Raw genomic sequence first — 55166 nt, 5'->3', positions numbered from 1 at the left:
CGCGAGATCGATCTCTGACTCGGTTTTCAAGGACGGCTCCCTAAAGGCTATGCGCACAGGCGTCTGCCCGAATGGGAGCGTTCGTCAAGCCTTGGAAGTGCGATCGGCGCGTCAGAGCTATTGCGCGAATTGGCGAGCTTCGTATTCGCTGACCGTAAATGCGGGGCGGCCTGCCGGGATGACAACGGTCGCACCGTCGAAACTGGTCGGCGTGGCGTCGCCCTGTTCGAATTCCGGCTCTGCGGCCTGGCCGGCATCGGCGACAAGCACCTCCTCGGCTTCTTCTTCATCATCGGACTCGGATGCAAGCGCGGGTTCCGGCGCAGGCAGGGGTTTGAAGTTGATCGCTCGGGCAGCGGTTGCCACGCTGAGGCGTTGGCCGTTGAGCATTGGCTCAGCAGCGGCGTCGAGGTCAGCTGATGACCCGTTGAATGCCGAGAAGGCCATCTCGATATTGCGGCCGGGATCGGCGGGATCATCGGGAATTTCATAAGTGTGGAAGGCGGCCTCGACGAGCGCTGCGACATGGGCATTCCGCGACTTGGAGGTGCTGCCACCGAGCATGATGGCGATGATCCGGTGACCGTCGCGCTGGGCCGACGTCATCAGGTTGAAACCGGAAGCCCGGGTGTAGCCGGTCTTGATGCCGTCGACGCCGTCGACTGTCTTGAGCAGTTCGTTGTGGTTCTTGTAGGTCTTGCCGGCCCAGCTGAAATGGGGCCTGGAGAAATAATGGTAGGACTCGCCGTGATTATCGAGCATCGCTTCGGCAAGGATAGCGAGATCGCGCGCGGTGCTGACCTGACGAGTGTCAGGCAGGCCTGATGCGTTGACGAAAGTCGTGTTCTCCAGACCGAGGCTCTGCGCCTTGACGGTCATGAGGCGGGCGAATCGGGTTTCGGTGCGACCGAGGCGCTCGGCGACTACGACGGCGACATCATTGGCAGACTTGGTGACGAGGGCGCCAATGGCATCGCGCACGGTGATGGACGAGTTGGGTCTTAGCTTGAGGTTGGACGGGGCCTGGTTGGCGGCATAACGCGATACCATGAGCCGTTCGTCCAGCGTGACTTCGCCAGCCTCCAGCGCATCGAACAGCATGTAGAGAGTCATGACTTTGGTCAGCGATGCCGGATATCGCGCGTCGTCGGCGTTGCGGGCGTGGAGCACTTCGTTCGTGTCAGCGTCGATCACGATGGATGCGTACTTTTCGGCGAAAGCCACAGGCGCAGACAGTCCCGTCGTGACGAGCATTGCCGCAAAGGCAAGTGTTCTTAACACTGGGGCTAAAGCACGCTGTTTCATAGTGGCCTACCTTCGAAAAAGTATTAACCCCGAGCCGCCCGAGGTTTACGATAGAGTCGCCGAAATGCGTTGACCAGACCTTAACGCAGGGTTGGACATCAAATTTCGGCAATCTGGACGTGACTGTGCAAAAACCGTGCAGGAATGCCTATGTTGCGGCGCACAAAATATGTTGCAATTGCGAGAAGATTGGCTATAATGTCACACGACTCAGGAAAAGGATACGACCATGGCCAAGTCACCGAAAACCGCCCCCAAAGCAAAAACAGCCACGACCGCGAAAGCCGAGGCGCACGCTTCCGAAGCTGCGACCAAAATGCTCGACGGCGGCCTGGACAAGATCTCCGATATCGCTGCCAAGTTCGGCACCTTCGCCGAAGATGGCGTCAAGTCGATGACTGAACGCGCCACTGCCTCGACCGAGGTGATGCGCACGATTGGCAGCCGCAATGTGGACTTCCTCACCCGCACAATTGAGCAGGGCGTCGAAGCCACCCAAGCGATGACGAGCGCGAAAGACCCGCGCAAGCTCATGGAAATCCAATCAGGCTTTGCAAAATCCCTGTTTTCTGCCTATACGTCAGAAGTGAACGCACAAGCTGAGCTCTGCATGCTCGCATGGCGTGACGCTGCCAAGCCCTTCACTACGGCTTGGGCCAGCAAGTAAGCTCCTGAGGTCCGATGGGGTTTGCCCTGTCAGGCAGTAGAGTGGGTAGATTAAGGAGAGCCGGGCCTGTTTGGCCCGGTTCTTTGTTGTTGGGGCTCATGTTTTTCGCGTGGTATCCGCCGGGCAAGGCGACTACGATGGTGGCATGACCGATTTTATCGACTTCCAGACTTTCAAGCGGTCGGCGAAACCCAACAACTGGCTCGTCGCTCCGGACGGCTTTGTTGACGCTGCCATGCCGGACGAATCATCGCCGGTCTTCGACCGCACGCCAGAGGCGCTGTTCGAGGACATCCTGCAGATGGTCGCGGCGCGCGGCGATTGGAAGATCAAAGCGTCTGACCCGGCGGCAGGCCGTATCAGTTTCATTGCGGTGACCAAGTTGCTTCGGTTCAAGGATGATGTCGACATTCTGGTGCTACCGGTCGCAGGGCACGACCACCAGTCGACGCTCGTCGTCTACTCACGATCACGGGTCGGCTACTCCGATCTCGGGACCAATGGCAAACGTGTGAACGCGCTGCTCAGCGCGCTCGCCATGCCCTAAAAGCAGGCAAGTCATGCTTTTGCCACGCTTGGTCTCTTCAATCTCACGCAGGAACGTATATCTTATGGTCATGACCATGACATCTGATCTTGTCCGGATGAGCGATCCGAACTTGCCGGGTCCGCCGGCGGGCAATCCGCCCGGTGGCGGAGACGGCATTGGTGTCGACATCGTCACGCAGACGCGGATCAAGACTAAAAAGCCTTCGCTTTATCGGGTCTTGCTGCTGAACGACGACTACACGCCGATGGAATTCGTCGTCTATATTCTTGAGCGCTATTTCAATCGCTCGCGGGAACAGGCGACGCGGATCATGCTGCACGTCCATCAAAAGGGCGTCGGATTGTGCGGAGTGTACACCTACGAAGTGGCGGAAACAAAAGTCGCTCAGGTGCTTGACCTTGCCAAACGCCATGAACACCCTCTCCAATGCGTTATGGAGAAAGAAGACTAGATTCACCCCCCGACCCCTGAAAGGTCCCCCAAAGTGCCACGATTGTCCCACTCTCTCGAAACAGCTCTCGAAAAGGCGCTCACGCTCGCGTCCGAACGCGACCATGAGTATGCCACACTGGAACACCTCCTGCTGGCGCTGACGGAAGATGAGCATGCCCGCGAAGTCATGGGAGCCTGCAAGGTCGATATTGAAGCGCTGACCGGCGACCTCGTGCGATATATCGACGAAGAGCTCTCCAGCCTCATCCTGGAAGAAAGCGAAGGCCGTGTGCAGCCGACCGCCGCGTTCCAGCGTGTCGTCCAGCGCGCAATCCTGCACGTCGAAAGTTCGGGCCGCGATGAAGTGACCGGGGCCAATGTGCTGGTCTCGATTTTCTCCGAGCGCGAAAGCCATGCTGCCTACTTCCTGCAAGAGCAGGACATGACGCGCTATGATGCCGTGAACTTCATTTCGCATGGCGTTGCCAAGCAGCCCGGCATGTCGCGACCGACGAGCCCGCGTGGCTCCGAAGGGGGCGAAGAAGAAGCTGTGAAGCAGGGGCACGAGGCGCTCGACGCTTATTGCGTGAACCTCAATGCCAAGGCACGCGCCGGCAAGATTGACCCGCTGATCGGCCGCGACATGGAGGTGAACCGCTGCATCGAAGTGCTTTGCCGCCGCAACAAGAACAATCCGATTCTCGTGGGCGACCCGGGCGTTGGCAAAACAGCCATCGCTGAAGGGCTCGCCAAGCGCATTGTTGACGGCGACGCGCCGGAAATCCTGGACGAAGCAATCATCTGGTCGCTCGACATGGGAGCCCTGCTGGCGGGCACGCGTTATCGCGGTGATTTCGAGGAACGGCTCAAATCCGTGATGAAGGAGCTTGAACAACAGGAAAAGGCCATCCTGTTCATTGATGAAATTCACACCATCATCGGCGCCGGCGCTACGTCTGGCGGCGCCATGGATGCATCGAACCTGCTCAAGCCTGCGCTTCAGAACGGCGGCTTGCGCTGCATGGGCTCGACGACGTTCAAGGAATACAAGCAGCACTTTGAAAAGGATCGCGCCCTGTCTCGAAGGTTCCGCAAGATCGACGTGGTCGAGCCGACTGTGCCGGATGCGGTCAAGATCCTGACCGGCCTGAAGCCCCGCTTCGAGGATTTCCATGGCCTGCGTTACACGAATGATGCGATCAAGGCAGCCGTGGAACTGTCGGACCGCTATATCACTGACCGCAAGCTGCCCGACAAGGCGATCGATGTGATTGACGAAGCGGGCGCGGCGCAATGGCTGCTGCCGGCCAATAAGCGCAAGAAACAGGTAGGTATCCGCGACGTGGAAGCCGTGGTCGCCAAAATCGCGCGCATCCCCCCCAAACAAGTGTCGAGCGACGATGTCGTTGCGCTCAAGTCTCTCGAGACGGACCTGCAGCGTGTCGTATTCGGCCAGGACAACGCCATCACCGCTCTGTCGGCGGCGATCAAGCTTGCCAGGGCAGGCCTGCGCGAGCCGAACAAGCCCATCGGCTCCTACCTGTTCACCGGCCCGACCGGTGTCGGCAAGACCGAAGTCGCCAAGCAGCTCGCCTCGATCATGGGCGTCGAGATGCTGCGCTTCGACATGTCGGAATACATGGAGCGCCACACGGTATCCCGCCTGATAGGCGCGCCTCCTGGCTATGTTGGTTATGACGAGGGCGGCCTGCTGACCGATGGTGTCGACCAGCATCCGCATTGCGTGCTGCTGCTCGACGAGATCGAGAAGGCGCACCCGGACCTGTTCAACATCCTGCTTCAGGTCATGGACAATGGTGCGCTGACGGATGCGAACGGTCGCAAGGTCGACTTCCGCAATGTCATCCTGATCATGACGACGAATGCGGGCGCATCTGATGCGTCGAAGAACGCAATCGGTTTTGGCCGCGGCAAGAAGGATGACGAGCAGGAAGAAGCACTCAAGCGCCTGTTCACTCCGGAATTCCGGAACCGTCTTGATGCGACGATCACGTTCGGCGGACTGACACCGGAGATCATTGACCGCGTGGTCGAGAAGTTCATCCTGCAGCTGGAAGTGCAACTGGAAGATCGCAACGTCTCGATCGAGATCACAAAGGCGGCCCGGGACTGGCTGGCCAAGCGCGGCTTTGATCCGGACATGGGGGCGCGGCCGCTGTCGCGCACGATTCAGGAGCACGTCAAGAAGCCGATGGCCGAAGAATTGTTGTTCGGCAAGCTTCAGAAGGGTGGTCTGGTCAAGATCGATATCGACAAGAAGGACGAAGAGAAGCTCGCCTTCAAATATGTTGTCGAGCCTGCCAAGAAGCGCTCCGCCAAGAAGGACAGTACCGAAGAGCCCGCTTGATCGGCGAGCCCGACACCAAACAGAAAAAACAGGCCGCCCTGCTTTGCCGGGCGGCCTTTTCATTTGTCTCGCTTTTTGGAGGACGGAAGCTAAAGTCCGTCCGAACCAAGCAAAAAAATCAGGGAGACATCACATTGGCCGGAACCGTTAAAGGAAGCTGCGATCCGAAATTTGCTGCGCTGAAAGGGGAATTCGAGCGCAACTTCGCCGAGCGGGGTGAGGTGGGCGCATCGGTCTGCCTGTCGGTGAACGGCGAGACGATGGTTGATCTCTGGGGCGGGGTGGCAAACGCCGAGACGGGCGAGGCTTGGGAGGAAGACACAGTCTCCATCGTGTTCTCGTGCACAAAGGCGGCGACCGCCCTGTGCGCGCATATCCTGATCGATCGCGGGCTCCTGAAGCGGAGCGCGCTCGTTTCTGACTACTGGCCGGAATTTGCGAAGAACGGGAAAGAAAAAACCACCGTCCAGATGATGCTGAATCATGAGAGCGCGTTGCCGGCTCTACGCGCGCCGGTGAAGCCCGGCGGGTTCAATGACTGGGACTATATGATCGGCCGCATGGAGGACGAGGAGGCGTTCTGGGAGCCTGGCACGCGCAACGGCTATCATATGGTGAATTTCGGCTGGACCGTGGGCGAGCTGGTGCGGCGCGTGTCTGGCAAGTCGCTCGGCACCTTCTTTGCCGAGGAAGTGGCCGGGCCGACCGGCGCACGATTCTGGATTGGCCTGCCCGAAAGCGAAAAGCCGCATATCGCGCCGATCCTGAATTATGTCCCGAAAGACGGCGACGTACCAACCGAGTTCACGCAGTTGCTGATGACGGCCCCGGCATCTATCCAGCATCTCTCCTTCATGAATTCCGGCGGCTGGAGCCCGAACGATCCTGAAGCCCACAAGGCCGAAATCGGCGGCGCGGGCGGAATCTCTAACGCCCGCGGGCAGGTCGCGATGTACACGCCGCTCGCCTGCAATGATGGTAGCCTGGTCTCATCCGACCGGTTGGCCAGCATGGGCATGGTGTCGACCGCCACGCAGCGCGACGCGACACTGTTGGTGCCTACACGCTTTGCCTCCGGCTTCATGAAGTCGATGGATAATCGCGCTTATCCCGCCGGCGACCAGATGACGGCAATCATGGGCAATGAAGCGTTCGGTCATGTCGGCGCTGGCGGCTCGATCGGGTTTGCCGATCCCGAGTGCGGTCTCGCCTTCAGTTACACAATGAACCAGATGGGCGCGGGCCTTCTCGTCAACGACCGCGGCCAGAGCCTGATCGATGCAGCCTACAAGGCGCTTGGTTATCGTTCAAATGCACCCGGAGCATGGGTGCGATAACCGCGTCGCGGCACGGCGACAAGGATGGCTGAATCAGACATCCTTGTCGACTTCGCCGATTCCGCGTGGCTGCCTTGTATTCTCGATCGCTTGACGGGCGCGCTCTGTGGCTTCGCTGCGCGCCGGCGGGGCAATGATCTCTGGCGGATCGTTTTGCTGCAGGTAGACAGTCTGGCTCGGGAAGGCGAGTCCGGTGCCCGCCCGGGCGACGATGTCCATGACCGCCACAGCAAACTCCTCCTTGATTTCCAGCCATTCGCCCCAGTCCTTGGTGTAGGTGAAAGCATAGATCAGATAGTCGATCGAGCTGGCGTTCAGGCTGTCGATCCGGACAAACAGGGCCGCCTCCGGCGGCTTGGCGAACCGGGGATCGTTCCATAGCCAGGCTTCGATCTCATCGCGAATGTATTTCAGCTGGTCGACCGTGGTGCGGTATTCGACGCCGACAGCCCATTTGATTCGCCGGTATGTCATGCGCGAGAAATTGGTCACAGCCGCATCGGAGAGCGCGCTGTTGGGAACATAGACGGGGCTCTTGTCGAATCGGCGCACCAGAGTCGAACGGAAATTGATCTTCTCCACTGTGCCCTCCACCACGCCATCGACGCGAATCCACTCGCCCGGAATGAAGCGCTTTTCGGCAATGATCAGGATGCCCGAGATGAGATTCTTGAACAGGTCCTGCGCGCCCAGGCCGACGGCAATGCCCAGCACGCCGAGGCCAGCGAGCAACGGTGCGATCTGGATGCCCCATTGATCGGCCACCGCACCGAGGCCAAGGATAACGAGGATGACCTGCAGAGCTTTGACCATCCAGTCGACGGCTGCTGACGACAGTGCGTTGCGAAGGTTCACCAACATGAATTCAAACGCATTTACTGCGCGCGCCAGCGTCCAGAACACGACCAAGGTGATGATCGAACGCAGGATACGGGTGGCGTAGACCTCCGCCGTGCCGGAAATGTCCGTGACTTGCAGGGCGATATAGATGCCGACAATGACAGGGACGATCCTCAGCGGTGTGGAAACCGAATTGACGAAGGCATCGTCGAGTCGTGTCTTCGTGCCAGAGGTCACCCGCATGACGGTCGACACGATAATTCGCGCAAACAGGCCGCGTACAATCAGCGCAAACATTACGATCACAACTGCGGTGATGATCTCGCCATAAGTGAGCCCATAGGCACCTTCATTCCAGATGGTAGCGACGTAGATGACGGTGTCTTTCGCCCATTGCGGCGCGTTGTCGTCGAACCAGGTTGGGAGGGTGATGATGGCCAAGGCAATCTCCTGGGTGACGTCCGGTTTCTGGAGCGATTGAAAGTTGCGTCATCTGCTAGCTTGGCTGCAGGCGCATGTGAAGGGTGTGGCGGCTAGACGGCAATGTCGCGCCACTCACCCGGACGCAGGTCTCCGAGGCGCCAATCGCCCACCTGTGCACGTATGAGGCGCAGGGTGGGGTGGCCGACGGCGGCGGTCATGCGGCGGACCTGACGGTTGCGGCCTTCGGTGATGGTAAGGCTGATCCAGCTGTCAGGCACGGACTTGCGGAACCGGATCGGCGGATCCCGGGGCCAAAGTTTTTCCGGCTCCGGAATTGTCTCGGCCCTGGCGGCGGCGGTCTTGCCATCTTTCAATGTGACGCCGGAGCGCAGGGCCTCTAGCGCCGCGTCGTCTGGCAGGCCTTCAACCTGTGCCCAATAGGTTTTTGGCTGCTTGAACTTCGGGTCGCTGATGCGGTTCTGCAGCTGGCCGTCATCAGTGAGCACAAGCAGGCCTTCGCTGTCCTGGTCGAGTTGGCCAGCGGCATAGACGCCGGGCACATTGATGAAATCAGACAGTGTCTTGCGCGGCGATCCTGCTGTGCCTGCATCGGTGAATTGTGACAGCACGCCATAGGGCTTGTTGAACAGGATCAGGCGCGACATGGGCCTACCCCTGAACCACCTCATGCAGGGCTTTGAGTGTGGTCAACAGGGCTTTTGCTTCTGACACGGGAAGGCAGCTCGGCGCGTCGCAGAGGGCAGCGTCGGGGTCGGTATGGAATTCGAGGAAGATTCCGTCGGCGCCCGCGGCCACGGCAGACTTGGCAATGATAGCGACGCCGTCACGGCGGCCGCCGGTCGAGGCTCCGCCGGTGCGCGGGTCAGCGCCGGGCAACTGCACCGCGTGGGTGGCGTCGATGGTAACAGGGCAGCCGAGCTTCTGCATTTCAGGAATACCCAGCATGTCGACCACGAGATTGTTGTAGCCAAAGCTGGACCCGCGTTCGCAGAGAATGACGCCGACGTCGGACGCTTCACCGATCTTGGTGACGATGTTCTTCGTGTCCCAAGGCGCTATGAACTGGGCCTTCTTCACCTGGACGATGCCGCCAGCCTTGGCCGTGGCGCGGGCTGTCGCCACGACGAGATCGGTCTGTCGGCAGAGGAAAGCGGGAATCTGGACGATGTCGGCTACGGCCGCGACCGGTTCGGCCTGGCTGGCGTCATGCAGGTCGGTACAGATCGGCACGTCCAGCTCGGCTTTCACTTCCTTCAGGATGCGCAAGCCCGCTTCGAGGCCCGGGCCGCGATAGGAGTGGATCGACGAACGGTTCGCCTTGTCAAAGCTGGCCTTGAACACATAGGGCAGGCCGAGCTCGGCGCAGATCGTTTTCAGCTGGGCTCCGACGGTCAATGCGAGCGCCTTGTTTTCCAGCACGTTCAGACCTGCAATCACGGCAAGCGGTTTGCCGGGGCCGATCGCCCATCCGGATTTCGCGTGAGTCAGCGCTGACATCGTCATTTCTCCCAAAAATTCCTGAGCAGGCAGATAGCCCTGTTTTGGCTGCAAGGTAACCCGCGTCCTTCACGGGCAGAATCAAAGAAGCCGCCCTGTCGAGGGGCGGCTTCCGTGAGCCCATGGGGCTAGTCAGGTCCGGGCGGCGTTACAGCGGCCCTACCATGTCTCTATGTGTTGACGGGAGGCTGCTCCAGCCAGACACCATAGGACACAGACCCAACGGCCTCACCTGGTTTCTCACTCGACATGGATCACCTCCTTTCAAACGTGCTGCTTGCACGGACTTTGTCCAGGACCATCCCGGACGACTCGAAGTTAAGCATGATTTGCGCCAATTAAAAGTAAACACCACGCATTTCCCGTGATCTTTTGGACTCCGCCATGAAAAACGCCCGAACGTGGCGTCCGGGCGTGATTCAAGCGCTGAAAATTGAGGCAATTGGCCTAGTCGGTGGCGATCACACCCACGACGAGTCCGATGATGGCACCGGTTGCCACAGACGCGAGGATTGCGTCTCCCCGGTCATAGTCGCGGGCCCAGTAATAGCCGCGCGGGGGCGCATAAAGACCATAGCGGTGATAGTCGCGGATATACACCGTTTGGCCGTGAGGGTGGTAGTAACCACCCACCGCGTAGCGCGGGGCGTAGTAGCGAGGCGGCGGGGCGTAATAGCGTGGTGGCGGCGCATAATAGCGGGGCGGGGGCGCGTAATAGGCGCGCGCAGGAGGTCGGCTGTAATAGCGCGGCGGCGGTCGGCGATAATGGTCGTGCCGACGGTCTCGGTCGCGATAGTGGTCATGACGGCCACGATCACCGCGATAATCGCGGTCGCGATTGCCATGTCCACGATTGCTTCCGCGATCATCATGCCCGCGCGAATAATCTCCGCCACGATTGTCATGGCCGCGTCGCCCTTGATCGGCACTGGCAATTGGTGCGGCAATCAGGCCGACTGTGGCCGCCGCCGCAATCAGGCGTGCAAGGTTCTTCAACAAGTTCATGGCGCTCTCGCCTCCGGTGGACAACCGCACAATTGTGCGATCCTGAGGCAGGTTTTAACGGTTGCGGGCTGAACTCCACCTGAACACCATGTTAAGGGTCCCGCATGTCCGAATTCGGCGATCTTCGTGTATCAGGCGAGTTGACGGTGCCTGCATGGGAACTGAGCGAAGCCTTCGTGCGCGCTTCGGGACCGGGCGGCCAGAACGTCAACAAGGTATCGTCAGCAGTCCAGCTGACCTGGAATGTCGAAGCCTCGTCCCTGCCGGCCGACGTCAAGGCGCGGTTCGCGAAACTTTATGCCAGTCGGATAACGAATGATGGCCGCCTGATCGTCGAGGCGAGCGAACACCGCAGCCAACCGATGAACAGGGAAGCCGCCCGAAAGCGCCTTGCGCAGATGATCCTGAAAGCCTCCATTCGCCCCAAGCGCCGCGTCGCGACACGGCCTACGGCGGGCAGTGTGCGGCGTCGCATCGCGTCGAAAAAACGCCGGGGCGAGATCAAGTCGCTGCGTGGCAGCGTGGAGACTGACGACTAGCTGCCGAGCTCTGCCTTGATGGCAGCGGTCAGTTTGGCCGTATCGGCGCCCTCGATATGTATATCGCCGACGAAGAAGCCTGGCGTGCCGCCGACATCCAGCGTGCGGCCAAGGTCTTTCATGTCCGATAGCTGTTTCTGGATTTCCATGGACTTCATGTCTGCGCGCATTTTCTTGACGTTGACTCCAATGGATTCCGCGATGGAATCGATACGTTTCTCGGTCAGGTCGTCATTCGACTTCAGCTTCATCAGGGCAACATGCATGGCATTGTACTTGCCCTGCTTGCCAGCCGACAGCGCGGCGAGGGCGGCCGTCTCGCTGATGCCCCCGAAGATGGGCAGCTCCTTGAAAACGACCCGAACCTTGCCGTCATATTCCTTAGGCAAGGCCTGGATCATGTCGACCGAACGCTTGCAGTAGCCGCACCGGTAATCGAAGAACTCCACCACGGTGACTTCGGCATCGGCCGGGCCGACGAAATGATCGCTGGCGAGGTTGAAGAGTTCGTTCTTCGATGCCGAGATCGCGGTCTTTTTCGCAGCATCGGCTTCCGCTTCCCGCTGTTCGTTCAGCGCGATCAGGGCATCCTCGATGACCTCCGGATTGGCCAGGATGTATTCGTGGACAATTTTCTCGATGTCGGCCCGGCTCATTTTGCCTGATGCCGAATCCTGCGCGCAAGCAGGCGTCAGGGCGATTGCGGTCATCGCCGCTGCAGTGAACAGTTTGCGTATCATGGATAGGGCCTTCTCAATTCTTGAAACCGGAGCAATGCTTGGCGCCATGTATACGACCGGCCCGCAAAGCGTCCATTACCTCTGACAGAAAGTTGATCAGCGCCCGTCAGACGCGAAGTTTCCGAATGGCATCTCGCGACCGCTGGTCTGGACCGAAAAGCGCGGACCGCGATTGGCGCGATTGTAGAAATCACGATTGTCCGGATTGCTCGGGTCAGTGATCAGCAGGATGTCGTCGGCCCGTCGGTAGGTCGGCGTGCCGCGCTCAAGCTGGTCGACAGCACGGTGGGCAAACAGGTTCGCCCGCACGATGTCCCCGATCGAATAGGCAGATTCTGCCGTGGCGAGTTGCGCCTCTGCCCGACGGCCCTGTTTCTCCAGCGTGATGGCCAGCTGTGCCCAGGCGAAGGCATTCTCTGGCTCTGCAATCAGAGCGTCGCGTAGCGCGGATTCGGCTGCTTCGACATCGCCCGGCTCGTCGCGGGCATTCAGGGATCGCGCATAGTTGATCAGCAGCAATGGCTGGCCGGGCTTGATTTCGAGCGAGCGCTTGTGTGGAGCGACCGATTCAGCGGTACGGCCACTTTCGAACAGGATCTGGCCCTTGAGCTCGTTGAAATAGGGATTGTCCGGTTGGTCCGCGAGAAGCAAGTCGACCTCGTTGAGGGCAACATCGATGTCGGAGGCTTGAAGCGCGGCGATCGAACGGGCATAGCGGGCGGGCGCGCTGAGATCGCTGGCCGGATATTCGTTGCGTACCTTGTTGGCCGTGTCGAGGAAGCCAATCAGTTTGGCCCGCATCATTTCATATTGCAGCTGTTCGCGCTGAGTCGGCGGTTCGTTCATCAACCCTGATTTTTCGGCGAGGTCGCGCACGGCGCGAATACGGTCCGAAGCGAGCGGGTGCGAACGGAAATAGGGGTAGCGGCGCGCATTGGAGAGGACTTCCTGGTAGCGGAACTTCTCGAAGAATTCGACAATGCCGCCAGTCGATTGGTGCAGCCGTGTCAGGTATTCGACTGCAGCGGCATCGGCCATGGATTCTTCAGATCGCGTGTGAACGAAAAAGTTTAGCGCCGCGAATTGCTGGGAACTGCCGATCAATGCGGCACCGGCGCCGCCTTCACCTGCCGCGATGGCCAGGATGCCGAGACCGATCGAGACGAGTGCGGGGCGCGAAGCAATCTCGGCGGCCCGTTGACGACTGACACTGTGGCCACAGGCAATGTGGCAGGTTTCGTGCGCGATTACGCCCTTGATCTGCGCCGGGGATTCCGCCGCAATGATCAGGCCAGTATGGATATGGATGTTCTGGCCGTTCGCGACGAACGCATTCAGGCTCGGGTCATTGATGATGTAGAAGCCTACATCCGCCGGTTTCAGGCCGGCGACCTCGAGGATTGGATCGGTCCACTCCCGCAGGGTCTCCTCGATCTCGGCATCGCGGATCAGGCCTTGCGCCGACGCTGTAACGGCAAAGGCGGCGGCGGCCAGGGCCGTTGCAGCAAGTCGCAGGAAGTGTCGCGCCATGTAAGGCGTCTCCTCTGGGTGGTACCAACCCCCTGAACTTAAGCAGGCGCGCCGGTATTGGCGAGGGGGAAGCAACATCCATGACACATTTGTCAGGAATCACCTGACGCGAAGATGAATGCCAGTTCCGGGTCGATCTGTATGCCTGTTTCGGTTCCAGCCTCAGGTGCAAGCCCCCGTGGCACAAGCGATGTGAGCTGGAGACGGCCGACATCCAGGACGAGCCGCGCCATCGGCCCTGTCAGGCGGCTGGAGACGACGCGGGCCCTGACGGGGGCGGTTACATCGGGGATTACGCCTTCCGGCCGGATGACGACCAGCGCGTCCGGACCGACGGGCTGGGCAAGCAGGCCCGCGGGCGCGTCGCGTCCGGCGATTCGGTTGACCGGTCCGAGCGCGGCGGCGATGTCGGCGCCCTGGGGTTTGAGATAGACATCGCTGGCCTTGCCCTTCTGCAGGATGCGGCCAGATTTCATGATGGCAATATGGTCGGCGCTCTCGAGTGCTTCGGCCGGATCGTGCGTGACGAGCAGCGCCGGGATTCCGGCCGCGCGGACGGCATCGAGCGCTTCTTCGCGTACGCTGCCGCGCAGGGACGGGTCGAGGCCTGAAAAAGGTTCGTCCATCAGGATGGCGGCAGGCTTGGGCGCAAGGGCGCGGGCGATGGCGACGCGTTGCTGCTCGCCGCCGGACAGCTCGTGCGGATAGGCGCTGCTGCGGGCGCCGAGGCCGAGGCGTGACAGCCATTGTGTGGCAATGGCGCGGGCTTCCTCGCGTGGCAGGTGGGCGAGACCAAAGATTGTGTTCTGCAGGGCGGTGAGGTGGGGGAAGAGCGCAAAGTCCTGGAAAATCAATCCGATGTGGCGCTTTTCAGGTGGCAAAGTGTAACCGGGCCTGGACAGGATTGTGTCGCCAAGGCGCACTTCGCCCGCATCGACAGGCTCCAGGCCGGCGAACAGGCGCAGCAGGGTGGACTTGCCTGCACCGGACCCGCCGAGCAGGGCCGTGATGGCGCCGGGCGCGAGGTCGAGCGAAATGCCCGAGACAACAGCGAGGCCGTCATAGAGGCGGCTAACATCGTGAGCCGTGAGGGATGTTGGAGTAGCGGTCATGCGGGGGCACCAGGGCGGGCGCGGGAGAGGCGCCAGGACAGGAAGATGACGGGCAGGAGACCGGCAAGGGTGATGAGGAGGGCGGGCAGGGCAGCGGCGGCAAGGCGTTCGTCCGACGCATAGGCATGGGCGCGAACGGACAAGGTATCCCAGTTGAACGGGCGCAGCATCAGCGTTGCGGGGAGTTCCTTCAGCGATTCCACGAACAGGATCAGGGCGCCGGCGGTGGCTCCGGACAAGGCAATCGGCAGGTCGACTTCGCGGGCCCGGCGCAGGGGCGACGCGCCGAGACTGCCGGCTGCCTGGGCGAGCGAGGCGGGTGCGCGGGCCAGTGCTGCGACCATGGGTTCGGCTCCGGCTGCGGTGAAACGACTGGCATATACCCATGCCAGGGCGATCAGCGCAAAGGCGCCGGTGAGGGTGAAAGGCAGCAGGCCGAGGACGACCAGGGCGCCCATGGCGAGGACGGCGCCGGGGATGGCGTATCCCGAGGACGCGGCGAGGCGGGCAAAGCGCGGCAACGGCCCGGCGGCGCGCTGCGACAGGGCAATCACAAGGGCCAGCACGAAAGCAAGGGCGGCGCCGGACCCTGCCAGGACCAGCGTATTCATGAGGGCTTGTCCGACCGGTGCGACGGCTTCACGCGCCTCGAGGCTGCGCCAGACAAGACGCCCAACGGGCAGCCCGAAAGCGACCATGAAGAGGGTGGAGCAGAGGGTGGTTGCGGTGGTGGCAAGGGGGAGGGAGAGGGGGGCTCGGTCCACTTCGCGCCAGCGGGTCGAGCTCGCCTGGCTACCGCGCCGGCCCCGGCTCCAGCGCTCGAAAAGGACCAGGCTGAGGACGAGGCTGAGCAGGATGAGGGCGAGGCGAGCGGCGGTGGCCGGCTCGCCAAAACTCGTCCACGCACGCACGATGCCATAGGTCAATGTTGGCACGCCCAGGTATTCGGCGGCGCCATAGTCGGCAGCCGCTTCCATCAGGGCAAGGGCGAGGCCGGCAGCGATGACGGGACGCGCGGCGGGCAGGGCGACACGCCAGAAGCTGCGCGAGGCGCTGGCGCCGAGGCTGCGGGCAGCCTCGAGCGAGCAGACCGACTGCGAGATGAAGGCAGCCCGGGCAGTGAGGTAGACATAGGGATAAAGCGTGAGCGCCAGGATGAAGGCGAGGCCCGGCAGGGAATGAATGTCGGGAAACCAGAAGTCCCGGGCCGAGAGCCCGGTTATGTTCCGGATTCCGGACTGGACCGGACCGCCGACGCCCATGAGGTCGCCATAGGCATAGGCAAGGACATAGCCGGGGGCGGCGAGGGGCAGGATGAGCAACCATTCAAACAGGCCCCGGCCGGGGAAGCGGTACATGGTTGTGAGCCATGCGGCCGGTACGGCGAAGGCGAGTATCAGGACGGCTGTCAGCGCCAGCGTGCCGATTGTGCCAAGGAAATAGCCTGTCAGGAGCGTGTCGCGGATATGGATCCACGCTTCGCCCCCGCCGAACAGCAGCCCGGCGACCAGCGTGGCCGCCACCGGCACGGCAATGACAAGACCCGCCACGAAGGCGGGTCCGTCACTTGCGCGAATGGCAAGGTTGCGAAGGGGGATGATCCCGGCCAATCCGGTCAGTTCCAGCCGGCCCGGTCGTAGATTTCCTGCGCTTCAGCCTGGTGCTCGCCCAGCTCCTGCAGCGGGAACTGGCTCTGCTTGAAGTCTGGCAGGGCGTCGAGCCCCTCCGGCAAGGGCACGCCGGCGATCATCGGAAATTCCTTGGTCTCGGTGGTCAGCAGTTTTTGGCCTTCTTGCGTGGTCAGCCATTCGATGAAGCGGACCGCGTTGTCCTTGTTGGGAGCATGTGCGGCAACGGCGGCGGCGGTGACATTGATGTGCGTGCCGACGCCATCCTGCTCGGGGAAGGAGAGTTTTGTCCTGGCCGTCTTGGCCTTGTCGGCATCGGTGCCGGTGGCCATGCGGACCCAATAGTAATGGTTGATCAGCGCGACCGAGCATTCACCTGCCGCGATGGACTCGATCTGGGTCGTGTCGCCGCCCTGGGGCTGGCGGGCGAAGTTGGCCACGACATTGCGCGCCCAAGCGGCGGCCTTGTCCGAGCCCCAGCGACCGATGAATTCGCCCATCAGGGACAGGTTGTAGATATTCGAGGAGGACCGCATGCAAACCTCGCCGTGAAGCCTGCCGTCAGCGAGGTCCGAATACTGGTCGACCTCTTCGGGCTGGAGACGAGACGGATCGTACACGATGATGCGAGCGCGCTTGGCGAGGCCGAACCAGTTGCCGTCAGGCTCGCGGAAATGTGGCGGAATCGCCGATTCCAGCGTTTCTGAGCGGATGCCTTGGGTGAATCCCGCGTCCTGGAAGCGGAAAAGTGTCCCGGCGTCGGACGCAATAATCACGTCTGCCGGGCTGGCATCGCCTTCTGCCTTCATCGTTTCGATCAGTTCCGGGGCTCCGGACTCGCGGAAACGGACCCGGATGCCGGTTTCCTTTTCGAACGTATCGTACATCACCTTGTCGGAATCATAGTGACGTGCCGAATAGACGTTCAGCGTGCCCGAGCGCTGGACCGCCGGTTCCGCTGCAGGTTCTGCAGATGCGACCTCAGGCGCTGCGGGCTTCCCACAGGCGGCCAGGAGGAGAGTTGCGGCGAGAATCGCTGGGTATTTCATTGGCGAGCGCTGTTCCTTGTCTGATCTGGGCCTATCAAACATAGTTGAGAATGGATCGCAACTTATCAAGGGGAGCGACGTTTTGCCCAAATCTTGCACAGCGCCAATAAATATTGGTTTTTTTGCCCGGAGGGGACTCTGAATCATCTGTATTTTACGGTAAACAGAAAATTAACTCCGGTCAGAACAACAGGGGTGTGGGGATGAATGACATTGTAGTTGACCTGGATCTGGGGACGCCAGAGGAGCAGGTATTGTGGGAATTGGCGGTCGATTTCTTTGTCGGCTTGCTGGATTCAGACGAGAATATTTCAGAAGCGGATGCGCCGGACATGATGGTGCATACGGCGTTCAAACCGAATGGGCGTATGAGCAAACAGCTGATCTTCCAGGACCGGACCTGGGCCGATGCCTTCCTGGACTTCTGGGAAGAGCAAAAACTTCAGGCGGCGGCCGCCTAGGCGTTTCACTCAGCAGCCAAGTGACTTAGACAGGCCGGGATGAGCCCGAGCCTTTCCTCTCCACGTATCGCCATTGTCGGCGCCGGCATTGTCGGCCTGTCCTGCGCATGGGCAATGGCGAAGCGCGGCGCGTCAGTTACGCTTTTCGATTCTAATTTCCATCCGGGCCGCGGCGCAAGCTGGGCTGCTGCGGGGATGCTGGCGCCGGCCTATGAGGCCGCCGCAGAGGACGGTGCCCATTCGCGCCTGTTTGACCTCTGCCTTCAGGGCGGAGAGATATGGACAGGCTTCGCCCGCGAGCTTGCCGAGGCAACCGGTCGTGATGTGCTGCATTTTGGAGGTCCCAGTCTTGCGGTGGCCCTGACGGCCAAGGACATGGCTGCCTTGCAAGGCCTTGCCAATGCGCTGAATGCGCGGGGTGTGCCCTTTGATGTCTTGTCCGCAGAAGAGGCCGTGGCGCAAGAACCCCAGGTTTCCCGGGAAAACCGTGGGGCGTTGCTGCTGCACACTGACGGTCAGGTCGATAACCGGCTTCTCGTGGACACATTGATCCGCGCACTGGAAAAGCATCCGAATGTCGTCTTCATGAACGGCGAAGCGCCGCTCATGTGCGCTGGCAACGCGCTGACGATTGCAGGCTTTGACAAGGTGGTCATCGCCGCAGGCTGGCAAACGCCACATGTAATGGTGGACAACACGCCCCTAGGCGCAATGGCGCCATCTCTCAGGGCAATCCAGCCGGTCGGCGGCCAAATGCTGGCGCTCCAGCGGCAATCCGAAACACCGGAGATGACGTTGCGCTGCGGCTCGCTCTACATTGTGCCGAAGGCGGGACGGATCGTCGTTGGCGCGACGGTCGAGCCGGGGGCGACGGGCAGCGAAATCAACTGGGAAACAATACACGGCCTGCAGGCAGCCGCCCAAAAATTGTGCCCGGCCCTGAAGCGAGGCGACACTATCGAAGCTTGGCGGGGTACGAGGCCGGGAACACCCGACCATGCACCAATGATCGGGGAATTGGCCGGTACAGGCGCGTTTGTCGCCTCCGGCCATTACAGAAACGGTATCCTGCTGGCGCCCATCACCGCTCAGATCATGGCAGACATGATCCTTGAGGGAAAAACCGGCGAGCTGGCGGCGGCGTTCAGCCCGGCGCGGTTTGCGGCTGCGACGGCCTGACGCCGGGGCCATGCTGGACGGGCGCGCGCCTCCGGCCTAAGTCTCCTGCCAAGCAGGAGGAACGCATGCACCAGATCGCCCCCATGAGCGAAGACCAGATGGCCATCAAGGACGCGGTCGAAAAGACAATCGCGCCATTCGATGACGAGTATTGGGGCAAGACGGACGAGACCGGTAACTGGCCGGAAGAGTTCTGCGACGCCATGGCCAAGGGCGGCTGGCTGGGCATTGCGTTCCCGGAAGAATATGGCGGCGCGGGCCTGGGCCTGACCGAAGCGGCGCTGATGATGCAGACGGTGACGCGTTCGGGCGCGGGCTTTTCCGGCGCATCGGCGATCCACCTGAACATTTTCGGGCCCAAGCCATTGGAGAAATTCGGCACGCCGGAACAGAAGCAGGAAAACCTGCCGAAGATCATCTCGGGCGAGGAGAAGATGTGCTTTGCCGTGACCGAGCCAAATTCGGGACTGGATACATCGAGCTTGGAGACCAAGGCCGAGCGGACCAATAATGGCTATGTCATCAATGGACGGAAGATCTGGACCACGGGCGCACAACGCGCCGACAAGATCCTGATCATTGCCCGCACCACGCCGAAGGACCAGTGCGCCAAGCCGCATCTTGGCCTGTCGCTGTTCTACACCGACCTCAACCGGAACCGGATCGAGGCGAACCCGATCCCGAAAATGGGCCGCAAGGCGGTGGAGTGCAACACGCTGTTCATCGACGGGCTGGAAGTGCCCAAAGAAGACCTGATCGGCGAGGAAGGCGCGGGCTTCAAGTACCTGCTGCAAGGCCTGAACCCTGAGCGCGTGCTGTTTGCCGCCGAAAGCGTCGGGCTGGGCTTCGCCGCGTTGGAGCGGGCGACGCGTTATGCCAATGAGCGGGTCGTGTTCGGCCGGTCGATCGGCCAGAACCAGGGCATCCAGCACCCTCTGGCGCGCAGCTGGGCCGAGCTGTCGGCAGCTGAACTGATGGCCTACAAGGCGGCCGCGCTTTACGATGCGGGCAAGGATTGCGGCGCCGAAGCGAACGCTGCGAAGTACCTTGGCACCGAGGCTGGCTTTACCGCCTGCGAAACGGCGGTGCTGACGCACGGCGGCATGGGCTACGCGAAGGAGTACCATGTCGAGCGGATGATGCGGGAAGCCATGCTGGCGCGGATTGCGCCGGTGAGCCGCGAAATGATCCTGAACTTCATCGCAGAACGCGTACTGGGCCTGCCGAAGAGCTACTGACGCATGGCTGTGGCGGGACCAAAATCGGCACCAGCCACCCTTGGCGACCTTCTCGATCTTGATCTGGAGGGGCGCCCCTTCCTTCAGGAACAGGGCAACACGGTCACGCGTGGTTTCGTGCGCTTCCTGGAGGTCGATGAAGACCACTGGACCCTCGCCATCCGAGACGTTGAATACCTGGACAAGCGCACAGGCCTGTGGGCACCGGATACGCCGGAAGACGAATATGGCGGCGGTGCTGACCACACGTCGGTGTCACGTCTTTGGGGCGGCCAGCCGCCGATCTTCGACCGGGGAGTCCAGATCAGCTGCTATGGTATCTTCATCCATATCGGTGTGAGCAGTGACAGGCCCTGGCACGACAATGACTGGCCTGAACTGGACACAGAGATGCTATCGCCCGGCCCCATGGATGATCGCTAGGGCCGTTGCTGCGACGCGCTACATGCCGTCGGCGCCTTTCATGTGTTGGAAGAACTCTTCCTTGCTATTGGTGCGCGGATAAGGCTCTGCGGGCACCGGCACGCCGAGGAAGGCGCACAGCGGCTCCCATCCATCCTTGGCCGAATGCACCAGTAGCCGCTCGGCGGGAATGGCCGCCTTCACGGCGGCTTCGTGAGCGTTGAACGCGGCTATGATACCGTCCTTGTCTTTCGCGTCGCCAAGGCTGCGTTCAAGCACTTTCGTCACCATCCTGAACCATTCCACCGCTGGGGCCGGCCATTTGTCGGGCGCCCACACAGTCGCAAGGATTGTCTCCGATATGCTCTTGTACCAGCTTTCCGGCGAACGGGACGACAGGATGATTTTCGCGTCCGGATAATACGTTGCCAGTTCCTGCCAGAACGCGGCGGTCGGCCAGTCCACGGCGGAGTTATATCCGGCAAAGATCGCGTCGAAATCGGGATTGTCCGCCAGGGCGTCGTTCCAGAGCGGCACTTGCGCGGCGCCATTTTCGATCACTTCGATCATATGGTGGCACGGCCCGAGGCCGAGCTGTTCGAGCGCCAGTTTCAGCGACATCGTGCCTGTGCGCCCGAAACCGGCGCTGATTACGGATAGTGTCATTGTGTCCCTCCCACGCCCCATACGGGCCCTGGGCTGCAGGCTAGCTCAAAGAACGGGCGCTTGAAAGCGGATCGACGAGCGACTGGCTTCCCCATGGACGCGGATCGGACTAGTCTCGGCAAAAGCCTTGGGAGGGCAATTCCATGCTGTATCTGATCCTCGGTCTCGTCATTTTTTTCGGGGCGCACCTGTTTGCTACATTCCGGTCGCGTGAGCCGGGCAAGGATATCAAGGCGAAGCTGGGATATGGCCCCTATATGGGCCTCTACAGTCTTGTTTCCATCGCCGGTTTTGTCCTGATCTGCTGGGGCTTTGGCGCCACGCGCGATGCGGGCAGCCTGTACATGGCGCCGTCATGGGGCCGGCATGTGAACCTGGCGCTGATGCTGCCGGCGCTGATCCTGCTGGTCGCCTCGCAATTGCCGACCGGGGCGATCAAGAAGGCCGTGAAGCACCCGATGCTGGTGGCGGTGAAGCTCTGGGCCTTCGGGCACCTGCTGGCCAATGGCGAGATCAATTCGGTGATCCTGTTCGGCAGTTTCCTCGCCTATGCGGTGATCGACCGGATCGCGGTGAAGAAGCGCGGCGACAATGGCCCGGCCGGGGATGCGGCCTTCTCGATCGTGTCGGATATTGCGGCATTGATTGTGGGCGGTGGCCTGTACGTGGCGATCCTGCTGTGGCTGCACCCGATCCTGTTCGGCGTCGCGATCATGTAATGGGCCGCCGGCTTAACCCCTTCACATACACATCGGTGCTAGCCATATCCCTTGACGCAACGCGTTGGCGTTCCTGGGAGTGAACCGGTATGAATTATGACTTCAATTATGCCCTGACGGTCTTCGTCGACACGGTCATGAAACGCTATGCCGATTTCGAAGGGCGCACGAGCCGGCGCGATTTCTGGCATTATGTGTCGATTGCCCTGCTGATCTCGGCCGGCTTCCACATCCTGTCGATGATCCCGTACCTGGGGCCGATTTTCGGCCTGGTGAGCCTGCTGGTCAGTATTGCCTTAATGGTTCCAGGCATCGGCATCAGCATCCGGCGCATGCATGATATCGACCAGAGCGGCCTGATGGTTCTGATCCCGATCTACAATATCTACCTTGCCTGCCAGCCGGGAACCACGCGCACCAACCGGTTCGGCCCGCAACCGCGCAAGCTGTGAGCCAGCTTGCGGGCGCGGCCCGGTCAGGCTAAGTCGCGGCCCATGTCGAAACAAACCCAGACCCGCCGCAAGACCGTCAAGGACATTGCCGCCGCCAAAGGCAAGACGCCCCTCGTCTGCCTGACCGCCTATGATGCACCGACCGCCCGCCTGCTGGACGCCCATTGCGACGTGCTGCTGGTCGGCGACAGCCTGGGCATGGTGGTGCACGGCCTGCCATCCACGGTGGGCGTCACGATGGAGATGATGATCCTGCACGGCCAGGCGGTGATGCGGGGCTCCAGCGAGGCCTTTGTCGTCGTCGACATGCCGTTCGGGTCTTATGAGACAAATAATGATTCCGCGTTCCTGAACGCTGCGCGCATCATGAAGGAAACCGGCTGCCAGGCGATCAAGATCGAGAGCGGCACCTATGCCGCCGGGCAGATTGCGCACCTTGTCGAGCGCGGCGTGCCGGTGATGGGCCATGTCGGCCTGCGCCCGCAGGCGGTGAATGTCGATGGCGGGTTCCGCGCCAAGGGACGCACGACTGGCGAGCGCGACCGGGTCATCGCCGAGGCCCGCGCCGCCGACGAAGCCGGTGCCTTTGCCATCGTGATCGAAGGTGTCGCCGAGGACCTGGCGGCGGATATCACTGCCGAGGTCAGCTGCCCGACAATCGGCATCGGTGCTTCAGCGGCCTGCGACGGCCAGATCCTGGTCACGCATGACATGCTGGGCCTGTTCGACTGGACGCCGAAATTCGTGCGCCGCTATGCCGACCTGAGCGCCAGCATCAGCGAGGCGGCAGCTGCCTATGGCGACGATGTCCGCGCCCGCCGGTTTCCGGACGCGGCCGAGACCTATGCATTGAGAAAACCTGAACCTCAACAGCGCTGACACGTTGCAGCGTGGGCATCGCCCGTCTAGGTTCCTGCCCGAGTCACACAATCCACCGGAGCGACTGAATTGAGCGATATTTTCGAAGAAGTCGACGAGAGCATTCGACAGGACAAGCTGGAGACCTGGTGGAAGCGCTACCAGTTCTTCGTCTATGGCGCTGTGGCGCTGGTCGTCGGGGCGGTTGCCGTGAACGAATTCGTCATCATGCCCCGGGCGGAAGCAGCCCGCACGGCCCGCGCCCTCGAGCTGGAAACAGCCCTGTCCGAACTTCACAACGGGTCGTATGCGGCGGCAGAGACGGCCTTTGCAGGCCTTGCCGAAGGCGGCAGCAAACTGGCGCCACTGGCGGCAAACTACCTGGCGCAGGTGCGTTTTGAAGGCGGCGGCGATGCCGATGGCGCGGCCCAGGCGCTGGCTGCGATCGGCGCGGTTGAAGGCGGCCCGTTTGATCGTCTTGCCCTGTTGAAAAAGGCTTATTTCAAGGCCGACGGCCAGTCGATGGTAGAACTGGAAGCCACGCTCGGCAGTCTGGTCGATGATGAAGGCCCGCTCGGGGCGCTGGCGCGTGAACTGGTTGCGGCCAAGGCCTTTGCCATTGGCGACGTCGCCCGGGCCCGCACAGAATTCAACCGGCTGCGCTTCGATGCGGCGGCGCCGGAAGGCGTCAAGCGCCGGGCCGAACTCGCACTCGCGGCCATTCCTGTTGTCGAAGTGCCTGAAACGGCCCCGGAAACAGCAGGTGAAGCACCTGAAACAGAAACCGAAGCGCCGGCTCCCGCGCCCGCCCCTGCAGAGTCTGAGGAGACTGGTCAATGAGCCCATCGCGTAAACTCACCACCGCCCTTGTCGTGGGTACGGCGCTGGCCCTGACTGCGTGCAGCAGTCTGCCCCGCTTTGGCGAAAGCAAGGCCAAAAAGCAGGCGGCTGAAGACAAGGCGGGCAGGATCACCATGGTCCTGACCGATGAGGCCATCAAACCGAATCCGGACCTGGCGAGTGTGGCGATTGAGTTGCCCGAAGCCACGCCAATCAAGGCCTGGTCGCAGGCTGGCGCAAACGCCGCGAAAGTGGTCGGCCATGTCAGCGCGGCCCCGCAGCTTAGCATTGCGTGGCGCGCGAATGTCGGCGCAGGTTCCGACAAGAAATCGGCCATTACGACGCCACCCGTGACCAACGAGACGACCGTCTTCACTCTGGACGCAAACCAGTCGATTGCAGCAACCGACCTGGCGACGGGGCGCGCGCAGTGGAAGAAAAAGCTGAAAGGCCTGACCAAGCGCGACAAGAGTGCGCTGGGCGGTGGATTGGCCGTTGAAGGCGATACGCTGATCGTGGCGAGTGGTTTCGGCTTTGTCGCTGCGCTCGATGCGGCGACAGGCGCTGAAAAATGGAAGCACGAGATGGGCGCACCGATGACGGGCGCACCGACTATCAAGGATGGCCGGATTTACGTCGCCTCCAACAATAACGAAATTTTCGCGCTGTCGCTGGCGACAGGCGAGACCGAATGGAGCGACCAGGCGATTGCGGAATCTGCCCGTGTGCTCGGCAGCTCCAGCCCGGCTGCTGTCGAGGACTTTGTCATTGCGCCTTATTCGTCGGGTGAGATCATCGCCTATCTCGCCTCCAACGGACGCCGCCTCTGGACCGATGCGATTTCGCAAGCCGGGCGGTTCACGCCGATTTCCGAGATCAATGATATTGGCTCGCGCCCAGTGCTCTCTGGCGGGCTCGTGTTCGCGTCCGGCCAGTCTGGCGTGACCGTCGCAATTGACGGACGCAGCGGAACGCGCATCTGGTCGATCCCAACGGGGTCGACCCAGGCACCGGCCCTAGCTGGCCAGTACATGTTCATTCTCGGCATCGACAACACACTTGCAGCCGTCAATCCGGCCAATGGTGAGGCCTATTGGGTGACGTCGCTGCCGATGTACAAGAAAGTGAAGAAGAAAAAGGGGCGGATCAGCTATTCCGGGCCAATCATCGCTTCGGGACGTGTCGTGGTCGTGTCTTCAACAGGTGAACTACTTGCCTTTTCGCCGCAAACCGGGCAGCAGACCGGCTCTGTGAAGCTGGGGTCGACCACCTATCTCGAACCCATCGCCGTGCAGGACAAATTGCTTATCCTCACTGACGAGGCCAAGCTGATCGCCATCCACTAGGGCGCACGGCCCCAAAGCCCGCCCGTCAACCGTATGAACGGGCAGGCTTATGCCTCTTAAACTCGCTATTCTCGGACGTCCGAACGTCGGAAAATCGACGCTATTCAACCGGCTTGCCGGCAAGAAAATCGCGCTGGTCGATGACCAGCCGGGCGTAACGCGCGACCGCAAGCAGGCCGAAGGGCGCCTCGCTTCGCTGCCGCTCATCCTGATCGATACGGCAGGCTACGAAAACGTGCACGATGGCAGCCTGCAATCGCGTATGCGCGAGCAGACCGAAGCGGCGATTGCCGAGGCGGAGCTTGCCCTGTTCCTGATAGACGCGCGAGTCGGCGTAACAATTGAGGACCAGAGTTTTGCCGCTTTGCTACGCAAGGCGAACATTCCGGTGGTGTTGGCGGCAAACAAGGCCGAAGGCAAAGCCGGGCGCGACGGCCTGAACGAGGCGTGGGAACTGGGCTTTGGTGAGCCGGTTGGCCTGTCGGCCGAGCATGGTGAAGGCCTGGCCGAACTGTTTGAAGCCATCCGACAGGCGCTGGGCGAAGATGCCTTTGAGAAGGCACTCGAAGAGGCCGAGCCGGACTATACGCATTTTGGCGGCGAAGACATTCTCGACAAGCTGGCGCACATCGACATCGACGACCAGACGCTGTCAGATGACGACCTTGTTGCCGCCATTGAAGAAGCCGACGTTGATGTGGAGCCGGAGCCGATACGCCCGGACAAGCCTATCAAGCTGGCCATTGTGGGCCGTCCGAACGCCGGCAAGTCGACGCTGATCAACCAGTTGCTGCAATCAGACCGCCTCCTCACCGGGCCGGAAGCAGGCATTACCCGGGATTCGATTTCCATCGATTGGGAATGGGAAGGCCGCCGCATCCGTCTGGTTGACACGGCCGGGCTGCGCCGGAAGTCGCGCGTCCAGGAAAAACTGGAGCGGATGTCGACCGGTGAAACCATCCGTTCCCTGAAATATGCCGATATCGTTGCCTTGGTCATGGATGCCAACGAAGCGATGGAAAAGCAGGACCTGCAGATTGCTGATCTTGCCCTGCGCGAGGGACGCGGCATTGTCCTCGTGATTTCGAAATGGGACCTTGTGAAGGACCCTGACGCGGCAGCCAAGCATATCCGCGATCTTTCCAACCGCCTGATGCCGAACGCCGGCGGGGCACCCATCGTGTTCCTGTCGGGGCTGACAGGCCGGAATATCGAGAAGCTGATGCCAGCCGTCGTGAGCGTCTATGCCAACTGGACAGCGCGGGTGAAGACTGGGGACCTGAACCGCTGGCTGCGCCATACGATCGAGCGTCATCCGCCACCCTCCGTGCACGGCAAGCGTATCAAGCCGCGCTACATGGCCCAGATGAAAGCGCGTCCGCCGACGTTTGTGCTGATCGCGTCACGCGGTGACCAGATGCCGGACCAGTACAAGCGCTATCTCGTCAATGGCGTGCGCGATGCGTTCGACATGAACGGCGTGCCAATCCGGCTGTTCGTGCGCCAGGGCAAAAACCCCTATGCTGACAAGGCCGCACAGCAGAGACCGTCGAAGCGATACAAGCCGAAACACTAGTGTGTCGCGGGGTGACCCAGCGTCACCTCGCCGCGCCTTAAGAGCGGTCTCGTGAAAATACAAGACTTGGACGCGGCCTCTCGCAACGTGTAGTCATGTGGAAAATCCACTTCAAACACTGCATCAGGGAGAGACAAGATGGCGTCCAGCGTTCCGGCCAAGGGCCTTCAACTGATATCACACGTAAAGTCCAGCGGCGAACTGGAACTTTCCCTCGTTGAGGTCGATGTGCCGACGCCTGGTCCCGATGATGTGATCGTTCGCGTCGAAGCCACTCCGATCAACCCGTCAGATCTCGGCCTGTTGCTCGGCGCAGCGGATATGGGCAGCGCGAAAGCCACGGGTTCTGCGGACCGGCCGGTCGTCACCGCCAAAGTCCCGGCCGCCGGAATGCGCGCCATGGCGCCTCGCATCGACCAATCGATGCCTGTGGGCAACGAAGGGGCAGGCACGGTTGTTGCTGCGGGCTCGTCTCCTGCGGCGCAGGCCCTGCTTGGCAAGACAGTCGCAGGCCTCGGCGGTGAAATGTATTCGCAGTATCGCATGTTGAATGTCGCCCAATGCATGGAATTGCCAGCCGGGGCGACGGCACGCGACGGTGCGTCCTGCTTCGTCAATCCGCTGACCGCGCTCGCGATGACGGAAGTCATGCGCATGGAGGGCCACAAAGCCCTGTTGCACACGGCGGCAGCGTCTAACCTTGGACAGATGCTGAACAAGATCTGCATCGCGGACGGGATCGATCTCGTGAACGTTGTGCGGTCTGACGCCCAGGAAAAAATATTGCGGGACATTGGCGCGAAGCATATCGTCAACTCGACTTCACTTGGATTCATGGACGACCTGATCGGCGCGCTGGCAAAGACGGGAGCGACTCTCGGGTTCGATGCCATCGGCGGCGGTCCGTTGGCCGGGCAAATCCTGGTGGCAATGGAAGCGGCGGCCAACCTCAACGCCAAGGAATACAGCCGGTATGGCTCGGCGACCCATAAACAGGTTTACATCTATGGCCGCCTGGACATGAGCCCGACCACCCTGCCGCCCGGCGTGGGCATGGCCTGGGGCGTTGGCGGGTTCCTGCTGACACCGTTCCTTCAGAAGGTCGGTGCTGAAGGCCGTGCCAAGTTGCGCGCACGAGTTGGCGCCGAACTCAAAACCACGTTTGCGAGCCATTATACGTCCGAAATATCGCTCGTAGAAGCGTTGCAGTTGCCGGTCATCGAGGCCTACAATCGGCGGGCAACCGGCGAGAAATACCTGATTAACCCGAACAAGTAATATCGCCTGTCAGGCGCTGCTGAACGTGGAGTTTTGCCGCTACAGGCCTGGGAACCGGACCTTTAGGGACCGGTTCCCGGTAGCGCCTGCCTGAATTACGCTCGGAGGGCGAAACCTGCAGGGCGGACTCGCTGGCCAGCGTGCAAGTGTTTGTGTGAATCCCGAATTCGCCTATTCTCGGTGCCAAGAAGGAAAGCGGTCATGTCACTTTTGATCCGGAACCTGGCTCTTGGCAGCTTGTTGCTGGTCTTGGCAGCCTGTTCGCAATCTGCTTCGGAGCAGGCTGATGCAGAGGCGTCTTTGAAGGCTTGGCGTCCGTTTGCAGCGGACAGTCCATGGAATACTCCCATCCCCGAGAACCCGGCGATTGATCCGCAATCGCGGGAACTGATAAGCGATTTTGCTGGCAATGGCAGCCTCTACATCAATATCGCTGAGTGGTCCGTGCCGGTCTATTACATCGACATGGAAGAGACACCGAAACATGACGTCCTGGATCTTTATCCTGGCCAGTATGGCCGCGGTTTCGAGCCGCCGCGTGAGATTCCGATCCCCGACGGTGCCGAGTCTTCAGGGCCGAAGGGCGGCCTTGGCTATATCGCCATCGTGGACAAGGCGCGGAACCTGGAATGGGATATGCGTCAGGCCCACAAACGCGACGATGGTCGCTGGTTTACCGGCTTTGGTGCCATAACCAATCTGCGCGGCACTGGTGTGTCCAGGCCCTGGAATGAAGTTGAGCAGCCAAATCTTGCTGCAGGTGCAACAGCGTCCGGCTTTCCGCTGACAGCGGGTCTTATCCGGGTTGACGAAATCAAGACGGGCCGGATTCCGCATGCCCTGATGTTCGCCTATCCGGGCGCGAGAACGGATGGTTTTATTTCTCCGGCGAGCACAACGCCCCTGTCGGTCGCAACTGTGGACGGTGCTCCTCAAACCGGCATGCCGCTTGGTGCGCGCATCCAGCTTGACCCGGCCTTTGATGTCGCCGGCTCCGACCTGTCCCGCGAAGGCAAGATCATCGCTAGGGCCTTGCAGGAATATGGCGCCTATCTGGGCGAATCGGCGGGCGGAAACGTGCTGTTTGCCGAAAGCGCGCCAGCGCAGCTCGACGCATGGGACGGAACGCTGGTGTCGAGCGAATTGCAGGCCGTTTTCACGCCCCAGATGATGGCGAAGCATTTTCGTCTGATTGAAATGGGCGACGTCCTGCCGGGTCCGCGGGCCGACTAATCCAGCCTAGCTGGGCAGCGACGTGTCATAGGGGCTGTCGAGTGAGAAGACAGGGATTGTCGCGACGATCTCGAACCCGCTTTCGTCTTTGAGGTCATAAGTGCCGCTCATCATGCCGGAGGGAGCCGCGAGCGGCGCACCGGACGTGTAGCTGAAGCGTTCGCCGGGCATGAGCGTCGGGGTCTGGCCTATCACGCCCTCGCCGTCGACGGCCTGCAGGCGGCCCTGCGCATCGACGATGCGCCAGTGGCGGCGCAGGATGGTCCAGGTCTGTTCGCTCTCGTTTTCGACATCGACCGTATAGGACCACATGAAATCGGCCCCGCGACGGCTCTGATTCGTCGTGCATGAACTTCGGGCGCACACGAATGCGCACGCCTTGCGTGATTTCTTCATACAGAGGGGGAGCGTGTCGGCGTGCCATTATGCGAATTTGCGTTGAATTCCTTCACACATTGTTAAGGGCGTGAAGAACGTCGGCTTCAAGGTCGCCTGCATCTTCCAGACCGACCGAAAAACGGATCCAGCTTCGGTCGAGTCCCATGGCTGCTTGCTCTGTGTCGGTGAGGGCGCGGTGGGTCGTGGTGGAAGGGTGGCAGGCGAGGGATTTGGTGTCGCCGAGATTGTTGCAGATGTCGACAAGCTCCAGCGAATTCAGGAATTTGAAGGCCGATTCCTGGCCGCCCTTGACCGACAGGGCGATCATCGTGCCGCCACTGGCCATCTGGCGCTTGTGGACGGCGTAGTGAGGATGGTCCTTGCGGTGCGGATAGCGCACAGCAGCGACATTGGGGTGGGCCCCAATGGCATCGGCGAGGCGTGCGGCGTTTGCGCTTTGGGCATCGACGCGCAGTTTCAGGGTTTCGAGCCCTTTCAGCACCACCCAGGCGTTAAACGGGGCAGCGGCCGGGCCGACATGGCGCAGGTACGGATCGTACACTTCTTCCATGTACTGGGAATTGGTGAGAATTGCGCCGAGCATGACACGGCCCTGGCCGTCCATGTGCTTTGTGGCCGAATAGACGACGACATCGGCGCCAAGTTCCAGCGGGCGCTGCAGGATGGGCGTGGCGAACACGTTGTCGACGACCAAAAGCGCGCCGGCTGCCTTGCAGAGTTTCGCTACGGCTCCGATGTCGACGCCGTCGAGCAGGGGGTTGGCCGGGCTTTCGATCAGGACGAGCTGGCAGCCCTGGGCGATTTCGCGTTCCCAGGAATCCAGGTCCGCGCCGTCGACGAACACCGTCTCGATCCCGTATTTGGGCATCAGGTTGGCGATGATCCAACGACACGACCCGAACAGGGCCGTGGCGGCGACAACTCGGTCGCCAGCCTTCAGGGGCGCGAGAATCGCTGCGGAAATAGCGCCCATTCCGCTGGCGGCAACGCGGCAGGTTTCGGCATTCTCGATCAGGGCGAGGCGCTGCTGCAGCATTTCGCAGGTCGGGCTGCCATAGCGGGAATAGACGAAACCCGGCTCGTCGCCCTTCATCCGGGCCATGGCCTGTTCAGCGCTGTCATAGGCATAGCCGGATGTCAGGTAGAGCGCCTCGGCGATCTCGCCATGCTCGGACCGCATCAGGCCGCCGCGCACCGCTTTGGTCGCCGGCTTCCAGCCCGCTTTGCCTGATTTGTCCGACCCGTTCGCCATGCTGTTATAGTCCTTGTCTTTCCTGCATTGGGTCTTATGCCTGAGAGCACAAGGGGTGCAAGAGATGGTGCAGGAAACGGGCGTTTTGCCCGACCGTGAAATTGAGGCACTGGTCGCCGGTGGTGCGATCCGCAGCGACCTGCCGCTGGAGACCGGGCAGGTCCAGCCGGCAAGCCTCGACCTGCGCCTTGCCGAGGATGCCTACCGCCTGCGTGCGAGCTTCCTGCCGGGCAAGGACCGGACGGTGGCCGAGATGCTGCAGGAGCCGGGCGTGCACATGCACCGCATCGATCTCACCGAAAAAGGCGCGGTTCTGGAGACAGGGTGCGTCTACCTCGTGCCGCTGCAGGAATCGCTGCGCTTGCCGGCCGGTATTTCGGCGCGGGCCAATCCGAAGAGTTCGACGGGGCGGATCGACGTGTTCACGCGGCTGGTGACAAATCGGGGCAGGGCCTTTGACGACGTGCCGACGGGCTATTCAGGGCCGCTCTATCTCGAGGTCTCGCCGCGAACGTTTCCGATCATGGTGCGGCCCGGCGACCGGCTGGCGCAGGTGCGTTTCAAGCGTAAACGCCCGGACGCGCTGAAAGAGCGGGTCGTTTCGATCGATCTCCAGCCTCCGGCAGGCGAACCGGCCGGTTACAGGGCAAAGCTGCATTCTGGTGTGGTGGACCTGCGCGGCATCGGCGCGCATGAAGCAGGCCAGTTCTGGGAGCCGGTATTCCCGCGCCACGGCCGCATTGTGCTGAACCCGGAGGATTTCTACATTCTCGTCAGTCGCGAGACGGTGAAGGTCGCGGCGCTTGAGGCAGCTGAAATGGCCCCGATTGCGCCGGAACTCGGCGAATTTCGCGCTCACTATGCCGGGTTTTTCGATCCCGGATTCGGCACCAACAAGGCCGGCAGCCGCGCGGTTCTTGAAGTTCGCTCACGCGATGTCCCTTTCATTCTCGAACACGGCCAACCGGTTGCGAAGCTGATCTACGAGCCGATGGCAGCCAAGCCTTCGGGGCTGTATGGTGGTTCCGGTTCGAACTATCAGGGGCAGGGCCTGAAGCTGTCGAAGCATTTCGTACTCTGAGCGAGCGAGTGGGGCGGGCAGCTGGGTTTGGGGGACTGCGCCCGCCCCTCCGTTCAGGCCGGGCGGTTTAGTTCGCGCCCGCGCCCTGCACCAGCGGGGTCGCGTATTCGCTTGCCTCGGTGCTACGGATTGCCGTTTCGATTTCGAGCTGGCGGGCTTTCGCGTCGGCGATTTTGCGCTCGCCCTTCGAAATATCCGCCTGGCCGTCGGCGATCATGTCTTCGCCCTTGCGAAGGTCCTTGCGCGCCTTGCGCTCGAGCTTCTCTCCTTTGTCGAGTGTGTTCTGGCCACTCGCGATCAGCTTTTCGCCCTTGGCAATATCCTTGCTTGCCTTGTCCCATTGCTTCGCCATCTTGCCGGCTGGGGCCGGGTTCACGATCGCGATGCCTGTGGATGTCGTCGCGGGCGCGGAAGCACAGGCGCCGAGGATCAGCAGCGAAGCGATAGCGGTATAGATGGCGCGTTTCATGGTGTAGTCTCCCCTTTCAAAAGTTGACACCCGTCATCTAGGTGCTCTCCTGTTCAAGGAAAAACGAATTTAAAGCATGGTTGATATTGGAAAAGCCGATGATTGACGTGGAATCCGCCCGCACTTTTCTGGCTGTCATCGAGACAGGCTCGTTCCAGGCTGCAGCCGGCAAGGTGAACGTGACCCAGTCGACCGTCAGTGCGCGCATCAAGACCCTGGAAGAGCGTCTCGGGCAGAGAATCTTCGCGCGGTCGAAGACTGGCGCACAGTTGACGGTGCATGGATACCATTTCGAGCGCTATGCGCGGACTATCGTGCGCGCCTGGGAGCAGGGTCGCCAGCAGGTGGGCATTCCGGAAGTGTTCGACGACATGCTGGTGATCGGCGGACAGTACAACCTTTGGGCGCGGTTCCTCACGCAATGGCTGCTCGAACTGGAAACGAGTCTTCCCAACGTAGCGTTCAGGGCGGAGGCCGGAACCGCTCTCGCGCTTTCGCGCCTGCTCTCGGAGGGATTGCTGGATATTGCTGTTCTGCACCAACCGCGCCTGCGCACGGACATTGTCGTCGAGCACCTGATGGATGACGAACTGGTGCTGGTCACCACCGATCCCGGCGGCGGCTTCGAGGACCGTTATGTTTTTGTCGACTGGGGAGACGAGTTCCGGGACATGCATGCTCAGCAGATGCCTAAATTCATGGAGCCGCGTACGTCCGTGTCGATCGGTTTTTTCGGGCCGTCCTACCTCATCGCGGCCAAGGCGGCTGGCTTCCTGCCACGTCGCCTGGCCGAGCCGCACCTTGAGGCAGGCTTCCTGCAGGTCGTGCCGGACGCGCCGACTCTGACCTTTCCGGTGTTTGTTGCCTATCAGGCGGAATCCGACTGCGCGTCCATGGCACCGGCGCTGGCAGCGCTCAGGGCCAAGGCAGAGCTTGCCGCGAGCGGCGCCCTACCAAAGCCGTTCTGGAGCCGGCAGCAGGACTGACTGTTGCGACGGCATCTTAACTCACGTCCTGACATTGTGCGGGCATGCTTCACTCATCGAGATTGAGCCGCATTTCCGTAATGTATGCCGCAAATCCCGCCTTCTCGTAGGCCCGGATGGCCGGCTGGTTTTCAGAATAAACCGTCAGGTGGATTTCCGGCAGGCCCTTGGCCTTTGCCCAAGCGAACAGGTGATTGAGCAACCGCTTGTTGTGCCCTTTTCCGCGATGGTCCAGCCGGACATACATGAAGCCCAGGTAAGCGTGGTGCTCGTCCCGGACATAGGCTTTCGACAATTTCTTCACGGCAAAGCCTGAAGCGATGATTTCGCCGTCGACCTCGATGACCGCCACTTCGGCATCATCTGATGCGATGCGCTCTGCGATGTCATAATAGCTGATCGGATCCGGCTTCAGCGTGTGATCGTAGGGGCGCTCGGCGGTGATGATGCCTTGCTCGAACGCCAGCAGGGCGGGGAGATCGTCCTGGCGTGCCGATCGGACAAGAAACGGTTTCGGGATCGTCTCCTGCTCAGCCATTCGCCGGATGCAGGTCACGGTAGCGGATGCGTTCGCCGGTGCGTGTTTCATCGACCGACACGAGTTTCACGAGTTCGGCTGCGACGACGTCTGCTGTCGGCAGGGTCATCGGGTCTTCGCCGGGCTTTGCGGCGGCGCGCATGTCGGTGCGTGTGCCGCCGGGATCGAAGATGTTGACGCGCAGCGCCATCTTTTCGGTCTCGTCGGCCCAGCCGATGACCATGGCTTCGAGCCCGGCCTTGGAAGCCTGGTAGGGACCCCAGAAAGCCTGCGGGATTGATGCCACGCTGGACGTGACGAACACGGCGCGCGGCGCAGACGACTGGTGCAGCCACGGCGCCAAGGCCCGAATCAGGCGCCAGTTGGCGGTGAGATTGACGTCGATCGTTTCCTCGAAACTGCGGGGCCCGCAACTTTCCAGGGGTCCCAGTGTGCCGAGCACGCCGGCATTGGCGACAAAGCCGTCGAGCCGGCCAAATCTCTCACCGATCACCTTGCCCAGTGTCTCGATACCCTTGGCGTCCTTGAGGTCCATGGGAACGAGCACCGCTTCGCTGCCAAGGGCGCGGATCTCGTCATCAAGCTTTTCGAGAGCGGCCTTTGACCGCGCGACGGCGATCACGATGTCACCCTGCCGGGCAAGGTGGAGCGCGGCGGCACGACCGATTCCGCGCGAAGCGCCGGTCACGAGTACAAGTCTGGGTTGGTCAGTCATGGGCCGCGTCTATCGCAGCGCCTACGTGTCGTCCAGCAGGGAGAGCTGGCGCTCCTTGTCGGATTCGTCATGCTGGTGGTCGACCAGCGGCGTCGGATAGTCTCCGGTGAAGCAATGGTCGGCGAATTGGGGCTGCATGGCGTTGCGGACAGGCTCGCCGATGGCCTTGTAGAGGCCCGGTACAGACAGGAAACCGAGACTGTCGACCTTTAGCTCGCGCACCATTTCTTCGTGCGTGTGGATCGCGGCGAAGAGTTCGGATTTGGCCGCCATGTCGATGCCGTAGAAATCCGGGTTCACAATAGGCGGGCTGGCCGAGCGGAGGTGAATTTCCTTCGCGCCGGCTTCGCGCACCATCTGGACGATTTTCTTCGACGTGTTTCCGCGTACGATGGAATCGTCAACGAGGATGACCCGCTTGCCTTCCAGGACGGAACGGTTCGGGCTGTGCTTTTTCGAAATCGCCGCCTGGCGTCCAACCTGTGTCGGCTGGATGAAGGTCCGCCCGACATAGTGGTTTCGGATAATCCCCATGCCGAACGGGATGCCGGAGGCTTCCGAATAACCCAGAGCAGCGGGTACGCCGCTGTCCGGAACCGGCACGATCACGTCTGCATCGGCAGGAGTCTCGGCGGCCAGCTGGTGGCCCATGCGGCGGCGCACATCATAGACCGACCGCCCCTGAACGATACTGTCCGGACGGGCAAAATAGACATATTCGAAGGCGCATGGGCTGCAGGCGCGTGGCGGGAAGGCGCGGATCGACTCGATACCGTCATCCGTGATGACGACCAGTTCGCCATTCTCGACTTCGCGCACGAATTCGGCGCCGATAATGTCGAGGGCACAGGTTTCCGATGCCAGAACATAGGCTTCACCCAGTTTGCCGATAACCAGCGGGCGCAAGCCGACCGGGTCGCGCGCGCCGATCAGTTTCTTGCCGGTCAGGCCAACCAGGGCATAGCCGCCCTCGATCTGCTGCATGGCATCGACGAGGCGGTCGAGGAAACGTGGCTTGGGACTGCGGGCGACGAGGTGGAGGATGACTTCGGTGTCCATCGTCGACTGGAAGATCGCACCATCGCGAACCAGCTTGTGGCGCAGCTCGCGGGAATTGGTCAGGTTGCCGTTATGGGCAACCGCAAAGCCGCCGAACGACAAGTCGGCAAAGATCGGCTGGATGTTGCGTAGCATCGGCCGACCCTGGGTCGAGTAGCGATTGTGGCCGATCGCGGCATAGCCCGGCAGGCGGGTGCGCAGGTCACCGCCGAAATGTTCGCCGACAAGGCCCATGTGGCGTTCCGATGGGAAGCGCTTGCCGTCGAATGTGGTGATGCCGCAGGCTTCCTGTCCGCGATGCTGCAAGGCGTGAAGCCCGAGCGCGGTGTATAGGCTGGCTTCGTTGTTGCCGTAGATTCCGAATACACCGCATTCTTCGCGCGGTTTGTCATCGTCATGATCGAACAGGACCATATGAGACCGGAGCCTCCTTTGTGCGTGACAGGTTCGTGACGCCCTATTGGCTTGTTTCGGCCTTCGAGGGAAGGGCGGTTTGCACTTCCTGCCCGACTTTTGTGGCATTCTCGCTCACATAATCGGCAACATTGCTGAGCACCGGATAGCAGGCGGCGTTCTGGATGAAGCCGGGGACCCGGCTTTCATCGAGCGCGAGGTGGAGCAGGACAACAAAGAAAACCAGTGCGACAAAGCCACGGGCGACGCCAAAAGCCAGACCGGCAAAATGGTCGAACATGCCGATACCGTCGGCGCCCTGGATATTTTTCGACAGGCGCTGCCCGAACCAGGCCACCAGAACATAAACGCCGACGAAAGCCGAGACGATCAGCACCAGGCTTGGCACGGGGATCGTGAAAATGCCCACGTCCAGCTGCGACAGGTTTTCAGGCAGCAAAGCGGCGAGATCATCGCGAAAGAGTTTTTGCGCATAGATGGCAGCGGTCAGTGCAGCGATAAATGCACCCATCGTGGCGACTTCGCGCAGAAACCCGCGTGCGAAAGCCATTATGGCGGAAATGACAATCACAGCCACGGCGATGGCGTCGAAAGCTGTAACAGAATCAAGCATTCAGGGCGTCCGGGGCAAGCAACTCAACGAGCTGGATAAGCCTCTTAATCGGGGTGATCGTCAAGCCTTCCATTGAAGTTGGGCTGCCTTCCGGCACATAGGCGCGCGCGAATCCAAGGCGGGCGGCTTCTTTCAGTCTCTGCTCGATCCGGGCCACGGGGCGCACGGCGCCGGACAGGGAAACCTCGCCAAAGAACACTGATCGTTCCGGCGCAGCAGCGTCTGACAATGACGTCAGCAAGGCGGCAGCGGCCGCGAGGTCGCCGGCCGGTTCACTGATGCGATAGCCGCCGGCAACCGACAGGTAGACGTCCATGCCGGCAAAGCCGACACCGCAGCGCGCTTCCAGCACGGCGAGCAGCATGGCGAGGCGTCCGCTATCCCATCCGACGACGCTGCGCCGGGGCGTGCCATAGGCGCTCTTGGCGACCAGCGCCTGGACTTCGGCCAGCACCGGGCGCGACCCTTCCATGGCCGCGAATACGGCGGCGCCGCCAGCCGCATCGCCATCTGCCGACAGGAACAGGGCCGAGGGCTCCTTGGCGGGAGCAAGGCCATACTGGTGCATCTCGAAAATGCCGATCTCGTCGGTCGGGCCGAAACGGTTCTTGACGGCGCGCAGGATGCGGAACTGGTGACCGCGCTCGCCTTCGAAATAGAAGACGGTGTCGACCATGTGCTCGACCACGCGCGGACCGGCAATATTGCCCTCCTTGGTGACGTGGCCAACGAGGATGAGTGCGGCGCCGGATTTCTTGGCCCAGCGGGTCAGCTCCTGTGCGCAGGCGCGGACCTGGCTGACCGAGCCGGGAGCGGCCTCGATACTGTCGGACCACATGGTCTGGATCGAGTCGATAACGACGAAGTCCGGCTCGGCGGCCTTCAGGGCCGAGAGGATCTTGCGCAGGTCGGTTTCGGTTGCGAGCTGGACGGGGCTGTCGGCGACCTTGAGGCGCACGGCCCGTTCCTGGATCTGGGCGGCGGCTTCCTCGCCCGAGACGTAGACGGATTTCAGGCCGTTACGGGCGAGGCGGGCCGCGACCTGCAGCAGCAGCGTCGATTTGCCTATGCCGGGGTCGCCGCCGATCAGCGTGGCAGATGACGGAACGAGACCGCCGCCAAAGGCGCGGTCGAGTTCCTCGACGCCCATGATGATGCGCTTCGGCGGGTCGGCCCGGTCATTGAGGGCGACGAATTCGGTCTTGTTGCCGCGCTTCGTGCCTGCCTTGGCGGGCGCAAGGCCGCCCGGCACCGCCGCAACCGCTTCCTCAACCAGCGTATTCCATTCGCCGCAGCCATTGCACTTGCCGGTCCACTTGGAATGAACCTCGCCACAGGACTGGCAAACGAAAGCGGAAGTGGATGTCTTGGCCATGACGCAGACCTAGCGGTGTTTGCAGTTCAACGGAACGGCCCGGCGAAGACAAAGTAGGCGCCAGCTGCAATCAGGCCGAACCCGATCAGGTGGTTCCAGGTCAGGGATTCCCCGAGCCAGGCCACGGAAAACACGGCAAACACGATCAACGTGATGACTTCTTGCATGGTTTTCAGTTCGGCGGCCGACCAGACCGTATGCCCGACCCGGTTGGCGGGCACTGCAAGGCAGTACTCGAAGAAGGCGATCCCCCAGCTGGCGAGCACGACCAGCCAGAGGGCCTTGTCTGTGTGCTTGAGGTGTCCGTACCAGGCGAAGGTCATGAACACGTTCGACACAAGCAGGAGGCCGATGGGCGCGAGGGCCGGCCAGGACAGAAGGGAAGGCATGAAGGAATCTCCGGGCTGGAATGCGGGTCATCGTCCTGATGATGCGCGGCAAACCGCGCGTGTCTATTCCGTTGGCAACGCCGCAGCAGGCGCCGCGCAAACGAATGCTGGCAGGCCGGCAGGCGGTTGCCCATCCGTCAGGCGCACGGCGCGGGCGGGGCCGCGCGCGTTGCCCGCAGTCAGGGCGAAGCTGCCTTCCAGCACGTCCGCATTGCGTTGGTAGAAGGGGATGTAGCCGGAGAAGAGCCGCTTGGAGAGCGTGGGGTGGAACTCGAACCGCCCGGTGGAGGCGCGGCGGGCACCCTCGAACCGGCCGGTGAGAGTGACCGAATTGATCTCCTTGGTGCCGACCAGGCGGACGGGGAACCGGGCCGCAGGCGGAATTGGCTCGAACGCTTCCTCGATCTTCTCGCCATCCCCGACGACAGGGGCCGAGAGGGGGTCATCCGACAGGAAGACGCGCCAGGCGAGGTGCAGGCCTTCATAGGTTTTCAGGTCGGCTTCGACCGTACAAGTGTCGATGTGCCATTCGCCGTCGAGCCGGAATTTCTCGTATTGCAGCCAGCCGGTGAAGCCGAGCGACAGCGCCGTGAACGCCATTGATATATACTTGATGAAATCCATCATGGCGCGTCTCCCCCTCGTTCGTGCCTTAGGTTAGGCTGTTGCGAGCGGATTGCCAGCCTATATCGCCGGCTGGATCGGGCCTTCGGCGCGGCCGTGGACGAACTGGTCGACATAGTCATTGCCCGATTGATCGACGTCGCTGGCCTTGCCGCGCCAGATGATCTTGCCGTGGAACAGCATGGCCACTTCGTCGGCGATCTTGCGGGCCGAACTCATGTCGTGCGTGATCGTCACGGTGGCCGCCCCGAGGCCGCGCACCTGTTCGATGATCAGGTCGTTGATCGCGTCCGCCGTGATCGGGTCGAGGCCGGTCGTCGGCTCGTCGAAGAAGATGAGGTCCGGCTTGGAGATGATCGAGCGGGCGAGCGAGACGCGCTTCTGCATGCCACCTGATATTTCGGCCGGGTAGAGGCCGGCGACGTCCGATCCAAGGCGCACTTTCTTCAGCGTCTCGATCGCGCGGTCTTTTGCCTCGCTGCGCTTCACGCCATCGGCATTGATCAGGCGGAAGGCGACGTTTTCCCACACGGTGAGACTGTCGAACAGCGCGCCCGCTTGGAACAGCATGCCGATACGGGCGCGCATGGATTCGCGGGCCTTGCCGGTTGAATTGGTCACGTCGTGACCGTCGAACAGCACCTTGCCGGCCGTGGGTGTCATCAGGCCCAGCGCGACCTTCAGCATGACCGATTTGCCCGAGCCCGAGCCGCCGATCACGACGAGGCTCTGGCCCGGTGCAACGTCAAGATCGATGCCGCGCAGGACATTGTTGTGACCGAACGATTTTTCGATGCCTTCCAGTTTCAGGATGGGCTGGGTCACAGGCCGATCTCCACGAACAGGTTGGACATGATGAAATTGGTCGCCAGCACGAGCACGGCAGCGCCGACCATGGACAGGGTGGCAGCCCGGCCGACGCCTGTCGCGCCAGCCTGCGAGCGGTCGCCCTGGTAGCAGCCCATGACCGCGATGACGCCGCCGAAGACAACCGCCTTGATCAGGCCGACCATGATGTCGTCGCGGGTGACGAAATCGAGCGTGTTGCGCAGGTAGGTCGTGGAGTCGAAATCGAGGCTGTAGACGCTGACCAGCCAGCCGCCCATCACGCCGATAATATTGGCGGCGGCCACCAGCATGGGCAGGGTAATCAATGCGGCCAGGAAGCGGGGGGCATAGAGGTAGCGGTACGGGGAGGCCGAGAGGGTCTCGAGGGCGTCGATCTGCTCGGTCACGCGCATGGCGCCGATTTCCGCCGAAATGCCGGCCGAGACGCGGCCTGCCAGCATCAGGCCGGTGATCACTGCGCCGAGTTCGCGGGTGATGCCGAGCACGACGATATTGGGGACGAACTGTTCGGCGCCATAGCGGCTGCCGCCGGTATAAATGTTCAGGGCCAGCGCAGCGCCGATGAAGACGGCCGACATGCCGACGACCGGGAAGGAATAGAATCCGATACGAATGATCTGCCGCCCGATCTCGCCCAGGAACCAGCGGGGTGTGAATGCGGCAAGCGTCACCCGCCCTGCGAAGGTGGAGAGGCGTCCGATCTCGGCGAAAAAGCCGAGCGCGCCGGCACCGATCCAGCGCAGGGGATTGGGAAAGCCGTTCTTATGCATAGACACGTTCGACACGATTGCTGAGCCCCGTCAGTAGTTCATAGCCAAGCGTGCCCGCGCGGGCTGCCTGATCCTCGAGTTTGGCATGCTCGCCGATGAATTCAACGCGGGCGCCTGCTTTTGCTTTATCCTGTGCCTTTGAAACATCAATCGTCGTCAAGTCCATGGAAATGCGTCCGACGACCGGGCAGGGAATGCCGTCGAGATAGGCAATGAGCGCGTTGCTGCCAGACCGCAACAGGCCGTCGGCATAGCCCACCCCGACCGTTGCGAGCTGCGTGTCCTGTTCCAGCGTCCTGGTTGCCCCATAGCCGACCGTATCGCCGATTTCGGCATCGAAGACGCTGAGAATGGCAGCATCAAGTGTCAGTCCGGGATTGATCCGGAGCCCTTTCGGGGGCCGTGTGCCACCGTAAAGGGCGAGCCCAGGCCGGGTGAGGTCATAGCCGAACGCCTTGCCGAGATAGCAGCCAGCGGAATTTGCGAGGCTCGCCGGTGTGTCCGGGAAGGCGGCGGCAATGTCGTCAAAGGCCTTGCGCTGGGCCATGTTCATCTGGTGACCGGTTTCGTCAGCGCAGGCGAGGTGGCTCATCACGAGGACAGGCTGCAGTTTTTGCAAGGCTGCCAGAGACGTACCGAGCATTTCTCCGCTCAGGCCTAGCCGGTTCATGCCTGTGTCGAAATGCAAGGCGGATGTGCCTTTGGGCGCGCTGGACCATGCTTTTACATGGTCTGGCGACGACAGGACAGCCGTCAGGCCCGCCGCGACATAGGCCGACATTTCCTTCCGGGTCGGCCCGTTCAGGACGAAGATGCGTGAACCAAGCCCCAGCGCCTTTCGGAGCGCGAGACCCTCTTCAAGATAAGCGACAAAGAATGTCGAGCAGCCGGCCCGCGTCAGCGCGCGGGAAACCGGTATGGCACCGAGGCCGTAGGCATCCGCCTTCACGACGGCCGCCGTTGTTGCGCCGGCGTGCAGCCCGTCCAGCGCCCGCCAGTTCGCGACGATGTTCGTCAAATGGATCGTGGCGCGCGGAAGCTGGCTCATGCACAGCGATTTAGGACGCTTCGGCCATGGAGTCACTTCCTTGCGGCATGCTCTTTCCAGGCTTGGCCCTTCATGTTCCAGACGGGTGTGAAGAACACCATCCACAAGATGATCAGCGTCATGCCACCGGCCGGGACAATCGCGATCCTGTGCGGCCCGAAAATGTCGACGAGGGCACCCATGATCGCGGCCCCGATGGGCGCCCCGGCCATGAAGCCCAGTTGATAGATCGAAAGCACCCGGGCGAGCTTCTCCTTGGGGGCAGCGTCCTGCACGATCGACCGGCTCATCGCGATCGAAATGCCAGCGGCGAGGCCCCAGACGAAGACGATGGCAAGGAAGGCCCAGTGCGGGATGGCCCACATCATGGCAAGGATGCTGCTGGCGCCAAGGAATTGCGCGACCAATAGCAGGCGCCCCTGCCGCTTGATCCGCCGGAAGACCGACAGAACCACCGACGAGACGAACGCGCCCATCCAGAAGGTTACGAACATGTCCCGGATACCATCCGACCCGAAGCCGTAAATGTCGCGGTTCACGATGGGCAATACTACAAGAAAAGCGCCGATCACGAAAATGCCGACACCGAACATGAGGGCCGTCATGGCCCAGAGCTGGCCATCGGCACGGACGGCACGGAAGCCTTCAGCAATGTCCCCGAAGGCCGCGCCGAAACCGCTGCGCCCGGTCCGGACTTGTCGTCCTTTCGCCAGGTTGAGCGCAAACAACGTGCCAAGCACCAGTACGATACCCTGGGCCAGCAACAGCTTTTCGGCGGCGATGGGGCCGACCCCGAATCCACCCATCCATTGGGGCATCCGGGTCATCTTGTCGGCATAGCCTGCAAGGATGAGACCCGCGATCTGGGCCAGGAATTGCGCCATTGTGGCGAGAGTGACGCCAAGCTGGAGCGTGACGTTGGAGCCAACGCGCATGCGCCGTTCAACGACCTCGTTCACGATGGAGTCGCGGGCCGGCATCATGAACGCGCCCACTGTGCCAATGGTCAGGCCATAGATGATCATGCCGGGATAGGACAGCTGGCCGCGTGCGACCGACAAGGCAAGGATGAGCGCGGGTATCGCCGCCAGAAGGTGCAGCACGATCAACAGGCGCCGACCGTCTGCGCGTTCGGCCACAACACCACCGATCAACAGGAAAATTACCGATGGGGCAGACAGGGCCATGTTGGCCAGTCCAAGGGCCAGACCGTCCATGTGAAGGTGGTCCTGGCCCGTGATCAGATAGGGGAACAGCACCATCTGGAGCCCGAAGGCCATGAACCAGCTGCACTGGACCAGCAGATAGGCAGGCAGCTCAATGCGAACGCCGCGGCGCAGGCGTTTCGCCCGCCAATGGGTTGCGGTCGACAGGAGCGAGGCGCCCGCGCCAAGTGCTTCGCTGATGCCGCTGACGGGAGACGTCACATCGCCGACGGCTTCATCGACCATGTCATCAACGAGTTCTTCGATCCTGTCGGTCATTCCAGCTCCCGTCGGCGATGGCGACTGTATGTAGAGCGCCGGATCATTGAAAGCAAAATCAGATACCGCGCCATCAGGGGGCCTGATCGGTTGGCGCCATGCCCGCGCCCGGAATGGCAGGTTTCGGTCAGTTGCCTTTGAGTTGCCCAGTTTGTACCGTCAGTTGCGGCGCATGTTCGAAGTAAAAAGCCACGGGTGGAGTATCATGAGACTGTTCAGGCAACTCGTCAGCTGGGCCCTCGCGCTCTTTTTGATCGCCATGCTTGTGCAAGCGACCATCTATCCCCTCCCGAACCCGCCGGAAGGATCGGTCAAGTTCTTCGACCCGCCAGGGGCTAATATCGTTTTCCAGACGATCGCGGACCGCACGGGCCAGACCTTGTTCGAGCCCGCTGGCAGGGTCTTGACCGGTGCAATCGAGTTGATCGCGGCGTTTTTCCTGCTCTTGCCCTTCACGCGGCGCCTTGGAGCTTTGATCTCGGCTGCGGTGCTCGGTGGCGCGGTGGCCTTCCATTTGTCTCCCTATCTTGGCCGCGAGGTGCCGGTATCGCTAGACCCCGGTAACACGCAAACAGACGGTGGCATGCTGTTCATGTTGGCGATCATCATGCTGGTGGCGAGCCTGCTGGTGCTGGTGGTTCACCCCGGTTCGCGAGACTGACACGGGCATTTGTCGTCGCCGTCTGTACCGCTCGTTAACGCTTTCGGTTCAATCTGGTGCCATTGCGACGCAGGCATCGAGATGGACGACTTAAAAGAGCCAATGAATCCGCCGCGAATCGGTCGTGCGCGAGACGCCCTGCTTAGGCGGTTGCTCGACCTTGTGGCAATGCCGGCATCACGCCTCGCCCACCAGGATCGCAACATGGTGGGCGATATCCTGCTCGACATGCTATTTCACGCGAATACACGCGAGCGCATGCTTTGCGCCTCGCGGCTGGCGACCAGCCGGGAAGCGCCGCGCCGCCTGCTTCGTTATCTCGCGCAAAGCTCATTCGAAATCGCCCAGCCCCTCCTGGAGGAGAACGAAGCGTTCGATGCAAGCGATCTCAGCGAAATCGTGGAAGCCACCTCGACCGATCACCGCCTGGCCATCGCTCGGCGCAAGATCGTTCCGCCGGGTGTGTGCGTATCGCTTGCAGAGCATGGTGAGCCCCACGTCGTCCGCGAACTGGTCGATAATGGTGGTGCCGTACTGCCGGAAACGGCCGTAGACAAACTGGTTACACGTTCGCGCGATGAGTCCCAGCTTTGCGCGCTGCTTGTAGAGCGGCTCGAGCTGCGGCCGTCACAGGCGATGGCGATGTTCTGGTGGTCGGACAGCTCCACCCGGCGAAAGATCCTGCAACGCCATTCGGCAGACCGGCTTGAAGTCATCGAAACCTGCAAGGACGTCTTCGAAATGATGGCATCCGAGAAGTGGGCCGATCCGGTGGCGCGCAAGGCGCTGCAGCTCATCGAGCGGCGACAGCGCAATCGTGAAGCGTTGGAGAAGAGTCCGTTCGACAGCCTTGAAAGCGCAATAAATTCTGCAGCACTGGAAGGCATGACGTCTGAGCTTGCGCAGGAAATCGGTTACCTTTGCGGGGTCAAGCCCGTGACCATTGCCAAGATACTGTCCGATCCCGGCGGCGAAGGCGTGGCAGTGCTTTGCAAGGCGACAGGCGTGAAGCGCGAATTCCTGCCGGTGCTCTGGTCGGCTCTGCGCCGTCCGCTCGAAATCAGCGACGGTCAGATTCATCCGCAGTTCGCGTTGGTTGCAGAAACATATGAAATACTCACAGTCGCCAAGGCGCAGACGACGCTGCGCTATTGGAACTGGTCGCTTTCGGCAGCATTTTCGTCACAGGCCCTGCAGGAATCGCAAGCGGGAGGCGAAGTGGCGAACGAAGAGGCAGCGTTCTCGACGTCTCAGCGCACCGCGAGACTGGTTTTTGGCAGCTAGCCGCCGAAAAAGACCGAAAGAGTCTTCCCAAGCCCGCTCCGTGCCTTTAGGTCAGGCGTTCGTGATTTGGGTTGTTACGGGAGCGCAGGCGCATTGTGGCGTACTTTCTGGGGCTTTTAGTTGCGCTGGTTGCGTTTTGGCTCGGAATGTCCGGCCATTTCGAACCGCTCCTGTTGAGTCTGGGCGCTGTGTCGCTTGGGCTCACCCTGATCCTTGCCTATCGCCTCGACATACTTGACCGCGAAGGCGTGCCCTATGTGCGCGTCGTCGGATTTGCATTGTATTTTCCGTGGCTGATGAAGGAGATCGTCAAGGCCAACTGGACCGTGATCCAGGCCTGCCTGCGCGCCGATCTCGACATTGCGCCGACGCTCGTGAAGCTGAAGACGGTCTGCAAGTCAGACCTCGCCAAAGTGACATTCGCCAACTCGATCACACTGACGCCCGGCACGGTGACGGTCGAGATCGACGGTGACAAATTGCTGGTCCATGGCCTGTACGAACAGGATTCCCAGCCAGAAGCCTTTGTCGAGATGGACCGGCGTTCGGCCCGGGCCATAGACGGGAAGGGAGCCGCCGCATGACCGCAGCCGCCCTTATTGCCATCCTGCTGGGCATGATCCTGCTGCTCATTCGCACGCTGATCGGCCCGACCCTGTATGACCGCGTACTGGCGGTGAACTCCTTTGGCACCAAAACCGTTCTGGCGCTGGGCTTGCTGGGGTTCGTCATGGGGCGCCCCGAATTTCTCGACATCGCCATTCTTTACGCGATGATCAACTTTGTCTCGACCATCGCAATCCTGAAATTCTTCCGCTATCGCTCGTTCCAGGTGCCGCTGGTCCGGCGCGACGCCCAGGGAGGCAAGCGCAATGGCTGATATCCTGGCGAACCTGCAGCAGTTCTTGGAGATTGTGCGCTACCCGGCGGGCTCGGCGCTTTGCCTGGCCGGCGCCATCCTGTGCGTGATTGGCACGATTGGTGTGATGCGCTTTCCTGATTTCTACACCCGGATGCATGCTGCCAGTATTACGGACACATCGGGCGCGACGGTCATCCTGATCGGCATGGCGCTGATGGCGCCGGACTGGGGGGTCGTGGTGAAGCTGGCGGTGATTTTCTGGCTCCTGTTCCTGACCAGCCCGGCGGCGTCCCATGCCGTCGCCAGCGCAGCCCATACCGCAGGCCTCCAGCCCCTGATCGGCCGGATCGGCCAGAAAAGCGACGAAGATGAGGGCGCAGCATGACCGGCGTTCTTGAAGGCGATATCGGCATAGCTCTAGTCAACATTCTGCTTCTGGCGGTTCTGTTTGTCGTTGCGATCGCGATTGCGCGCCTGCGCAGCCTGTTCGCCATCGTGATGCTGTCCGGCATCTACTCGCTGGTGTCGGCCACCTGGTATGTTGTCGTCGATGCCGTGGATGTGGCCTTCACCGAGGCGGCTGTGGGTGCAGGCATGTCGACGGTCGTGCTGCTCGGCGCCATGCTGCTGACGTCACGCACCGCCAAACCGGACAAGAAATTCGCGCGCCTCGGGCCGTTGCTGGTCGTTGTGGCAACCGGCGTCATGCTGATCTATGCGACGGTTGACTTGCCCGCGCTGGGTGATCCGAATTCGCCGGTCAACACGGGCGTGGGTCTTCATCAAATGCAGATCAACTGGGCCGATACCGGCATCCCGAACGTCGTGACCTCAGTGTTGGGAAGCTACAGGGGATTCGATACGCTGGGTGAAACCGCCGTGGTCTTCCTGGCGGGTCTGGCTGTTGCGCTATTGCTTGGCTTTGGTGAGCGATCGCTGGCGGAATCGATCCGCCGCGAAGGCAAGCTGCCCGGACGCAGAAAACCATCAACACCGGCAGAAAGCAAAGAGGAGGACGCCTCGTGAACAGCGATCATCACGTCATACTTCGTGTCGTCTCCAAGATGCTGCTGCCCGTCATCATCATGTTCGCGTTCTACACGCAGTTCCATGGCGATTTCGGCCCCGGCGGCGGTTTCCAGGCGGGCATCATCATCGCAGTGGGGGTGATCCTTTACGCGCTCGTTTTCGGTGTGCCCGCCGCCATGCGGGCCGTGCCTCCCGTTTTCACCCGTTCGCTCGCAGCGATTGGCGTCATAATCTATGCGGGCGTCGGCTATTGGGCGCTGCTGCAGGGCGGGAATTACCTCGAATACCAGGCGCTCTTCCGGGAGCCGCCCGGCGAACATCACGGCCAGCATGTTGGCATCCTGTTGATTGAACTGGGCGTCCTCTGCGGCGTCGCAGGCGCCATGCTCACAATCTTCTATGCCTTCGCGGGCCGCGTCGCCGAAATCCGAGACAAGGACTGGTAAGCAATGCTGGAATTCCTTCTCGAGCGGGCAAACTATTGGGCGATCATCGGACTGATGATGATCGGTCTCTACATCACGTTTGCCAGTGGCAACCTGATCAAGCGCATCGTCGGCGTGTCGTTGTTCCAGACATCGGTGTGCCTGTTCTATGTGACGCTCGGCAAAGTGGCGGGCGGCACAGCGCCGATCCTTTACGGTGAGGATGCAGTCGAACATGGCGGTGGTCACGGCGCTGAAGCGGCCCATCATGCTGCGACGGTGCCGGGCGGTCATGCCCTTGGCAATGCGAGTGCGCCGGTCGAACTCGTAAACACCTATTCCAACGTGCTTCCGCACGTCCTGATGCTGACGGCCATTGTCGTCGGTGTGGCGACCCTGTCTGTCGGTCTGGCGCTGATCGTGCGTATCCGCGAAGCCTACGGCACGATCGAGAGCGACGAGGTCCGTGAAATCGACCTTGAGACCGCGCTGGCGCAGGAAGCCGAAATTGACGAATGGCTTAACGGGGCAGGCGCATGATCGATTTGCTGTTGAGTTCCGTGCCGGCCTGGGCGCTGGCACATGCTGCGCCTCTGCTGGTCATGGTGCCGCTGATTCTCGCGCCGTTTCTGGTCATGGTGCCAAGCGGGCGTATCGCCTGGTTTGTCAGCATCGCTGCGACGGCGGCATCGCTGGTCTTTGCGCTGATCCTTCTGGGCATCGTGCAGACGTCTTCGTCTGGCGTGATCAGCTATGCGCTAGGCAACTGGTTGCCGCCGCTGGGCATCGAGTTCCGCATAGATGCGCTGAACGCGATGATCCTGGTCCTGGTGTCGGCGATCGGCGTCCTTGCATCGGTAATGTCCTACCCGACGGTTCTCGCCGAAATTCCCAAGGAAAAGACCGCGCTGTTCTATTCAGCATTCCTCGCATGTTTCGCGGGCCTTTGCGGCGTGGCGATCACCGGTGATGCGTTCAACCTGTTCGTCTTTCTCGAGGTCAGTTCGATCTCGACCTATGTGCTTGTTGCGTTGGGTGCCTCGCGCGACCGCCGCGCCCTGCACGCCGCCTTCAACTACCTTGTCATGGGCACGATCGGCGCGACGTTCTTCATCATCGGTGTCGGCTTCCTCTATGCTGCTACCGGTACGCTGAACATGGCCGATATGGCCTCGAAACTGCCGGCCCTTGCAGGCAGCCGTACTGTGCAGGCCGGGTTCGCGTTCATCGTTGTCGGCCTGGGCCTGAAGGCTGCCATGTGGCCGCTGCACCAATGGCTGCCGAATGCCTATTCCTATAGTCCCAGTTTCGTCACGATGTTTCTCTCCGCGACCGCGACGAAGGTGGCGCTGTATGCGCTGATCCGGTTCCTGTTCACGGTCTTCAGCCCGCGCTTCGCTTTCGAACACGCAGCCTTTAACGCCATGCTTATGCCGCTGGGTATCGCAGCCATGATCGCGTGTAGTTTCCAGGCCGTGTTCCAGACAGACGTTCGCCGTGTGCTGGCCTATTCGTCGGTCGCGCAGGTCGGGTATATGATCCTCGGTGTCTCGGTTGGCACGGTTGCAGGCCTGAGCTCCGGCCTGTTCCATTTGCTCAACCACGCCATGATCAAGGGCGCCTTGTTCATGGCCGTTGCCGCTGTCGTTCTGACCTACAAAGGCACGAACATCCGCGATTTCGCAGGCCTTGGGCGCTCGGCGCCGTGGACCATGACGGCCTTTGCCATCGCCGGCCTGTCGCTGATCGGTGTGCCGCTCACGGCGGGCTTCCAGTCCAAACTCCAGTTGGGCTATGCGCTGTTCGAACATGGATGGTGGTGGGCGGTGATCCTGGTCGTGTTCTCGAGTTTCCTGGCTGTGATCTATGTTGGGCGCATCCTTGAGGCCGTGTTCTTCCAGCCACCCGTAAACCCGCGCAAGACCCGCAAGGAAGCGCCGATCGTTCTGCTCGTGCCACTCTGGATACTCGCGCTTGCGAATATCTATTTCGGGATCACAACAGAAATCCCGCTTGGCCTCGCGCGTGATGCAGCGATGGCCGCGTTTGGACCGGGGATGTTCCGATGAGTCCTGACATGCTGATCCTCGCCGCCCTTTGTATTCCGCTGCTGATCGCTGCCGGCATTGCTGCAGCCGGGCGCTTCCCTAACATACGCGAAAGCGTGACCATCGTCGGATCGGTCGTCCTGTTCGCCGTGGTGATTGCGCTGGCTGTGGCGGTTTCGAACGGCGAGACGCCGTCGCTGGATTTCGGCGCAGCGGCGCCTGGCCTGTCCTTCGCATTCAAGCTGGAACCGCTCGGCGCCCTGTTTGCGCTCGTGGCCAGCGGCCTCTGGATCGTCAACTCGTTCTATTCGATCGGCTATATGCGCGGTAATCGCGAACGCAACCAGACGCGCTTCTACATCTGCTTCGCCATTGCCATCTTCGGTGCCATCGGCGTGGCCATGTCGGGGAACCTGTTCACGCTGTTCGTGTTCTACGAAGTGCTGACCCTGTCGACCTATCCACTGGTGGCCCACAAGGGAGACGCGGCTGCCAAGCGTGGCGGGCGCATTTACCTGCTGACGCTGCTTGGCACATCCATCGGCCTGTTGCTGACGGCTCTGATGTGGACATGGACTCTGGCCGGACAGAACCTCGACTTTGTGCCCGGCGGTCTGCTGGCCGGAGTGGACATCAGCCCTGTCGTGTCGACGGGCCTGCTCCTGCTGTTTGCCTTTGGTATCGGCAAGGCGGCCTTGATGCCGGTACATTTCTGGTTGCCGAATGCCATGGTTGCACCGACACCGGTATCGGCCCTGCTGCATGCCGTGGCCGTCGTGAAGGCTGGCGTGTTCACCGTGATGAAGGTGTCGATCTTCATATTCGGCGAAGACCTGCTGAACGCGACGCCCGGTCGCGAATTCATCCTCTGGGTTGCGTGTTTCACCATCATCGTCGCCTCGCTCGTCGCAATGACGAAGGACAATCTTAAAGCCCGGCTCGCTTATTCGACCATCGGGCAGCTTGCCTACGTCACGGCCGGCGCGATGCTGGCCAACGAAGCGGGATTCCTCGGCGGCAGCATCCAGATCGCCGCCCACGCCGCAGGCAAGATGACGCTCTTCATGTGTGCAGGCGCGATCTATGTCGCCACCGGCGCGACCAATATATCCGACATGCGCGGTCTCGGTCGCCGGATGCCGCTCGTGTTCATTGCCTTCCTCATTGCGTCGCTGTCGATCATAGGCATTCCGCCCATGGCCGGCGGCTGGGCGAAGTATGAGCTGATGCAGGGAGCGGTCGATGCCGGAAACGGTTACGTGCCGTGGGTGCTGATAGGCTCGTCGCTGCTGAATATCGCCTACCTCCTGCCAATTCCCATCCTGGCCCTGATGCCGCCTCCTGGCTCGGGCGAACCCCGGGCGTTCAAACGCCCCGGCGGGGCGCCGGCCCTGACGGTCGCGGCGCCTGTGTTCACGGCTGCGCTGTGTATCATCCTCTTCTTCCTGGTCGGACCGCTCGCAGATTTCCTTGCGCCGTCCATGGGCGGTAGCGCGGCCGTGATCGTGAACGGAGGCCAGCCATGAGCAATGACACGCCCGAAACCCGCGACACGGCGGGACGCTTCCTGAAGCGCGCCGCTGAAAAGGCGCATGACCTCCACACCGTTTCCGACGAAGGCGTGCACCCGATGGCGAAGCTCCTTTTCGGCTGGACCGAAACAAAACACATCGGCGCGATCATGTTCTGGGGGCTTGGCCTGCTCGGTGCGGTCCTGATCGTGCTCGACCTGTTCGTGCACCGGCATGACTATTTTACCTTCGCCAACTCGACCGGATTCTATGGCCTGTATGGTTTCGCAGCCTTCACGTTCGTGGTCCTGATGGGGTGGCCGCTCGGCAACCTGCTGCGGCGAGGCGAAAACTACTATGGCGATGCTGGTGGACCGCCAGCGGATGTTGACCCTGACATGCCGCAAGGCGCCGCCGACGCACACCCGATCTATGAGGGAGACGAGTAATGCCCGCCTTCCTGACCGCCCTGAACCCCGGATGGTTGCTGATCCTTGCAGGCATCGTAGCCATCTTCCTGCCCATGCGCCGTATTCGTCATGGTATTGCCATTGGCGCGCCGCTTGTCGGCATCGCACTGCTTGCGCTGGCCGACCAGAATGTGAACCACCTCACGGCGAGCGTCATGGGCCTCGACCTGGTGCTCTACAGGGTTGATGGTCTCAGTTTCGTCTTTGGTCTCGCGTTCCTGATCGCAGCCCTGCTCAATGCCATCTACGCCTGGCATACGGATGACAGGGTGCAGGACGGCATGGCGCTGGCCTATGGCGGTGCTGCGATTGCAGCCGCATTCTGCGGTGACCTGATGACCCTGTTTGTCTTTTGGGAAATTACGGCGGTCACATCCGTTTTCATGGTGTTGGGGGCAGGGACGCGCGCGTCTTATTTCGCCTCAATGCGTTATCTCGGCGTTCAAATCCTGTCGGGCGTCTTGCTGCTGGCAGGCGTGGCCTATGTCTATCAGGATACGGGAAATATCGGGCTCCAGGTGTTCGAAGATCTCGCTGCGCCCGGCGCGCTGCTGATCTTCATTGCCTTCGGCATCAAGGCGGCCTTCCCGTTCCTGCACAACTGGCTGCAGGATTCCTATCCGAAAGCGTCAGTTGTTGGCGCTGTCGTTCTCTCTGCCTTCACCACAAAGCTCGCAGTGTATGCTTTTGCCCGCATGTTCCCGGGTCAGGATGCGCTGATCTGGATCGGCGCCGTGATGACCTGTTTCCCGGTCTTCTTCGCCGTGATCGAGAACGACCTGCGCAAGGTGCTCGCCTATTCCACGAACAACCAGATTGGCTTCATGATTTGTGCCATCGGCGTCGGTACACCGCTTGCCCTGAACGGCGCGGTGGCCCACGCTTTCGCCGACATCATGTTCAAGGGACTCCTGTTCATGTCCATGGGCGCGGTTCTCTATCGCACTGGCACGACCAAGGCGAGCGAGCTTGGCGGGCTTTACCGCTCAATGCCGTGGACGACGGTTTTCTGCCTCGTCGGCGCGATCTCGATCTCGGCCATGCCGCTCTTCTCGGCTTTCGTGACGAAGTCCATGATTCTCAGCGCTGTTGCCCATGCCGGCCTGCCGATTATCTGGCTGATGCTGATGTTCGCTTCGGCTGGTGTGCTTGAGCACTCCGGGATCAAGATTCCCTATTTTGCCTTCTTCGGCCACGATAGCGGCAAACGCGTGAAGGAAGCGCCTTTCAACATGTTGCTGGCCATGGGCATGGCGGCATTCATCAGCATCGCCATCGGCCTGCCAGCGGTCATTCCCGGCCTCGGCTATGAATGGCTCTACAACCTGCTGCCATATCGCGAAGAGGCGATGACCTACCAGCCATTCACATTCGAGCATATCCTGACACAGTTGCAGCTGCTGGTGCTCGCAACATTTGCCTTCGTCCTGCTCAAACGGTTCGGTGTTTACCCGCCGGAGAAGCCCGGCACGATCCTCGACACCGACTGGCTCTATCGCCGGGTCGGTTTCGGCATGGCGCAGTGGGCTGGAACAGTGTGGGGAAAGGTCGGTCCTGCGATGACTGCGGTGTTCTTCGGAATCACCGGGCGAGCGTATGAACGGATCGAGGCGGCCTTCAGCCCGCGCGGCGAGCTGGCCCGGGGCGGGCTCACCGGAGCAATGGCGGTCTGGACGGCAGCGTTGTTGGGCCTTGTCCTGTTACTGGCATTCATCACAGTAGGCTGAAGTTGCGGAGCAAGTTCTCGTGTCGAATTGTTGTCACAATAGTCAACTTTAACGCGCACAGACTGCCATTTTAGTATTTACACATCGTCCGCTTGAGCTACCCCGGAATACAGTATTTCCGGGGAGGTATGATAATGCCCGATGCCACGAGGTCTGTGCCGCGCGAAGGCGCGCTCATCGCGTTCGCCAGTGAAATCGTAGCGGCTTATGTCGGTAATAATTCTGTACAGTCGGCCGAACTGCCCGACCTCATTCGCAACGTGCACGCCTCCCTGGCGGGGCTTGGCAATGCCGATGTCGAGGCGTCGCCCCCCAAGCCGGCCGTTTCGGTGAAGAGATCGCTCGGTGAGGACTTTCTGGTTTGCCTGGAGGATGGCAAAAAGTTCAAGTCGCTGAAGCGCCATCTACGCACCAAATACGATATGTCGCCCGACGAGTACCGAGAAAAATGGAATTTGCCTCCCGACTATCCGATGGTTGCGCCGGGCTATTCGAAGCATCGGTCAATGCTCGCAAAGAAAATGGGACTGGGCAAAGGAGACAAGGCTTAGTTGCCGCGTCCGAATACTATTTGTTGCGCTTCCGGAATGAAATATTCCGGTAAGACATATTAAGAAAACATGTATTCGACGCTTGATCCCGGACTCTACTCGCGCGATAGGTGATTCTATCGAATCACCTGGGGGTGCACACGATGTCGAAACAAACAGTATTCAAGGGCGTCACCATCGCCCAGCAGGCGCTCATAGATTATTGGATGCGGCTTCGCGACGGGGCGGGTCGCGTGCCGCGCGACGCGATCGATCCGGGCGCGCTTCGCAGCATGCTCGCCAGCATTTCCATCGTTCAGTTCGACGAGTCGGGCGATGGCCGATTCCGGATTGCCGGTTCGCGCCTGCGCGATATTTTTGGCATGGAAGCGCGCGGCCGACGCGTCGCAGATGTCATCGGCGAGCATGGCGATGCCTTTTCGCTCGGACTGTCCGTCGCCTTGGAGCGCCGGGCACCGGTAGGCGGCATCATCGAACAAAAGGACGGCATGCATGCCTGGCTGCGGCTTCCCCTATTGGATTCCAGCGGTCACCTGACAATGGTGCTGTGCCACGACGAGCTGCTTCCCAGCCGTCGGCTCGTCATTGCCAATGGTGGCCAAACCGGCGCTGTCCACAATTCTTCCCCTCGGGCAGCGGCCTGATTCGCCTGCGGGCATTGACGCTGTCTTGATGGCATAGGAAAGTTATCCTACACCTTCGAATGGCGGGTAGTCTTCTACCTGCCAGACCAGAAGGAGACAGTGATGGCGAAATTCGATCCACAGAAAGACGAAGACCGCGCCTATCTGGCTGCTGCGCTGACAGCCTATGCGCTCGGATTGAAGTCCGAAGTCCTGCTTTCGCCTGAGCGCGGCCGTCCCATCGAGGCGCGAGCCCGGCACATCGCGATATATATCACGCACGTTGCGCTCGGCATGAGCCTGGCCCGCGTTGCGCGCGCCTTCGACCGTGACCGCTCGACAATTGCCTATGCTTGCCGCCTCGTCGAGGACAAGCGCGACGACCCGGACTTCGACGACTGGCTCGAGCAATTGTCGATGGGCCTGTCCAGCGTCGTGACGATGAGCAAGGCGCCAGCGGTCGCCTGACGCGGCGGTGTCAGGCGGCGAGTGCCTGACGTGCATCCTGGCGGATGCGGTCGAGCATGGAAGCGAGGCCGTTCGAACGCTGCGCTGTCAGGGCGCCCGTCACGCCGATCTCGTCCAGCAGGACCTTGGCATCGAACGCTTCGACCTCTGA

The 55166-nt window shown here is 61.4% G+C and carries 62 protein-coding genes (2 of these 62 cut by a window edge); 35 read left to right on the top strand and 27 right to left on the bottom strand.

Features of this window, described 5'->3' with window-relative positions:
* A protein-coding gene (locus tag AC0L7I_RS16120) for a KpsF/GutQ family sugar-phosphate isomerase (protein WP_473397447.1) crosses the window boundary here: on the bottom strand, window positions 1–30 show its start. 933 nt of this gene lie to the left of the window's left edge; only the first 30 of its 963 coding nucleotides appear in the window; its start codon is at window positions 28–30; the stop codon falls past the left edge of the window.
* An 87-nt stretch (window positions 31–117) separates the two neighbouring features.
* On the bottom strand, window positions 118–1254 hold the full coding sequence (locus AC0L7I_RS16115; RefSeq protein ID WP_473397446.1) for a D-alanyl-D-alanine carboxypeptidase family protein: 1137 nt from the start codon (window positions 1252–1254) through the stop codon (window positions 118–120).
* Between the two features lie 280 nt (window positions 1255–1534).
* On the opposite strand from AC0L7I_RS16115, the gene AC0L7I_RS16110 reads away from it, so the two are divergent.
* The 5 genes from AC0L7I_RS16110 to AC0L7I_RS16090 all read left to right on the top strand — a co-directional run bounded on the left by AC0L7I_RS16110 (window position 1535) and on the right by AC0L7I_RS16090 (window position 6659).
* Window positions 1535–1972, top strand: coding sequence for a phasin family protein (locus AC0L7I_RS16110; RefSeq protein WP_473397445.1), 438 nt, complete (start codon window positions 1535–1537; stop codon window positions 1970–1972).
* Between the two features lie 145 nt (window positions 1973–2117).
* On the top strand, window positions 2118–2519 hold the full coding sequence (locus AC0L7I_RS16105) for a DUF1499 domain-containing protein (protein WP_473397444.1): 402 nt from the start codon (window positions 2118–2120) through the stop codon (window positions 2517–2519).
* 97 nt (window positions 2520–2616) lie between these two features.
* Window positions 2617–2973: an ATP-dependent Clp protease adapter ClpS gene (clpS, locus tag AC0L7I_RS16100; RefSeq protein WP_473397443.1), complete on the top strand. Its 357-nt coding sequence runs from the start codon at window positions 2617–2619 to the stop codon at window positions 2971–2973.
* Window positions 2974–3006: 33 nt separating this feature from the next.
* Entirely contained in the window at window positions 3007–5322 is a 2316-nt protein-coding gene (gene clpA, locus AC0L7I_RS16095; RefSeq protein ID WP_473397442.1) for an ATP-dependent Clp protease ATP-binding subunit ClpA, read from the top strand.
* Window positions 5323–5456: 134 nt separating this feature from the next.
* Window positions 5457–6659 (top strand): serine hydrolase domain-containing protein, encoded by a 1203-nt coding sequence (locus tag AC0L7I_RS16090; RefSeq protein WP_473397441.1) that lies wholly within the window; start codon window positions 5457–5459, stop codon window positions 6657–6659.
* Between the two features lie 33 nt (window positions 6660–6692).
* Here the strand turns inward: AC0L7I_RS16090 and AC0L7I_RS16085 are convergent, their stop codons facing one another.
* From AC0L7I_RS16085 to AC0L7I_RS16070, 4 genes are all read right to left on the bottom strand, one after another.
* Complete coding sequence (locus tag AC0L7I_RS16085; RefSeq protein ID WP_473397440.1) at window positions 6693–7940, bottom strand: mechanosensitive ion channel family protein; 1248 nt, start codon at window positions 7938–7940, stop codon at window positions 6693–6695.
* A gap of 92 nt (window positions 7941–8032) precedes the next feature.
* Window positions 8033–8587, bottom strand: a complete 555-nt coding sequence (locus AC0L7I_RS16080) for an rRNA large subunit pseudouridine synthase E (RefSeq protein ID WP_473397439.1) — start codon at window positions 8585–8587, stop codon at window positions 8033–8035.
* 4 nt (window positions 8588–8591) lie between these two features.
* Window positions 8592–9440, bottom strand: coding sequence for a 3-deoxy-8-phosphooctulonate synthase (kdsA, locus tag AC0L7I_RS16075; RefSeq protein ID WP_473397438.1), 849 nt, complete (start codon window positions 9438–9440; stop codon window positions 8592–8594).
* 447 nt (window positions 9441–9887) lie between these two features.
* The gene (locus AC0L7I_RS16070) at window positions 9888–10445 is read right to left on the bottom strand and encodes an RcnB family protein (protein WP_473397437.1); all 558 of its coding nucleotides are present in this window, start codon (window positions 10443–10445) and stop codon (window positions 9888–9890) included.
* Between the two features lie 104 nt (window positions 10446–10549).
* Here AC0L7I_RS16070 and arfB point away from each other — a divergent pair, with 104 nt between their 5' ends.
* Window positions 10550–10984: an alternative ribosome rescue aminoacyl-tRNA hydrolase ArfB gene (gene arfB, locus AC0L7I_RS16065; RefSeq protein WP_473397436.1), complete on the top strand. Its 435-nt coding sequence runs from the start codon at window positions 10550–10552 to the stop codon at window positions 10982–10984.
* On the opposite strand, the gene AC0L7I_RS16060 is transcribed toward arfB, so the two are convergent.
* The 5 genes from AC0L7I_RS16060 to AC0L7I_RS16040 all read right to left on the bottom strand — a co-directional run bounded on the left by AC0L7I_RS16060 (window position 10981) and on the right by AC0L7I_RS16040 (window position 17043).
* Entirely contained in the window at window positions 10981–11724 is a 744-nt protein-coding gene (locus AC0L7I_RS16060) for a DsbA family protein (RefSeq protein ID WP_473397435.1), read from the bottom strand. The two genes, arfB and AC0L7I_RS16060, sit on opposite strands and share 4 nt — an antisense overlap.
* 96 nt (window positions 11725–11820) lie before the next feature.
* Window positions 11821–13254: a M48 family metalloprotease gene (locus tag AC0L7I_RS16055; RefSeq protein ID WP_473397434.1), complete on the bottom strand. Its 1434-nt coding sequence runs from the start codon at window positions 13252–13254 to the stop codon at window positions 11821–11823.
* Window positions 13255–13346: 92 nt separating this feature from the next.
* Window positions 13347–14366, bottom strand: coding sequence for an ABC transporter ATP-binding protein (locus AC0L7I_RS16050; protein WP_473397433.1), 1020 nt, complete (start codon window positions 14364–14366; stop codon window positions 13347–13349).
* On the bottom strand, window positions 14363–15976 hold the full coding sequence (locus AC0L7I_RS16045; RefSeq protein ID WP_473397432.1) for an ABC transporter permease: 1614 nt from the start codon (window positions 15974–15976) through the stop codon (window positions 14363–14365). Before AC0L7I_RS16045 ends, AC0L7I_RS16050 begins: the two co-directional genes overlap by 4 nt.
* 5 nt (window positions 15977–15981) lie before the next feature.
* Window positions 15982–17043 carry an extracellular solute-binding protein gene (locus AC0L7I_RS16040; protein WP_473397431.1) on the bottom strand — a complete coding sequence of 354 codons (1062 nt, stop codon included), beginning with the start codon at window positions 17041–17043 and terminating at the stop codon, window positions 15982–15984.
* Window positions 17044–17246: 203 nt separating this feature from the next.
* Here AC0L7I_RS16040 and AC0L7I_RS16035 point away from each other — a divergent pair, with 203 nt between their 5' ends.
* The 4 genes from AC0L7I_RS16035 (at window position 17247) to AC0L7I_RS16020 (ending at window position 20344) form a co-directional block, all read left to right on the top strand.
* A complete protein-coding gene (locus AC0L7I_RS16035; RefSeq protein WP_473397430.1) occupies window positions 17247–17504 on the top strand; it encodes a hypothetical protein in 258 nt (85 codons plus the stop codon).
* Between the two features lie 39 nt (window positions 17505–17543).
* A complete protein-coding gene (gene thiO / locus AC0L7I_RS16030; protein ID WP_473397429.1) occupies window positions 17544–18683 on the top strand; it encodes a glycine oxidase ThiO in 1140 nt (379 codons plus the stop codon).
* A gap of 65 nt (window positions 18684–18748) precedes the next feature.
* Complete coding sequence (locus AC0L7I_RS16025; RefSeq protein ID WP_473397428.1) at window positions 18749–19921, top strand: acyl-CoA dehydrogenase family protein; 1173 nt, start codon at window positions 18749–18751, stop codon at window positions 19919–19921.
* Window positions 19922–19924: 3 nt separating this feature from the next.
* Window positions 19925–20344, top strand: coding sequence for a hypothetical protein (locus AC0L7I_RS16020; protein WP_473397427.1), 420 nt, complete (start codon window positions 19925–19927; stop codon window positions 20342–20344).
* 18 nt (window positions 20345–20362) lie between these two features.
* On the opposite strand, the gene AC0L7I_RS16015 is transcribed toward AC0L7I_RS16020, so the two are convergent.
* Entirely contained in the window at window positions 20363–20989 is a 627-nt protein-coding gene (locus tag AC0L7I_RS16015; RefSeq protein WP_473397426.1) for a sulfotransferase family protein, read from the bottom strand.
* Window positions 20990–21132: 143 nt separating this feature from the next.
* Between AC0L7I_RS16015 and AC0L7I_RS16010 the strand changes: the two genes are divergently transcribed.
* The 8 genes from AC0L7I_RS16010 (at window position 21133) to AC0L7I_RS15975 (ending at window position 29291) form a co-directional block, all read left to right on the top strand.
* The gene (locus tag AC0L7I_RS16010; RefSeq protein ID WP_473397425.1) at window positions 21133–21708 is read left to right on the top strand and encodes an NnrU family protein; all 576 of its coding nucleotides are present in this window, start codon (window positions 21133–21135) and stop codon (window positions 21706–21708) included.
* Between the two features lie 89 nt (window positions 21709–21797).
* Window positions 21798–22160 carry a DUF805 domain-containing protein gene (locus tag AC0L7I_RS16005; protein WP_473397424.1) on the top strand — a complete coding sequence of 121 codons (363 nt, stop codon included), beginning with the start codon at window positions 21798–21800 and terminating at the stop codon, window positions 22158–22160.
* Between the two features lie 42 nt (window positions 22161–22202).
* Entirely contained in the window at window positions 22203–23039 is an 837-nt protein-coding gene (panB, locus tag AC0L7I_RS16000; RefSeq protein WP_473397423.1) for a 3-methyl-2-oxobutanoate hydroxymethyltransferase, read from the top strand.
* Between the two features lie 69 nt (window positions 23040–23108).
* Window positions 23109–23858: a tetratricopeptide repeat protein gene (locus AC0L7I_RS15995; protein WP_473397422.1), complete on the top strand. Its 750-nt coding sequence runs from the start codon at window positions 23109–23111 to the stop codon at window positions 23856–23858.
* Entirely contained in the window at window positions 23855–25204 is a 1350-nt protein-coding gene (locus AC0L7I_RS15990; RefSeq protein ID WP_473397421.1) for an outer membrane protein assembly factor BamB family protein, read from the top strand. The genes AC0L7I_RS15995 and AC0L7I_RS15990 overlap by 4 nt, the downstream gene beginning before the upstream one ends.
* 49 nt (window positions 25205–25253) lie before the next feature.
* Window positions 25254–26780, top strand: a complete 1527-nt coding sequence (gene der, locus AC0L7I_RS15985; RefSeq protein WP_473397420.1) for a ribosome biogenesis GTPase Der — start codon at window positions 25254–25256, stop codon at window positions 26778–26780.
* 138 nt (window positions 26781–26918) lie between these two features.
* Window positions 26919–28058, top strand: coding sequence for a zinc-binding dehydrogenase (locus AC0L7I_RS15980; RefSeq protein ID WP_473397419.1), 1140 nt, complete (start codon window positions 26919–26921; stop codon window positions 28056–28058).
* A 201-nt stretch (window positions 28059–28259) separates the two neighbouring features.
* Window positions 28260–29291 carry a hypothetical protein gene (locus tag AC0L7I_RS15975; RefSeq protein ID WP_473397418.1) on the top strand — a complete coding sequence of 344 codons (1032 nt, stop codon included), beginning with the start codon at window positions 28260–28262 and terminating at the stop codon, window positions 29289–29291.
* Window positions 29292–29297: 6 nt separating this feature from the next.
* On the opposite strand, the gene apaG is transcribed toward AC0L7I_RS15975, so the two are convergent.
* The gene (gene apaG, locus AC0L7I_RS15970; protein WP_473397417.1) at window positions 29298–29603 is read right to left on the bottom strand and encodes a Co2+/Mg2+ efflux protein ApaG; all 306 of its coding nucleotides are present in this window, start codon (window positions 29601–29603) and stop codon (window positions 29298–29300) included.
* A gap of 136 nt (window positions 29604–29739) precedes the next feature.
* Window positions 29740–30942, bottom strand: coding sequence for an O-succinylhomoserine sulfhydrylase (metZ, locus tag AC0L7I_RS15965; protein WP_473397416.1), 1203 nt, complete (start codon window positions 30940–30942; stop codon window positions 29740–29742).
* Between the two features lie 64 nt (window positions 30943–31006).
* Between metZ and AC0L7I_RS15960 the strand changes: the two genes are divergently transcribed.
* Window positions 31007–32023, top strand: a complete 1017-nt coding sequence (locus tag AC0L7I_RS15960; protein WP_473397415.1) for a 2'-deoxycytidine 5'-triphosphate deaminase — start codon at window positions 31007–31009, stop codon at window positions 32021–32023.
* A gap of 67 nt (window positions 32024–32090) precedes the next feature.
* Here the strand turns inward: AC0L7I_RS15960 and AC0L7I_RS15955 are convergent, their stop codons facing one another.
* Window positions 32091–32492 carry a hypothetical protein gene (locus AC0L7I_RS15955; protein WP_473397414.1) on the bottom strand — a complete coding sequence of 134 codons (402 nt, stop codon included), beginning with the start codon at window positions 32490–32492 and terminating at the stop codon, window positions 32091–32093.
* Window positions 32493–32590: 98 nt separating this feature from the next.
* Here AC0L7I_RS15955 and AC0L7I_RS15950 point away from each other — a divergent pair, with 98 nt between their 5' ends.
* Window positions 32591–33478 (top strand): LysR family transcriptional regulator, encoded by an 888-nt coding sequence (locus AC0L7I_RS15950; RefSeq protein WP_473397413.1) that lies wholly within the window; start codon window positions 32591–32593, stop codon window positions 33476–33478.
* Window positions 33479–33527: 49 nt separating this feature from the next.
* Here AC0L7I_RS15950 and AC0L7I_RS15945 read toward each other — a convergent pair whose 3' ends face one another.
* The 11 genes from AC0L7I_RS15945 to AC0L7I_RS15895 all read right to left on the bottom strand — a co-directional run bounded on the left by AC0L7I_RS15945 (window position 33528) and on the right by AC0L7I_RS15895 (window position 43356).
* Complete coding sequence (locus AC0L7I_RS15945) at window positions 33528–34016, bottom strand: GNAT family N-acetyltransferase (RefSeq protein ID WP_473397412.1); 489 nt, start codon at window positions 34014–34016, stop codon at window positions 33528–33530.
* On the bottom strand, window positions 34009–34731 hold the full coding sequence (locus tag AC0L7I_RS15940) for an SDR family NAD(P)-dependent oxidoreductase (protein ID WP_473397411.1): 723 nt from the start codon (window positions 34729–34731) through the stop codon (window positions 34009–34011). Before AC0L7I_RS15940 ends, AC0L7I_RS15945 begins: the two co-directional genes overlap by 8 nt.
* Window positions 34732–34752: 21 nt before the next feature.
* Window positions 34753–36204: an amidophosphoribosyltransferase gene (gene purF / locus AC0L7I_RS15935; RefSeq protein ID WP_473397410.1), complete on the bottom strand. Its 1452-nt coding sequence runs from the start codon at window positions 36202–36204 to the stop codon at window positions 34753–34755.
* A gap of 43 nt (window positions 36205–36247) precedes the next feature.
* Entirely contained in the window at window positions 36248–36817 is a 570-nt protein-coding gene (locus AC0L7I_RS15930; protein WP_473397409.1) for a CvpA family protein, read from the bottom strand.
* The gene (gene radA / locus AC0L7I_RS15925; RefSeq protein WP_473397408.1) at window positions 36810–38192 is read right to left on the bottom strand and encodes a DNA repair protein RadA; all 1383 of its coding nucleotides are present in this window, start codon (window positions 38190–38192) and stop codon (window positions 36810–36812) included. The genes AC0L7I_RS15930 and radA overlap by 8 nt, the downstream gene beginning before the upstream one ends.
* Before the next feature lie 26 nt (window positions 38193–38218).
* Window positions 38219–38581 (bottom strand): DMT family protein, encoded by a 363-nt coding sequence (locus AC0L7I_RS15920; RefSeq protein ID WP_473397407.1) that lies wholly within the window; start codon window positions 38579–38581, stop codon window positions 38219–38221.
* A 63-nt stretch (window positions 38582–38644) separates the two neighbouring features.
* Window positions 38645–39208, bottom strand: a complete 564-nt coding sequence (locus AC0L7I_RS15915) for a hypothetical protein (protein ID WP_473397406.1) — start codon at window positions 39206–39208, stop codon at window positions 38645–38647.
* Window positions 39209–39265: 57 nt separating this feature from the next.
* The gene (locus AC0L7I_RS15910; RefSeq protein WP_473397405.1) at window positions 39266–40030 is read right to left on the bottom strand and encodes an ABC transporter ATP-binding protein; all 765 of its coding nucleotides are present in this window, start codon (window positions 40028–40030) and stop codon (window positions 39266–39268) included.
* Complete coding sequence (locus AC0L7I_RS15905; RefSeq protein WP_473397404.1) at window positions 40027–40824, bottom strand: MlaE family ABC transporter permease; 798 nt, start codon at window positions 40822–40824, stop codon at window positions 40027–40029. Before AC0L7I_RS15905 ends, AC0L7I_RS15910 begins: the two co-directional genes overlap by 4 nt.
* A complete protein-coding gene (gene alr / locus AC0L7I_RS15900) occupies window positions 40817–41872 on the bottom strand; it encodes an alanine racemase (RefSeq protein ID WP_473397403.1) in 1056 nt (351 codons plus the stop codon). Before alr ends, AC0L7I_RS15905 begins: the two co-directional genes overlap by 8 nt.
* A 32-nt stretch (window positions 41873–41904) precedes the next feature.
* Window positions 41905–43356: an MFS transporter gene (locus AC0L7I_RS15895; RefSeq protein ID WP_473397402.1), complete on the bottom strand. Its 1452-nt coding sequence runs from the start codon at window positions 43354–43356 to the stop codon at window positions 41905–41907.
* Between the two features lie 205 nt (window positions 43357–43561).
* On the opposite strand from AC0L7I_RS15895, the gene AC0L7I_RS15890 reads away from it, so the two are divergent.
* The 15 genes from AC0L7I_RS15890 (at window position 43562) to AC0L7I_RS15820 (ending at window position 55015) form a co-directional block, all read left to right on the top strand.
* Window positions 43562–44017 carry a hypothetical protein gene (locus tag AC0L7I_RS15890; protein ID WP_473397401.1) on the top strand — a complete coding sequence of 152 codons (456 nt, stop codon included), beginning with the start codon at window positions 43562–43564 and terminating at the stop codon, window positions 44015–44017.
* 102 nt (window positions 44018–44119) lie between these two features.
* Window positions 44120–45301 carry a DUF2336 domain-containing protein gene (locus tag AC0L7I_RS15885; protein ID WP_473397400.1) on the top strand — a complete coding sequence of 394 codons (1182 nt, stop codon included), beginning with the start codon at window positions 44120–44122 and terminating at the stop codon, window positions 45299–45301.
* A 95-nt stretch (window positions 45302–45396) separates the two neighbouring features.
* Window positions 45397–45885, top strand: coding sequence for a Na+/H+ antiporter subunit E (locus AC0L7I_RS15880; protein WP_473397399.1), 489 nt, complete (start codon window positions 45397–45399; stop codon window positions 45883–45885).
* Window positions 45882–46181, top strand: coding sequence for an MrpF/PhaF family protein (locus AC0L7I_RS15875; RefSeq protein ID WP_340692998.1), 300 nt, complete (start codon window positions 45882–45884; stop codon window positions 46179–46181). The genes AC0L7I_RS15880 and AC0L7I_RS15875 overlap by 4 nt, the downstream gene beginning before the upstream one ends.
* A complete protein-coding gene (gene mnhG, locus AC0L7I_RS15870; protein WP_473397398.1) occupies window positions 46174–46548 on the top strand; it encodes a monovalent cation/H(+) antiporter subunit G in 375 nt (124 codons plus the stop codon). The genes AC0L7I_RS15875 and mnhG overlap by 8 nt, the downstream gene beginning before the upstream one ends.
* The gene (locus AC0L7I_RS15865; protein ID WP_473397397.1) at window positions 46545–47189 is read left to right on the top strand and encodes a DUF4040 domain-containing protein; all 645 of its coding nucleotides are present in this window, start codon (window positions 46545–46547) and stop codon (window positions 47187–47189) included. The genes mnhG and AC0L7I_RS15865 overlap by 4 nt, the downstream gene beginning before the upstream one ends.
* Complete coding sequence (locus AC0L7I_RS15860) at window positions 47186–47638, top strand: Na(+)/H(+) antiporter subunit B (protein WP_473397396.1); 453 nt, start codon at window positions 47186–47188, stop codon at window positions 47636–47638. Before AC0L7I_RS15865 ends, AC0L7I_RS15860 begins: the two co-directional genes overlap by 4 nt.
* Window positions 47639–47641: 3 nt before the next feature.
* Window positions 47642–48157 (top strand): cation:proton antiporter subunit C, encoded by a 516-nt coding sequence (locus AC0L7I_RS15855; protein WP_473397395.1) that lies wholly within the window; start codon window positions 47642–47644, stop codon window positions 48155–48157.
* On the top strand, window positions 48154–49686 hold the full coding sequence (locus AC0L7I_RS15850) for a monovalent cation/H+ antiporter subunit D family protein (protein WP_473397394.1): 1533 nt from the start codon (window positions 48154–48156) through the stop codon (window positions 49684–49686). The genes AC0L7I_RS15855 and AC0L7I_RS15850 overlap by 4 nt, the downstream gene beginning before the upstream one ends.
* Complete coding sequence (locus tag AC0L7I_RS15845; RefSeq protein ID WP_473397393.1) at window positions 49683–51191, top strand: proton-conducting transporter transmembrane domain-containing protein; 1509 nt, start codon at window positions 49683–49685, stop codon at window positions 51189–51191. Before AC0L7I_RS15850 ends, AC0L7I_RS15845 begins: the two co-directional genes overlap by 4 nt.
* Complete coding sequence (locus AC0L7I_RS15840) at window positions 51188–51625, top strand: hypothetical protein (RefSeq protein ID WP_473397392.1); 438 nt, start codon at window positions 51188–51190, stop codon at window positions 51623–51625. The genes AC0L7I_RS15845 and AC0L7I_RS15840 overlap by 4 nt, the downstream gene beginning before the upstream one ends.
* Window positions 51625–53373: a Na(+)/H(+) antiporter subunit D gene (locus tag AC0L7I_RS15835; protein ID WP_473397391.1), complete on the top strand. Its 1749-nt coding sequence runs from the start codon at window positions 51625–51627 to the stop codon at window positions 53371–53373. Before AC0L7I_RS15840 ends, AC0L7I_RS15835 begins: the two co-directional genes overlap by 1 nt.
* Before the next feature lie 134 nt (window positions 53374–53507).
* Entirely contained in the window at window positions 53508–53924 is a 417-nt protein-coding gene (locus tag AC0L7I_RS15830) for a Ros/MucR family transcriptional regulator (protein ID WP_473397390.1), read from the top strand.
* Window positions 53925–54067: 143 nt separating this feature from the next.
* On the top strand, window positions 54068–54568 hold the full coding sequence (locus AC0L7I_RS15825) for a PAS domain-containing protein (RefSeq protein WP_473397389.1): 501 nt from the start codon (window positions 54068–54070) through the stop codon (window positions 54566–54568).
* Between the two features lie 102 nt (window positions 54569–54670).
* Window positions 54671–55015: a helix-turn-helix domain-containing protein gene (locus AC0L7I_RS15820; protein ID WP_473397388.1), complete on the top strand. Its 345-nt coding sequence runs from the start codon at window positions 54671–54673 to the stop codon at window positions 55013–55015.
* A 10-nt stretch (window positions 55016–55025) separates the two neighbouring features.
* On the opposite strand, the gene AC0L7I_RS15815 is transcribed toward AC0L7I_RS15820, so the two are convergent.
* On the bottom strand, window positions 55026–55166 hold the 3' end of the coding sequence (locus AC0L7I_RS15815) for a SufE family protein (protein ID WP_473397387.1). It continues 279 nt past the right edge of the window; only the last 141 of its 420 coding nucleotides appear in the window; the start codon falls outside the window, past its right edge; the stop codon is at window positions 55026–55028.

Source organism: Hyphomonas sp. J20-32 (genome assembly GCF_055808555.1).
The sequence above is the reverse complement of the archived record's forward strand: the minus strand, read 5'-3'. Positions and strand labels throughout refer to the sequence as shown.

Bases quoted from the DNA above. Each gene is read 5' to 3' on its own strand.
- AC0L7I_RS16115 (WP_473397446.1), bottom strand. From the start codon at position 1,254: ATGCTCGTCACGACGGGACTGTCTGCGCCTGTGGCTTTCGCCGAAAAG.
- AC0L7I_RS16110 (WP_473397445.1), top strand. From the start codon at position 1,535: ATGGCCAAGTCACCGAAAACCGCCCCCAAAGCAAAAACAGCCACGACC.
- AC0L7I_RS16105 (WP_473397444.1), top strand. From the start codon at position 2,118: ATGACCGATTTTATCGACTTCCAGACTTTCAAGCGGTCGGCGAAACCC.
- clpS (WP_473397443.1), top strand. From the start codon at position 2,617: ATGAGCGATCCGAACTTGCCGGGTCCGCCGGCGGGCAATCCGCCCGGT.
- AC0L7I_RS16080 (WP_473397439.1), bottom strand. From the start codon at position 8,587: ATGTCGCGCCTGATCCTGTTCAACAAGCCCTATGGCGTGCTGTCACAA.
- kdsA (WP_473397438.1), bottom strand. From the start codon at position 9,440: ATGTCAGCGCTGACTCACGCGAAATCCGGATGGGCGATCGGCCCCGGC.
- AC0L7I_RS16070 (WP_473397437.1), bottom strand. From the start codon at position 10,445: ATGAACTTGTTGAAGAACCTTGCACGCCTGATTGCGGCGGCGGCCACA.
- arfB (WP_473397436.1), top strand. From the start codon at position 10,550: ATGTCCGAATTCGGCGATCTTCGTGTATCAGGCGAGTTGACGGTGCCT.
- AC0L7I_RS16060 (WP_473397435.1), bottom strand. From the start codon at position 11,724: ATGATACGCAAACTGTTCACTGCAGCGGCGATGACCGCAATCGCCCTG.
- AC0L7I_RS16055 (WP_473397434.1), bottom strand. From the start codon at position 13,254: ATGGCGCGACACTTCCTGCGACTTGCTGCAACGGCCCTGGCCGCCGCC.
- AC0L7I_RS16050 (WP_473397433.1), bottom strand. From the start codon at position 14,366: ATGACCGCTACTCCAACATCCCTCACGGCTCACGATGTTAGCCGCCTC.
- AC0L7I_RS16040 (WP_473397431.1), bottom strand. From the start codon at position 17,043: ATGAAATACCCAGCGATTCTCGCCGCAACTCTCCTCCTGGCCGCCTGT.
- AC0L7I_RS16035 (WP_473397430.1), top strand. From the start codon at position 17,247: ATGAATGACATTGTAGTTGACCTGGATCTGGGGACGCCAGAGGAGCAG.
- thiO (WP_473397429.1), top strand. From the start codon at position 17,544: ATGAGCCCGAGCCTTTCCTCTCCACGTATCGCCATTGTCGGCGCCGGC.
- AC0L7I_RS16025 (WP_473397428.1), top strand. From the start codon at position 18,749: ATGCACCAGATCGCCCCCATGAGCGAAGACCAGATGGCCATCAAGGAC.
- AC0L7I_RS16020 (WP_473397427.1), top strand. From the start codon at position 19,925: ATGGCTGTGGCGGGACCAAAATCGGCACCAGCCACCCTTGGCGACCTT.
- AC0L7I_RS16015 (WP_473397426.1), bottom strand. From the start codon at position 20,989: ATGACACTATCCGTAATCAGCGCCGGTTTCGGGCGCACAGGCACGATG.
- AC0L7I_RS16010 (WP_473397425.1), top strand. From the start codon at position 21,133: ATGCTGTATCTGATCCTCGGTCTCGTCATTTTTTTCGGGGCGCACCTG.
- AC0L7I_RS16005 (WP_473397424.1), top strand. From the start codon at position 21,798: ATGAATTATGACTTCAATTATGCCCTGACGGTCTTCGTCGACACGGTC.
- panB (WP_473397423.1), top strand. From the start codon at position 22,203: ATGTCGAAACAAACCCAGACCCGCCGCAAGACCGTCAAGGACATTGCC.
- AC0L7I_RS15990 (WP_473397421.1), top strand. From the start codon at position 23,855: ATGAGCCCATCGCGTAAACTCACCACCGCCCTTGTCGTGGGTACGGCG.
- der (WP_473397420.1), top strand. From the start codon at position 25,254: ATGCCTCTTAAACTCGCTATTCTCGGACGTCCGAACGTCGGAAAATCG.
- AC0L7I_RS15980 (WP_473397419.1), top strand. From the start codon at position 26,919: ATGGCGTCCAGCGTTCCGGCCAAGGGCCTTCAACTGATATCACACGTA.
- AC0L7I_RS15975 (WP_473397418.1), top strand. From the start codon at position 28,260: ATGTCACTTTTGATCCGGAACCTGGCTCTTGGCAGCTTGTTGCTGGTC.
- apaG (WP_473397417.1), bottom strand. From the start codon at position 29,603: ATGTGGTCCTATACGGTCGATGTCGAAAACGAGAGCGAACAGACCTGG.
- metZ (WP_473397416.1), bottom strand. From the start codon at position 30,942: ATGGCGAACGGGTCGGACAAATCAGGCAAAGCGGGCTGGAAGCCGGCG.
- AC0L7I_RS15960 (WP_473397415.1), top strand. From the start codon at position 31,007: ATGGTGCAGGAAACGGGCGTTTTGCCCGACCGTGAAATTGAGGCACTG.
- AC0L7I_RS15955 (WP_473397414.1), bottom strand. From the start codon at position 32,492: ATGAAACGCGCCATCTATACCGCTATCGCTTCGCTGCTGATCCTCGGC.
- AC0L7I_RS15950 (WP_473397413.1), top strand. From the start codon at position 32,591: ATGATTGACGTGGAATCCGCCCGCACTTTTCTGGCTGTCATCGAGACA.
- AC0L7I_RS15945 (WP_473397412.1), bottom strand. From the start codon at position 34,016: ATGGCTGAGCAGGAGACGATCCCGAAACCGTTTCTTGTCCGATCGGCA.
- AC0L7I_RS15940 (WP_473397411.1), bottom strand. From the start codon at position 34,731: ATGACTGACCAACCCAGACTTGTACTCGTGACCGGCGCTTCGCGCGGA.
- purF (WP_473397410.1), bottom strand. From the start codon at position 36,204: ATGGTCCTGTTCGATCATGACGATGACAAACCGCGCGAAGAATGCGGT.
- AC0L7I_RS15930 (WP_473397409.1), bottom strand. From the start codon at position 36,817: ATGCTTGATTCTGTTACAGCTTTCGACGCCATCGCCGTGGCTGTGATT.
- radA (WP_473397408.1), bottom strand. From the start codon at position 38,192: ATGGCCAAGACATCCACTTCCGCTTTCGTTTGCCAGTCCTGTGGCGAG.
- AC0L7I_RS15920 (WP_473397407.1), bottom strand. From the start codon at position 38,581: ATGCCTTCCCTTCTGTCCTGGCCGGCCCTCGCGCCCATCGGCCTCCTG.
- AC0L7I_RS15915 (WP_473397406.1), bottom strand. From the start codon at position 39,208: ATGATGGATTTCATCAAGTATATATCAATGGCGTTCACGGCGCTGTCG.
- AC0L7I_RS15905 (WP_473397404.1), bottom strand. From the start codon at position 40,824: ATGCATAAGAACGGCTTTCCCAATCCCCTGCGCTGGATCGGTGCCGGC.
- alr (WP_473397403.1), bottom strand. From the start codon at position 41,872: ATGAGCCAGCTTCCGCGCGCCACGATCCATTTGACGAACATCGTCGCG.
- AC0L7I_RS15895 (WP_473397402.1), bottom strand. From the start codon at position 43,356: ATGACCGACAGGATCGAAGAACTCGTTGATGACATGGTCGATGAAGCC.
- AC0L7I_RS15890 (WP_473397401.1), top strand. From the start codon at position 43,562: ATGAGACTGTTCAGGCAACTCGTCAGCTGGGCCCTCGCGCTCTTTTTG.
- AC0L7I_RS15885 (WP_473397400.1), top strand. From the start codon at position 44,120: ATGAATCCGCCGCGAATCGGTCGTGCGCGAGACGCCCTGCTTAGGCGG.
- AC0L7I_RS15875 (WP_340692998.1), top strand. From the start codon at position 45,882: ATGACCGCAGCCGCCCTTATTGCCATCCTGCTGGGCATGATCCTGCTG.
- mnhG (WP_473397398.1), top strand. From the start codon at position 46,174: ATGGCTGATATCCTGGCGAACCTGCAGCAGTTCTTGGAGATTGTGCGC.
- AC0L7I_RS15865 (WP_473397397.1), top strand. From the start codon at position 46,545: ATGACCGGCGTTCTTGAAGGCGATATCGGCATAGCTCTAGTCAACATT.
- AC0L7I_RS15855 (WP_473397395.1), top strand. From the start codon at position 47,642: ATGCTGGAATTCCTTCTCGAGCGGGCAAACTATTGGGCGATCATCGGA.
- AC0L7I_RS15850 (WP_473397394.1), top strand. From the start codon at position 48,154: ATGATCGATTTGCTGTTGAGTTCCGTGCCGGCCTGGGCGCTGGCACAT.
- AC0L7I_RS15845 (WP_473397393.1), top strand. From the start codon at position 49,683: ATGAGTCCTGACATGCTGATCCTCGCCGCCCTTTGTATTCCGCTGCTG.
- AC0L7I_RS15840 (WP_473397392.1), top strand. From the start codon at position 51,188: ATGAGCAATGACACGCCCGAAACCCGCGACACGGCGGGACGCTTCCTG.
- AC0L7I_RS15835 (WP_473397391.1), top strand. From the start codon at position 51,625: ATGCCCGCCTTCCTGACCGCCCTGAACCCCGGATGGTTGCTGATCCTT.
- AC0L7I_RS15830 (WP_473397390.1), top strand. From the start codon at position 53,508: ATGCCCGATGCCACGAGGTCTGTGCCGCGCGAAGGCGCGCTCATCGCG.
- AC0L7I_RS15825 (WP_473397389.1), top strand. From the start codon at position 54,068: ATGTCGAAACAAACAGTATTCAAGGGCGTCACCATCGCCCAGCAGGCG.
- AC0L7I_RS15820 (WP_473397388.1), top strand. From the start codon at position 54,671: ATGGCGAAATTCGATCCACAGAAAGACGAAGACCGCGCCTATCTGGCT.